This window comes from Thauera sp. 63, from assembly GCF_000310165.2.
GTDB classification, from domain to species: Bacteria; Pseudomonadota; Gammaproteobacteria; order Burkholderiales; family Rhodocyclaceae; genus Thauera; species Thauera humireducens.
On sequence record NZ_AMXC01000006.1, the window covers coordinates 113,087 to 169,663 of the forward strand.

At 66.8% G+C, this 56,577-nt stretch carries 56 protein-coding genes (2 of these 56 only partly in view); 37 read left to right on the top strand and 19 right to left on the bottom strand.

Features of this window, described 5'->3' with window-relative positions; genetic code table 11:
* From C664_RS07705 to C664_RS07775, 15 genes are all read left to right on the top strand, one after another.
* Positions 1–128, top strand: the end of a protein-coding gene (locus C664_RS07705) for an NAD(P)/FAD-dependent oxidoreductase (RefSeq protein WP_004256775.1). It extends 1,204 nt beyond the left edge of the window; 128 of the gene's 1,332 nt are visible here — the last part of the coding sequence; its start codon lies off the left edge, out of view; its stop codon occupies positions 126–128.
* 202 nt (positions 129–330) lie between these two features.
* Positions 331–1,233, top strand: coding sequence for a VOC family protein (locus C664_RS07710; protein ID WP_004256778.1), 903 nt, complete (start codon positions 331–333; stop codon positions 1,231–1,233).
* A 26-nt stretch (positions 1,234–1,259) separates the two neighbouring features.
* The gene (locus C664_RS07715) at positions 1,260–2,135 is read left to right on the top strand and encodes a CoA transferase subunit A (RefSeq protein ID WP_004256779.1); all 876 of its coding nucleotides are present in this window, start codon (positions 1,260–1,262) and stop codon (positions 2,133–2,135) included.
* Between the two features lie 14 nt (positions 2,136–2,149).
* The gene (locus tag C664_RS07720) at positions 2,150–2,950 is read left to right on the top strand and encodes a CoA-transferase subunit beta (protein WP_004256781.1); all 801 of its coding nucleotides are present in this window, start codon (positions 2,150–2,152) and stop codon (positions 2,948–2,950) included.
* Positions 2,951–2,972: 22 nt separating this feature from the next.
* Positions 2,973–3,884, top strand: coding sequence for an enoyl-CoA hydratase (locus tag C664_RS07725; protein WP_004256783.1), 912 nt, complete (start codon positions 2,973–2,975; stop codon positions 3,882–3,884).
* The gene (locus tag C664_RS07730) at positions 3,881–5,023 is read left to right on the top strand and encodes an NAD(P)H-dependent flavin oxidoreductase (RefSeq protein ID WP_038011234.1); all 1,143 of its coding nucleotides are present in this window, start codon (positions 3,881–3,883) and stop codon (positions 5,021–5,023) included. The genes C664_RS07725 and C664_RS07730 overlap by 4 nt, the downstream gene beginning before the upstream one ends.
* A 50-nt stretch (positions 5,024–5,073) precedes the next feature.
* Positions 5,074–5,826 carry an enoyl-CoA hydratase family protein gene (locus C664_RS07735; protein WP_004256788.1) on the top strand — a complete coding sequence of 251 codons (753 nt, stop codon included), beginning with the start codon at positions 5,074–5,076 and terminating at the stop codon, positions 5,824–5,826.
* Positions 5,827–5,835: 9 nt separating this feature from the next.
* Entirely contained in the window at positions 5,836–7,005 is a 1,170-nt protein-coding gene (locus C664_RS07740) for an acyl-CoA dehydrogenase family protein (protein WP_004256790.1), read from the top strand.
* A gap of 12 nt (positions 7,006–7,017) precedes the next feature.
* The gene (locus C664_RS07745) at positions 7,018–8,076 is read left to right on the top strand and encodes an acyl-CoA dehydrogenase family protein (protein ID WP_004256793.1); all 1,059 of its coding nucleotides are present in this window, start codon (positions 7,018–7,020) and stop codon (positions 8,074–8,076) included.
* 2 nt (positions 8,077–8,078) lie between these two features.
* The gene (locus C664_RS07750; protein ID WP_004256797.1) at positions 8,079–9,230 is read left to right on the top strand and encodes an acetyl-CoA C-acetyltransferase; all 1,152 of its coding nucleotides are present in this window, start codon (positions 8,079–8,081) and stop codon (positions 9,228–9,230) included.
* Positions 9,231–9,244: 14 nt separating this feature from the next.
* Positions 9,245–10,120, top strand: coding sequence for an SDR family oxidoreductase (locus C664_RS07755; protein ID WP_004256801.1), 876 nt, complete (start codon positions 9,245–9,247; stop codon positions 10,118–10,120).
* Between the two features lies 1 nt (position 10,121).
* A complete protein-coding gene (locus tag C664_RS07760; protein ID WP_004256805.1) occupies positions 10,122–11,696 on the top strand; it encodes an amidase in 1,575 nt (524 codons plus the stop codon).
* A gap of 18 nt (positions 11,697–11,714) precedes the next feature.
* The gene (locus tag C664_RS07765) at positions 11,715–12,539 is read left to right on the top strand and encodes an SDR family NAD(P)-dependent oxidoreductase (RefSeq protein ID WP_004256809.1); all 825 of its coding nucleotides are present in this window, start codon (positions 11,715–11,717) and stop codon (positions 12,537–12,539) included.
* A gap of 52 nt (positions 12,540–12,591) precedes the next feature.
* The gene (locus C664_RS07770) at positions 12,592–13,473 is read left to right on the top strand and encodes an SDR family NAD(P)-dependent oxidoreductase (RefSeq protein ID WP_004256813.1); all 882 of its coding nucleotides are present in this window, start codon (positions 12,592–12,594) and stop codon (positions 13,471–13,473) included.
* Between the two features lie 10 nt (positions 13,474–13,483).
* Positions 13,484–13,942: a nuclear transport factor 2 family protein gene (locus tag C664_RS07775; RefSeq protein WP_004256816.1), complete on the top strand. Its 459-nt coding sequence runs from the start codon at positions 13,484–13,486 to the stop codon at positions 13,940–13,942.
* A 24-nt stretch (positions 13,943–13,966) separates the two neighbouring features.
* Here the strand turns inward: C664_RS07775 and pyk are convergent, their stop codons facing one another.
* From pyk to gcl, 7 genes are all read right to left on the bottom strand, one after another.
* Positions 13,967–15,385: a pyruvate kinase gene (gene pyk / locus C664_RS07780; protein ID WP_004256819.1), complete on the bottom strand. Its 1,419-nt coding sequence runs from the start codon at positions 15,383–15,385 to the stop codon at positions 13,967–13,969.
* Positions 15,382–15,798, bottom strand: coding sequence for a GlcG/HbpS family heme-binding protein (locus C664_RS07785; protein WP_004256821.1), 417 nt, complete (start codon positions 15,796–15,798; stop codon positions 15,382–15,384). The genes pyk and C664_RS07785 overlap by 4 nt, the downstream gene beginning before the upstream one ends.
* A 35-nt stretch (positions 15,799–15,833) precedes the next feature.
* Positions 15,834–17,096 carry a glycerate kinase type-2 family protein gene (locus C664_RS07790; RefSeq protein WP_004256825.1) on the bottom strand — a complete coding sequence of 421 codons (1,263 nt, stop codon included), beginning with the start codon at positions 17,094–17,096 and terminating at the stop codon, positions 15,834–15,836.
* Between the two features lie 78 nt (positions 17,097–17,174).
* A complete protein-coding gene (locus C664_RS07795) occupies positions 17,175–17,597 on the bottom strand; it encodes a DUF3830 family protein (RefSeq protein WP_004256849.1) in 423 nt (140 codons plus the stop codon).
* Between the two features lie 152 nt (positions 17,598–17,749).
* Positions 17,750–18,634 (bottom strand): 2-hydroxy-3-oxopropionate reductase, encoded by an 885-nt coding sequence (locus C664_RS07800; RefSeq protein WP_004256851.1) that lies wholly within the window; start codon positions 18,632–18,634, stop codon positions 17,750–17,752.
* A 38-nt stretch (positions 18,635–18,672) separates the two neighbouring features.
* Positions 18,673–19,452, bottom strand: a complete 780-nt coding sequence (gene hyi / locus C664_RS07805; protein ID WP_004256853.1) for a hydroxypyruvate isomerase — start codon at positions 19,450–19,452, stop codon at positions 18,673–18,675.
* A 62-nt stretch (positions 19,453–19,514) separates the two neighbouring features.
* On the bottom strand, positions 19,515–21,290 hold the full coding sequence (gene gcl / locus C664_RS07810; RefSeq protein WP_004256855.1) for a glyoxylate carboligase: 1,776 nt from the start codon (positions 21,288–21,290) through the stop codon (positions 19,515–19,517).
* A 293-nt stretch (positions 21,291–21,583) separates the two neighbouring features.
* Between gcl and C664_RS07815 the strand changes: the two genes are divergently transcribed.
* From C664_RS07815 to C664_RS07840, 6 genes are all read left to right on the top strand, one after another.
* Positions 21,584–22,051, top strand: a complete 468-nt coding sequence (locus tag C664_RS07815) for a nucleoside deaminase (protein WP_004256856.1) — start codon at positions 21,584–21,586, stop codon at positions 22,049–22,051.
* 102 nt (positions 22,052–22,153) lie between these two features.
* Complete coding sequence (locus C664_RS07820; RefSeq protein ID WP_004256858.1) at positions 22,154–23,065, top strand: LysR family transcriptional regulator; 912 nt, start codon at positions 22,154–22,156, stop codon at positions 23,063–23,065.
* A 516-nt stretch (positions 23,066–23,581) separates the two neighbouring features.
* Positions 23,582–24,478, top strand: coding sequence for a DMT family transporter (locus C664_RS07825; protein ID WP_004256862.1), 897 nt, complete (start codon positions 23,582–23,584; stop codon positions 24,476–24,478).
* Between the two features lie 18 nt (positions 24,479–24,496).
* Entirely contained in the window at positions 24,497–25,969 is a 1,473-nt protein-coding gene (locus C664_RS07830) for a sensor histidine kinase (RefSeq protein WP_004256864.1), read from the top strand.
* A gap of 23 nt (positions 25,970–25,992) precedes the next feature.
* The gene (locus C664_RS07835; RefSeq protein ID WP_004256868.1) at positions 25,993–26,625 is read left to right on the top strand and encodes a response regulator transcription factor; all 633 of its coding nucleotides are present in this window, start codon (positions 25,993–25,995) and stop codon (positions 26,623–26,625) included.
* Positions 26,626–26,738: 113 nt separating this feature from the next.
* Entirely contained in the window at positions 26,739–27,227 is a 489-nt protein-coding gene (locus tag C664_RS07840) for a GlcG/HbpS family heme-binding protein (protein WP_004256872.1), read from the top strand.
* A gap of 46 nt (positions 27,228–27,273) precedes the next feature.
* On the opposite strand, the gene C664_RS07845 is transcribed toward C664_RS07840, so the two are convergent.
* From C664_RS07845 to uraH, 9 genes are all read right to left on the bottom strand, one after another.
* Positions 27,274–28,674 carry a nucleobase:cation symporter-2 family protein gene (locus C664_RS07845; RefSeq protein ID WP_004256876.1) on the bottom strand — a complete coding sequence of 467 codons (1,401 nt, stop codon included), beginning with the start codon at positions 28,672–28,674 and terminating at the stop codon, positions 27,274–27,276.
* A gap of 133 nt (positions 28,675–28,807) precedes the next feature.
* Positions 28,808–28,996, bottom strand: a complete 189-nt coding sequence (locus tag C664_RS07850) for a 4-oxalocrotonate tautomerase (RefSeq protein WP_004256879.1) — start codon at positions 28,994–28,996, stop codon at positions 28,808–28,810.
* 58 nt (positions 28,997–29,054) lie between these two features.
* Complete coding sequence (locus C664_RS07855; protein WP_004256882.1) at positions 29,055–29,819, bottom strand: class II aldolase/adducin family protein; 765 nt, start codon at positions 29,817–29,819, stop codon at positions 29,055–29,057.
* A 47-nt stretch (positions 29,820–29,866) separates the two neighbouring features.
* Entirely contained in the window at positions 29,867–30,382 is a 516-nt protein-coding gene (locus tag C664_RS07860; protein WP_004256887.1) for an ureidoglycolate lyase, read from the bottom strand.
* Between the two features lie 82 nt (positions 30,383–30,464).
* Positions 30,465–31,514 (bottom strand): allantoicase, encoded by a 1,050-nt coding sequence (alc, locus tag C664_RS07865; protein ID WP_004256888.1) that lies wholly within the window; start codon positions 31,512–31,514, stop codon positions 30,465–30,467.
* A 67-nt stretch (positions 31,515–31,581) separates the two neighbouring features.
* Positions 31,582–32,511 (bottom strand): allantoinase PuuE, encoded by a 930-nt coding sequence (puuE, locus tag C664_RS07870; protein WP_004256891.1) that lies wholly within the window; start codon positions 32,509–32,511, stop codon positions 31,582–31,584.
* A 34-nt stretch (positions 32,512–32,545) separates the two neighbouring features.
* Positions 32,546–33,124, bottom strand: a complete 579-nt coding sequence (uraD, locus tag C664_RS07875) for a 2-oxo-4-hydroxy-4-carboxy-5-ureidoimidazoline decarboxylase (RefSeq protein WP_004256895.1) — start codon at positions 33,122–33,124, stop codon at positions 32,546–32,548.
* Between the two features lie 49 nt (positions 33,125–33,173).
* Complete coding sequence (locus C664_RS07880) at positions 33,174–34,367, bottom strand: urate hydroxylase PuuD (RefSeq protein ID WP_004256899.1); 1,194 nt, start codon at positions 34,365–34,367, stop codon at positions 33,174–33,176.
* Between the two features lie 40 nt (positions 34,368–34,407).
* On the bottom strand, positions 34,408–34,758 hold the full coding sequence (uraH, locus tag C664_RS07885; protein WP_004256905.1) for a hydroxyisourate hydrolase: 351 nt from the start codon (positions 34,756–34,758) through the stop codon (positions 34,408–34,410).
* A gap of 181 nt (positions 34,759–34,939) precedes the next feature.
* On the opposite strand from uraH, the gene C664_RS07890 reads away from it, so the two are divergent.
* A complete protein-coding gene (locus C664_RS07890) occupies positions 34,940–35,878 on the top strand; it encodes a LysR family transcriptional regulator (protein WP_004256911.1) in 939 nt (312 codons plus the stop codon).
* A gap of 24 nt (positions 35,879–35,902) precedes the next feature.
* Here C664_RS07890 and C664_RS07895 read toward each other — a convergent pair whose 3' ends face one another.
* Entirely contained in the window at positions 35,903–36,376 is a 474-nt protein-coding gene (locus C664_RS07895; RefSeq protein WP_004256914.1) for a universal stress protein, read from the bottom strand.
* Between the two features lie 201 nt (positions 36,377–36,577).
* Complete coding sequence (locus tag C664_RS07900; RefSeq protein WP_004256958.1) at positions 36,578–37,723, bottom strand: helix-turn-helix transcriptional regulator; 1,146 nt, start codon at positions 37,721–37,723, stop codon at positions 36,578–36,580.
* Between the two features lie 338 nt (positions 37,724–38,061).
* Here C664_RS07900 and C664_RS07905 point away from each other — a divergent pair, with 338 nt between their 5' ends.
* The 12 genes from C664_RS07905 to C664_RS07960 all read left to right on the top strand — a co-directional run bounded on the left by C664_RS07905 (position 38,062) and on the right by C664_RS07960 (position 51,999).
* On the top strand, positions 38,062–39,321 hold the full coding sequence (locus C664_RS07905; protein WP_004256964.1) for an MFS transporter: 1,260 nt from the start codon (positions 38,062–38,064) through the stop codon (positions 39,319–39,321).
* A 173-nt stretch (positions 39,322–39,494) separates the two neighbouring features.
* Complete coding sequence (locus C664_RS07910) at positions 39,495–40,898, top strand: DUF1329 domain-containing protein (protein WP_232435079.1); 1,404 nt, start codon at positions 39,495–39,497, stop codon at positions 40,896–40,898.
* Between the two features lie 13 nt (positions 40,899–40,911).
* Entirely contained in the window at positions 40,912–42,537 is a 1,626-nt protein-coding gene (locus C664_RS07915; RefSeq protein WP_004256970.1) for a DUF1302 domain-containing protein, read from the top strand.
* 166 nt (positions 42,538–42,703) lie between these two features.
* Positions 42,704–44,035, top strand: coding sequence for an NAD(P)/FAD-dependent oxidoreductase (locus C664_RS07920; RefSeq protein WP_038011275.1), 1,332 nt, complete (start codon positions 42,704–42,706; stop codon positions 44,033–44,035).
* 83 nt (positions 44,036–44,118) lie between these two features.
* Complete coding sequence (locus C664_RS07925; RefSeq protein ID WP_004256978.1) at positions 44,119–45,738, top strand: GMC family oxidoreductase; 1,620 nt, start codon at positions 44,119–44,121, stop codon at positions 45,736–45,738.
* A gap of 140 nt (positions 45,739–45,878) precedes the next feature.
* Positions 45,879–46,286: a RidA family protein gene (locus C664_RS07930; RefSeq protein ID WP_004256980.1), complete on the top strand. Its 408-nt coding sequence runs from the start codon at positions 45,879–45,881 to the stop codon at positions 46,284–46,286.
* A 126-nt stretch (positions 46,287–46,412) separates the two neighbouring features.
* Positions 46,413–47,198 carry an SDR family oxidoreductase gene (locus tag C664_RS07935; protein ID WP_232435080.1) on the top strand — a complete coding sequence of 262 codons (786 nt, stop codon included), beginning with the start codon at positions 46,413–46,415 and terminating at the stop codon, positions 47,196–47,198.
* Between the two features lie 11 nt (positions 47,199–47,209).
* Positions 47,210–47,671 carry a MaoC family dehydratase gene (locus C664_RS07940; protein ID WP_004256984.1) on the top strand — a complete coding sequence of 154 codons (462 nt, stop codon included), beginning with the start codon at positions 47,210–47,212 and terminating at the stop codon, positions 47,669–47,671.
* Between the two features lie 57 nt (positions 47,672–47,728).
* Positions 47,729–48,931, top strand: a complete 1,203-nt coding sequence (locus C664_RS07945) for an acetyl-CoA C-acyltransferase (RefSeq protein WP_004256985.1) — start codon at positions 47,729–47,731, stop codon at positions 48,929–48,931.
* The gene (locus C664_RS07950) at positions 48,931–50,055 is read left to right on the top strand and encodes an acyl-CoA dehydrogenase family protein (protein ID WP_004256987.1); all 1,125 of its coding nucleotides are present in this window, start codon (positions 48,931–48,933) and stop codon (positions 50,053–50,055) included. The genes C664_RS07945 and C664_RS07950 overlap by 1 nt, the downstream gene beginning before the upstream one ends.
* Before the next feature lie 24 nt (positions 50,056–50,079).
* On the top strand, positions 50,080–51,237 hold the full coding sequence (locus C664_RS07955) for an acyl-CoA dehydrogenase family protein (RefSeq protein WP_038011240.1): 1,158 nt from the start codon (positions 50,080–50,082) through the stop codon (positions 51,235–51,237).
* Positions 51,238–51,315: 78 nt separating this feature from the next.
* Entirely contained in the window at positions 51,316–51,999 is a 684-nt protein-coding gene (locus C664_RS07960) for an EthD domain-containing protein (RefSeq protein ID WP_004256990.1), read from the top strand.
* 78 nt (positions 52,000–52,077) lie between these two features.
* Here C664_RS07960 and C664_RS07965 read toward each other — a convergent pair whose 3' ends face one another.
* Positions 52,078–53,184 (bottom strand): Rieske 2Fe-2S domain-containing protein, encoded by a 1,107-nt coding sequence (locus C664_RS07965; RefSeq protein ID WP_004256993.1) that lies wholly within the window; start codon positions 53,182–53,184, stop codon positions 52,078–52,080.
* Positions 53,185–53,433: 249 nt separating this feature from the next.
* On the opposite strand from C664_RS07965, the gene C664_RS07970 reads away from it, so the two are divergent.
* The 3 genes from C664_RS07970 to C664_RS07980 form a co-directional block, all read left to right on the top strand.
* The gene (locus C664_RS07970) at positions 53,434–54,507 is read left to right on the top strand and encodes an MBL fold metallo-hydrolase (RefSeq protein ID WP_004256997.1); all 1,074 of its coding nucleotides are present in this window, start codon (positions 53,434–53,436) and stop codon (positions 54,505–54,507) included.
* 16 nt (positions 54,508–54,523) lie between these two features.
* Entirely contained in the window at positions 54,524–56,224 is a 1,701-nt protein-coding gene (locus tag C664_RS07975) for a class I adenylate-forming enzyme family protein (protein ID WP_004257000.1), read from the top strand.
* A gap of 172 nt (positions 56,225–56,396) precedes the next feature.
* On the top strand, positions 56,397–56,577 hold the start of the coding sequence (locus C664_RS07980; RefSeq protein WP_038011243.1) for a DUF1329 domain-containing protein. The gene runs 1,202 nt beyond the window's last position; 181 of the gene's 1,383 nt are visible here — the first part of the coding sequence; the start codon lies at positions 56,397–56,399; the stop codon falls past the right edge of the window.

The window sequence follows — 56,577 nt, forward strand, 5'->3', positions numbered from 1 at the left end:
AGGATCTCCTCCTGCCCGTGCAGACGCCCGTGAGCGTTGCATCGCCCGGGCGCTTCGAGTGGAAGATCCGCCATCTGATGATCCCGTTTGCGCGCTTCATCGATCGCCTCGGTGGATTGCGCATCTGAGGTTCGCGCTTCATTCCGTCTGGCCGTTTCCCCACCGTGCCGCATGAGCTGGTGCCACGGTGCCCTCGTTCGGGCGCATGTCGGACCCTGGCCGCAACCGCCCGGTTCACCGTGGATGATGCGTAGTCTCAACGGACGATGATCGCGCGGCCGCCTGTTCGCACAATGCTCCCACGTATCCGACCAATCTTTGGGGGCAGCAATGATCGACATCCGCGGTTTGGCCTACTTCGTCGCGCAGATCGACGACCTCGCCGAATGGAAGCATTACGCCGAGGAGGTGCTCGGCATGATGACCTCGACCGCGCCTGGCGGCGGTCTGTACATCAAGATGGACGAGCGCCCCTTCCGCATCCTGGTGGTGCAGGGCGCCGAGCGCCGCTACGTCGCATCCGGCTGGGAGCTGGCGGGCGAGGGCGCCTTCAAGGCTGCGCTCGCCGAACTCGACGCCAAGGGCGTGGGCTACGAGCTCGCCGATGCCGCCACCGTCGCCCAGCGCGGCATGCAGGCGGTCGCGGTGGTGACCGACCCCTCGGGCAACCGCCACGAGCTGTGCTGGGGCCATCTGTCGGACTGCCAGCCCTTCGTGTCGCCGCAGGGCGTGCCGCGCTTCCTCACCGGTGACATGGGCCTGGGCCACACCGTGATGCCGGCGCCCAACTTCGACGCCACCGCGGCCTTCTTCCGCGACGTGCTCGGCTTCGGCCTGTCGGACATCTTCAACTTCCGTCCCGATCCGTCGGCGCCGCCGGTGCGCATCCACTTCCTGCACTGCAACAACGCCCGCCACCACAGCCTGGCGATCGCCGAGTACCCGGTGCCGAGCGGCTGCGTGCATGTGATGGTCGAGGTCGACTCGATGACCGAGGTCGGCCGCGCCCACGACCGCCGCATCGCGCACAAGGTGCCGCTGTCGGCCACCCTGGGCCAGCACCTCAACGACCGCATGATCTCCTTCTACATGAAGACCCCCTCGGGCTTCGACCTCGAGTACGGCTACGGTGGGCTGCAGTGCGACTGGGAGCGCCACAACGCCTTCGAATTCACCCGCGTCAGCATCTGGGGCCACGACTTCGGCGTGGGTCAGCAGGAACAGGCCGCCTGAGCGCGGCCGGCAACAGGAAAGAATCCATGAACAAACTGATGACGACGGCCGATGTCGTCGCCCAATTGCGCGATGGCATGACCATCGGTTTCGGTGGCTGGGGCCCGCGGCGCAAGCCGATGGCGATCGTGCGCGAGATCCTGCGCTCGGACGTGAAGGACCTCACCGTGGTGTCCTACGGCGGCCCGGACGTGGGCATGCTGTGCGCCGCCGGCAAGGTGAAGAAGCTGATCTTCGGCTTCGCCACGCTGGATGCCATTCCGCTCGAGCCCTGGTACCGCAAGGTGCGCGAGGCGGGCAAGCTCGAACTGCTCGAGCTCGACGAAGGCATGTGGCAGTGGGGCCTGCGTGCCGCCGGCATGCGCGTGCCCTTCCTGCCCACGCGCTGCGGTCTAGCCACCGATGTCACCAAGCTCAACCCCGAGCTCAAGACCATCCAGTCGCCGTATGACGACGGCGAGGTGCTGCTGGCGATCCCGGCGCTCAAGCTCGATGTGGCGCTGGTGCACGTCAACGTCGCCGACCAGCTCGGCAACACCCTGATCCAGGGCGGCGACCCGTATTTCGACCACCTCGTCGCGCGTGCGGCGGACGCCTGCTACGTGTCGGCCGAGCGTGTCGAGGAGCGCCTGGCGCTCACCCCCGACCAGGCCCGCCTCAACACCTTCGAGCGCTACCTGGTGAAGGGCGTGGTGCACGCGCCCTGCGGCGCCCACCCGACCACCTGCGCGCCCGAGTACGGCTGGGACATGAGCCACTTCAAGCGCTATGTCGCCAGCGCGGCGGAAGAGGGCGGCTGGCAGGCCTACATGGACGAGTTCGTCACCCCGGGCGAGGCCGCCTACCAGGACAAGAACGGCGGCATCGAGCGCATGGGCAAGCTGCCCCTGCCGGTGTTTTGAGGAGCGCGAGCGGCATGAGCAACAACACTGAATTCACCCTGGCCGAGCTGATGATCGTCGCGGCCTCGGAAGCCTGGCGCGGCGACGGCGAGGTGCTGGCCTCGGGCATCGGAGTGATCCCGCGCCTGGGCGCCAGCCTGGCCAAGCTCACCTACGCCCCCGAGCTGCTGATGACCGACAGCGAATGCTTCCTGGTCGAGGAGCCGATTCCGCTCGGCCCGCGCGGCGACTACGTGCCGAAGTACTCCGGCTACATGTCCTTCGAACGCGTGTTCGAGTGCGTGTGGGGCGGCCGCCGTCACGCCATGATCGGCCCGACCCAGATCGACCGCTTCGGCCAGACCAACCTGTCGGTGGTGGGCGACTACAGGAAGCCCAAGGCCGCCATCCTCGGCGTGCGCGGCCTGCCGGGCAACAGCATCAACCACATAAACTCCTTCTTCGTGCCCAACCACAGCAAGCGCGTGTTCGTCGAAGGCGAGGTGGACATGGTGTCGGGCGTCGGCTTCAACCCGGCGCGCTGGGAACCCGGCATGAAGCAGGACTTCATGGACATCCGCCGCATCGTCACCGACCTCTGCGTGCTCGACTTCGAAGGTCCGGAGCGCGCCATCCGCGTGCGCTCGCTGCACCCGGGCGTCAGCTTCGACGAGGTGCAGGAGAAGACCGGCTTCCCGCTGCTGAAGGCGCCGGAGCTGGGCGAAACCCCGCACCCGACGGCGGCGCAGCTGGAGATCATCCGCCGCCTCGATCCGCACGACCTGCGTGGCGCGCAGATCAAGGGCAACCCGCCCGGCATCCGCACTGCAGCCTGAGGCCGCAAAGGAAGAAGCAGAGATGAGCGCCCCCGACCAGAACTTCGTCACCCGCCCCGACAACGCGGTGTACGAGACCGACAGCCCGGTGCACTACGCCGTGGCCGACGGCATCGCCACGGTGACGATGAGCCGTACCGAGTTCAACAACGCGCAGAACTCGCAGATGACCTATGCGCTGGACGCCGCCTTCCGCCGTGCGGTGGATGACGACGCCGTGAAGGTCATCGTGCTGCGCGGCGACGGCAAGCATTTTTCCGCCGGCCACGACATCGGTACGCCGGGGCGCGACATCAACAAGCCCTTCGACCGCGTGCACCTGTGGTGGGACCACACCAACAAGCCGGGCGGCGAGTACCTCTACGTGCGCGAGCAGGAGGTGTACCTGAACATGTGCCGGCGCTGGCGCGACCTGCCCAAGCCGACCGTCGCCATGGTGCAGGGCGCCTGCGTCGCCGGCGGGCTGATGCTGGCCTGGGTGTGCGACCTGATCGTCGCCAGCGACGACGCCTTCTTCCAGGACCCGGTCGTGCGCATGGGCATCCCGGGCGTGGAGTACTTCGCCCACCCCTACGAGCTCAACCCGCGCATCGCCAAGGAATTCCTCATGACCGGCGACCGCATGGGGGCCGAGCGCGCGTACCAGATGGGCATGGTCAACCGGGTGGTGGCACGCGAACAGCTCGAGGCCGAGACCTACGCGCTCGCCGCGCGCATCGCAAAACAGCCGCGCATGGGCCTGGCGCTGACCAAGCAGGCGATCAACCACGTCGAGGACCTGCAGGGCAAGCGCACCGCGATGGATGCGGTGTTCGCCTGGCATCACTTCGCCCACACCCACAACGAACTGCTGTCGGGCGACAAGCTCGGTGGCTATGACGCGAAAGCCATGGCCAGCGCCAACAAGCAGGCCGCCGGCGAGCGCAAGGCATGAGTCACTCCGCCATGAATCCCGATTTCTCCGCGCTGCTGCGCACGCCGCTCACCGAGCGCCTCGGTTGCCGCTACCCCATCATCCAGACCGCGATGGGCTGGGTGGCGGATGCCAACCTGGTGATCGCCACCACCAAGGCGGGCGGCTTCGGCTTCCTGGCCGGCGCCACCATCGACGCCGACAAGATCGAGGGCGAGATCCAGAAGGTCATCGCCGCCACCGGTGGCAGCAACTTCGGCCTCAACTTCCACATGTTCCAGGAGAACGCCGCGCAGTGCGTCGACCTGGCGATCCAGTACAAGCTGCGTGCCGTGAGCTACGGCCGCGGGCCGGACAAGAAGACCATCGCCCGCTTCAAGGAAGCCGGCGTGCTGTGCATTCCCACCGTGGGTGCGTTGAAGCACGCGATCAAGGCGGTCGAACTGGGCGCCGACATGATCACCATCCAGGGCGGCGAGGGCGGCGGCCACACCGGCGGCGTGCCTACGACCATCCTGCTGCCGCAGGTGCTGGCGGCGGTGAAGGTACCGGTGATCGCGGCCGGCGGCTATTCCACCGGGCGCGGCCTGGCCGCGGCGCTGGCCGCCGGTGCGGCCGGCATTGCGATGGGCACGCGCTTCCTGATGACCACCGATTCGCCGACGCCGCCGGCCACGCTCGACCGCTACGTCAAGGTCGACGACCCGCAGAAGGTTCGGGTGACGCTGGCGGTCGACGGCATGCGCCACCGCATGATCGAGAACCCCTTTATCAACAGGCTCGAGGCTGCGAGCCCGCTGGGCCGCCTGATGATCGCGCTCAGGAGCGCCTGGCAGTGGAAGCAGCAGACCGGCATGAGCTTCGGCCACATGCTCGGCGTGTTCCGCCAGGCGGTGAAGGAAGACCCGGGCGCGGTGTCGCAGACGGTGATGTCGGCCAACCAGCCGGTGCTGCTGCAGCGCTCGATGGTCGAGGGCTACCCCGACGAGGGCATCCTGCCCAGCGGCCAGGTGGCGGCGGCAATCGGCAAGCTCGAAAGCTGCGAAGAGGTCATCCACGGCATTGCGGCGGAGGCCGAGGCCTGCCTCGCCGCGCTGTATTCACGCCTGGGCGATGCGGCCTGCACCGAACCCTGCAAAGAGACCGTGGCGGTCGCCTGAGCGCGCTGCCCGAACCACACAAACGACAAGATCCCACGGAGCCCCATAACGTGAGCCAGGCATTCCAGACAACGATCGACAACGGCATCGCCGAACTGGTCATCAACAAGCCCCCGGTCAACGCGCTCGACAGCAGCGAGTGGTACGCGCTGGCGCATCGCATCGACGAACTCGGCCACGACCCCGAGGTACGCGTGATCGTGATGCGCGCCGAAGGGCGCGGCTTCTGCGCCGGCGTGGACATCAAGGAACTCGACGCCCATCCCGAGCGCATCGTCGCCGTCAACGGCGGCAACTACGCCACCTTCAAGGCGGTGCATCGCAACCCGGTGCCGGTCATCGTCGCGGTGCACGGCTTCGTGCTCGGCGGCGGCATCGGCATCACTGGTGCGGCCGACATCGTCCTCGCCGCCGATTGCGCCACCTTCGCGCTGCCCGAGGTTGATCGCGGCGCGATGGGCGGCGGCGCCCACCTGCAGCGCCTGTTCCCGGTGCAGAAGGTGCGCTACCTGTTCTTCACCGGTGAGAAGATCGGCGCCCGAGAAGCCGAGCGCTACGGCTTCATCGAGCGCATCGTGCCCAAGGCCGAACTGCGCGAGGCTGCGTTCGAGATCGCCCGCAAGATTGCCGCCAAGAGCCCGGCCATGATCCGCATCGCCAAGGAGGCGCTGAACGGCATCGAGGACGGCAACCTGGAAGACAAGTACCGCTGGGAGCAGGGCTTCACGCTGCAGGCCTACACCAGCCCGGATTCGGCGGAAACTCGCCGCGCCTTTGTCGAGAAACGCGAAGCCAAGTTCTGAGAGGACCCCATGGATCTCGCCTATACCCCCCGGCAGAAAGCCTTCCGCCAGGAAGTGCGCGACTGGCTCGCGGCCAACCTGCCGCGCGAGCCCCTGGCCAGCTACGACACCCGCGAGGGCTTCGAGCAGCACCGCGAATGGGAGCGCAAGCTGTTCGACGCGCGCCTGTCGATGGTGATCTGGCCCGAAGCCCTGGGCGGCCGTGGCTGCGACCTCATCGAATGGCTGATCTTCGAGGAGGAGTACTACGGCGCCGGCGCCCCGATGCGGGTGAACCAGAACGGCCAGCTCCTGCTCGGCCCCACGCTGATCGAGTTCGGCACCGAGGAACAGAAGGCGCGTTTCCTGCCGCGCATGGCCTCCAGCGAGGACATGTGGGCGCAGGGCTGGTCCGAGCCCAACGCCGGCTCCGACATGGCGGCGATCACCAGCAAGGCCATCCTGTCCGCCGACGGCACGCATTACGTGGTCAATGGCCAGAAGACCTGGTCGACGCGGGCGAGCTTTGCCGACCTGCTGTTCGGCCTGTTCCGCAGCGATCCGGCTTCCAGCCGCCATCACGGCCTGTCCTACCTGGCGGTGCCGCTCGATGCGGAGGGCGTGACTATCCGCCCGATCCAGGCGCTCAACGGCAAGCAGGCCTTCGCCGAGATCTTCTTCGACGACGTCAAGGTGCCGGTGGAAAACCGGATCGGCGACGAGGGCCAGGGCTGGCACGTGGCGATGGCCACCGCCGGTTTCGAGCGCGGCCTGCTGCTGCGCTCGCCGGCGCGCTTCCAGTACACCGCACGCCGCCTGGTCGAGCTGTACAAGGCGAACCGCGCGGTCGCCGACCGCGATCCCAGCATCCGCGACGCGGTCATCGAGGCCTGGACCGGCACCGAGGCTTACGCGCTCGCTGCCTATCACACCGTTGGCCGTCTGGCGAAAGGCGCCCGCATCGGCGCCGAGGCCAGCACCAACAAGATCTACTGGTCGGAGCTGGACCTGAAGATGCACGAAACCGCGATGCGCATCCTCGGCCCGCTTGCCGAACTGACCGGCGACGCGCCGGCGGCGGTCGAGGCCGCGCGCTGGCTGGACGGCTTCCTGTTCGCGCAGGCCGGACCGATCTACGCCGGTACCAACGAGATCCAGCGCAACATCATCGCCGAGCGCATGCTCGGCCTGCCGAAGTAAGAGGGGCCGGCCATGGACTTCACCTTTACCGACGACCAGCTCACCTTCCGCGAGGCGGTGAGCCGCTTCCTGATGACCGAAGCCGCGCCCGAGATGCTGCGCGAGATCTGGGAAACCGACACCGGGCGCTCGCCCGAGCTGCGCAAGAACATCGCCGAGCAGGGCCTGACCGCGCTGTCGGTACCCGAGGACTGCGGCGGCCTGGGCATGGACGATGTCGCCTGGGCGCTGATGACCCAGGAACTGGGCTACTACGCCATCCCGGATTCGCTTGCGGACGCGGCCTACGTGGCTGCCGGACTCATCACGGCGCTGCCGGCCGGCACCGCGGCGCGCGAGGACTGGCTCGCCCGCATCGCCGAGGGCAGCATCCGCATCGCCGTCGGCCATCCGGTCAATCCGCTGGTGGCCGATGCCAATCCGGCTGACCTGCTGCTGCTCGCCCACGGCGACGAGGTGCACGCGGTGCCGCGCGGCCAGGTCGAGATCGAGCCCAATCCCAGCATCGATCTGTCGCGCCGCCTTGCCGGCGTGCGCTGGACGCCATCGGCCGCCACGCGGCTTGCCGGCGGCGACGACGGCCGCACGCTGTGGGCCCAGACGCTCAACCGTGGCGCGTTGTCCACGGCCGGTCAGCTGCTTGGCCTGGCGCAGCGCATGCTCGACCTGTCGGTCGACTACGTCGCCCAGCGCAAGCAGTTCGGCAAGCCGATCGGCAGTTTCCAGGCCGTGAAGCACCATCTCGCCGACGTGGCGACCCAGATCGAGTTTGCCAAGCCTGTGCTGTATCGCGCCGCCTATGCGCTGGCGAAGGGCGAGGCCGGAGCCGACGCCCGCGTCTCGCACGCCAAGCTCGCCTGCGGCGAGGCCGCCTGGCTGGCCGCGCGCCACGGCATCCAGGTGCATGGCGCGATGGGCTACACCTGGGAAGTCGATCTGCAGATGTTCATGAAGCGCGCCTGGGCGCTGGATGCCGCCTGGGGTGACCGCGGCTACCACAAGGCCCGCGTCGCCGACGCGATCCTGGCCGACGGCGCCGCGCTCGGCCCCGGCCACACTTTCGAGGAATGAAGATGGCTGAAGCCTATATCGTCGATGCCCTGCGCAGCCCCACCGGCAAGCGCAAGGGCGGTCTGTCCCACGTGCATGCGATCGACCTCGGCGCGCATGTCCTCAAGGCGCTCGTCGAGCGCAACGCCATTCCCGCCGACGAATACGATGACGTGATCTTCGGCTGCGTCGACACCATCGGCTCGCAGGCGGGCGACATCGCACGTACCGCGTGGCTGGCCGCCGGCCTGCCGCTGAACGTGCCCGGCACCACGGTGGATCGCCAGTGCGGCTCCTCGCAGCAGGCGGTGCACTTCGCCGCGCAGGCGGTGATGAGCGGCACGCAGGACGTGGTCGCGGTCGGCGGCGTGCAGACGATGACGCAGATCCCGATCTCGTCCGCCATGCTCGCCGGCCAGCCGCTCGGCTTTCCCGACCCGTTCTCGGGCAGCAAGGGCTGGAAGGCGCGCTTCGGCGACCAGCCGGTGAACCAGTTCTATTCGGCCCAGCGCATTGCCGACCACTGGAATCTCAGCCGCCGCGACATGGAGGTCTATGCGCTCGAGAGCCACCGCCGGGCGCTCGCCGCCATCGCCGAGGGCCGCTTCGAGCGTGAGATCGTCGGCCTCGAAGGCGTGACGAAGGACGAGACGCCGCGTGTCAGCACGCTCGAGAAGATGGCCGAGCTGGAGCCGGTCGGGCCTGAGTACCCGTCGATCACCGCGGCGGTGTCGAGCCAGACCTGCGACGCTTCGGCCGCGCTGCTGGTGGTGTCCGAAGCCGCGCTCAAGCGCTACAACCTGACGCCGCGCGCGCGCATCCATCACCTGTCGGTGATGGGCGACGACCCGATCTGGCACCTCACCGCGCCGATTCCCGCCACCCGCGCCGCGCTCAACAAGACCGGCATGCGCATGAGCGACATCGATGTGGTCGAGATCAACGAGGCCTTCGCCTCGGTGGTCATGGCCTGGCAGAAGGAGCTGGACTACGACCCTGCGCGCATGAACCCCAACGGCGGCGCGATCGCGCTCGGCCATCCGCTCGGTGCCACCGGCGCGCGCCTGATGACCACGCTGCTGCACGAACTCGAGCGCAGCGGCGGCCGTTTCGGCCTGCAGACCATGTGCGAAGGCGGTGGCCAGGCCAACGTCACCATCATTGAAAAGCTGTAAGAGAAGGGATCGACATGGGAATTTGTGAAGGACGCACCGTCATCATCACCGGCGCCGGCGGCGGCCTGGGCCGCGCCTATGCGCTCGCCTTCGCGGCCGAGGGTGCCAACGTGGTGGTCAACGACATCCGCAAGGAAGCGGCCGACGCCGTCGTGGCCGAGATCGCGGCGGCGGGCGGCAAGGCGATCGCCAACGCCGACGACATCACCCGCATCGAGACCGCGCAGCAGATCGTCGATGCCGCCGTGGCGGCCTTCGGCGAGGTGCACGTGGTCGTGAACAACGCCGGCATCCTGCGCGACCGGATGTTCATCAGCCTGTCGGAAGACGACTGGGACCAGGTCATGCGGGTGCACCTGAAGGGTCACTTCTGCCTCGCCAACATCCTCGGCAAGCGCTGGCGCGACCAGGCCAAGGCCGGCAACAGGATCGCCGCGCGCATCATCAACACCAGCTCCGGCGCCGGCCTGCAGGGCTCGGTCGGGCAGTCGAACTATTCCGCGGCCAAGGGCGGCATTGCCGCGCTGACCCTGGTGCAGGCCGCCGAGCTGGCGCGCTACGGTGTGACCGCCAATGCGCTGGCTCCGGCCGCGCGCACCTCGATGACCGAGAGCGCGATGCCCGACGTGGTCAAGGCGCCCGAGACCGGCTTCGACGCCTGGGCGGCCGAGAACGTGGCCCCGCTGGTGGTGTGGCTGGGCAGCGAGCTGTCCTCGCACGTCACCGGTCAGGTGTTCGAGAGCCAGGGCGGGCGCATCTCGGTGTGCGACGGCTGGCGCACCGGCCCGCAGAAGGACAAGGGCGCGCGCCTGACGCCGCTGGAAGCCGGCGCCAACGTCGATGAGCTGATGAAGCAGGCCGTGCCTGCGCAGAAGGTCTGGGGGACTTGAGATGAGCGAGCGGGCGGTGGCGCAGGGGCGTCGTGATTTCCTGAAGACGGGTGCGGCGCTCGGTGGCGCGGCGGCAGTCGGGCTGGGTGGGGCGATGCCGGGTACTGCTGCGGCTGCGGCCGCCACGGCCCTGCCGCTGCCCGACTACGAGCAGTGGGACGCGACCGAGATCGCGCTGCGCATCCGCCGCGGCGACGTCAAGCCGAGCGAGGTGCTCGAGGCGGCGATCGCCCGCGCCGAGGCCTATGCGGCGATCAATGCCGTCACCGTGCCGCACTTCGACATGGCGCGCGAGGCGGCGCGCGCGCTCGACGGCGCCGCTCAGGCCGAGCGCGAGGCGCGTCCGGTACTGTCCGGCGTGCCGTTCGCGCTGAAGGACCTCGGCATCGCGCTCAAGGGCACGGTGACCACCAACGGCTGCGCCTTCTTCAAGGACGCCGTCGCCGATCACGACTCCACCCTGGTGCAGCGCTACCAGGCGGCGGGCCTCAACATCTTCGCCAAGCTCGCCTCGCCCGAGTTCGGCCAGACCGGCACCACCGAGTCGCGCCTGTTCGGCGCCACCCGCAACCCGTGGGATCTCGAACGCAGTTCCGGCGGTTCGTCGGGCGGCGCCTCGGCGGCGGTGGCTGCCGGCGTGCTGCCGGTGGCGCATGCCAGCGATGGCGGCGGCTCGATCCGTATTCCGGCTTCGCACTGCGGCCTGTTCGGCCTCAAGCCGAGCCGCGGATTGATCCCGATGGGGCCGAAATCGCTCGAAGGCTGGCTCGGCCTGTCGGCGCACAACGTGATCAGCCGCAGCGTGCGCGACACCGCGCTGCTGATGCAGCTCAGCCAGGGCGCGGAGGCGGGTGCGCGCACCTTGCCGCCGACCAGCGACCTGCTTGCGGCGCTGGAGCAGGCGCCGCGCGGGCTGAAGATCGGCCTGTTCCAGACCAACCTGTTCGGCGCCGGCGTGCATGCGGAATGCCTGGCAGCGTCCAGCAAGGCCGCCACCCTGTGCGCCGGCCTGGGCCACCACGTCGAGCCGATCGACCTATCGGCGCTGCCCTTCCTGGAGATGGCGGGCAGCATGGGCGTCGTCACCGCCAGCGGCATGCTCTACACCGTGCGCGAGCGCGAGAAGGCGATCGGCCGCGAGGCGCGCGAGGATGAATTCGAGCCGATCGACTGGCAGAGCCTGCAGAAGGCCAAGTCCTACACTGCCGAGCAGATCCTCAAGGCGCGCAGCGTGTTCGATCGCGGCGGCCGCGTGCTGGACGAACTGTTCGCGCGCTACGACATCATCCTGTCGCCGACCACCGCGGCCTTGCCGCCGAAGCTGGGGGCGCTCTCGCTCGACCAGCCCTTCGAGGCGTTCGCACGCAATGCGGTTCAGGCCTCGGCCTTCACCTCGATGTTCAACATGACCGGGCTGCCGGCGATGTCGGTGCCGCTGCACTGGAGCGCGGAAGGATTGCCGATCGGCGTGCAGTTCGCCGCGCCCTACGGCGGCGAGGCGCGCCTGATCGCGCTGGCCGCGCAACTGGAGAAGGCCGCGCCGTGGGCGGATCGCCGGCCGCCGCGGCTGGGCTGATCGACGAGGGCATCGCAGATGAGCTATGCACTCACAGGGCTGGAAGGCAAGGTCGCCGTCGTCACCGGTGCGGGGCGGATGCGCAGCATCGGTCGCTCGATTGCGGTCGAGCTCGCCCGGGCCGGCTGCGACGTCGTCATCACCGGCAGCGGCCGCTCGCCGGACGCATTCCCGGCGGACGAGAAGCAGGCCGGCTGGCGCGACATCGAGTCCGTCGCGGAGGAAATCCGCGCCCTGGGCCGGCGCGCGTTGCCGGTGGTCAGCAACGTCGCTGACCCGGACGCCGTCGCGGCGCTGGCCGACACGGTGGTGCGCGAGTTCGGCCGGGTGGATTTCGTCATCAATAACGCCGGCGCCGCGCGCGCGGGTGACCGCGTCCCGGTGGTCGATGTCGATCCGGCCGCCTGGCGCAAGGTCATCGACGTCAACCTGAACGGCAGCTTCTACATGAGCCAGGTGTTCGGTCGCCAGCTGATCGCGCAGGGCGAGGGCGGCACCATCATCAACATCTCGTCCGTGGGCGGCAAGCTGATGGCGCCCAACACGGCCGCCTACGCTGCCAGCAAGGCGGGGCTGCATGCCTTGACCGCGGCGATGGCGGGCGAGGTGGGGCGATACGGCATCCGCGTCAATGCGATCTGCCCCGGCATCGTCTCCACGTCGCGGCTGGACGATCTCTCGTCCGAGCAGTGGGACGCCATCATCAACACCTATGTGCCCTTGAAACGCGCGGGCGCCCCTGCGGAGATCGGCAGCATGGTGGTCTATCTCTGCAGCACGCAGGGTGCGTGGATCAGCGGCCAGCTCTACAGCGTGGACGGCGGGCAGGTCGCCGGGCGATAGCGGGCTGGCACCGGGGCGCCGCATGCCCCGAACTCGTTGCGATGGAGAATCGATGAATACATCCGCCTCTCAGGGCGTCGCCCTCGTTACCGGCGCCAGCCGCGGCGTGGGCCGGGGCGTGGCCGAAGCGCTCGGCGCGGCCGGCATGACGGTCTACCTGACCGGACGCAGCACCACCGAAGGCGCCTCCCGCATCGGCGACACGCCGCTGCACGGCACCATCCACGCCGCCGCCGCGGCGGTTACCGCCGCGGGCGGACAAGGCATCGCGGTGCCGTGCGACCATGCCGACGACGCGCAGGTGAAGGCGCTGTTCGCGCGCATCGCGAACGAGCACGGCCGGCTCGACATCCTGGTCAACAACGCGCTCTGCATCGACGACAGCCTGATCGAGCCCGGCCCGTTCTGGACCAAACCGCTCGCCCAGGCCGACATGTTCGGCGTCGGCCTGCGCTCGAACTACGTCGCCGCCTGGCATGCGGCACCGCTGCTGATCGCCGCCGGGCGGGGGCTCGTCGCCTTCACGTCCTCGTACGGCGCCGGCTGCTACATGCACGGTCCCGCCTATGGTGCGCAGAAGGCCGGCTGCGACAAGATGGCGGCCGACATGGCGGTGGATTTCGAAGGCAGCGGCGTGGCGGCGGTCTCGCTCTGGCTGGGCGTGCAGCGCACCGAACGCACCGAGATCGCCGCCCGCCTGCGTGGCGATGCCTATGGCGACTTCATGGCGCGCAGCGAGAGCCCGCAGTTCGTCGGGCGGGTCATCCATGCGCTGTGGCGCGACCCCGGACTTTCCGAGCTGTCCGGCCGCACGCAGATCGTCGCCGAACTCGCGCAGCGTTACGGCGTGCGCGACGAGGACGGCCGCGAGCCGCCGACCTGGCGCAACATCCTCGGCGCGCCGTGCGCCTTCCATCCGGCGCGAGTGAGCTGAGGAGCGTGCGATGACGCTTGAACAACGCATCGCGCGGCTCGAGGCGCTGGAAGCCATCCGCCAGCTCAAGCACCGCTACCTCAACGCCTGCGACCTCAAGGAAGTCGAGACGATCCGCGACTGTTTCGCCACCGGCCTGATCGTCGTCGACTACGAGGCCGTCGGCCGCTTCGAGGACCGCGACAGCTTCGTCGCCCTCTACCAGTCGCTCGCCTGCCACCCGCGCGTGCGCGACAGCCACCACGGTGCCAATCCCGAGATCGAGCTGCTCGGCGAGGACCATGCGCGCGGTCGCTGGTCGCTGGCCTACTTCAACCTCGATGCCGAAACCGGTGCGACCCGCCGGCTGGGCGTGATGTACGATGACGAGTACCGCCGCATCGACGGCACCTGGAGGATCGTGGCGACGCGGTCGCGGATACTCTCATCCGTTCTGGGCCGCGATGAAACGAGTTCGCGGCCCGCGTAGCGCGTCAGGTGCGGTGGCGCCGGTTCAGGCGGGAATCCGCAACACGTGCAGCAGGTTCGTGCTGCCGCTGTGTCCGAAAGGAATCCCGGCGATCACGACAACGACGTCGCCGGGATTGGCGAACGCCTGACGGACCGCCGCGGCCCCGGCATGCTCGACCATCTCGGCGACATCGTGGACTTCCTCGAAGGGAACCGGATGGACGCCCCAGACAAGCGAGAGCCGGCGCGCGGTGCCCACATGCGGCGTCAGCGCCAGGATGGGCGCCTTCGGGCGCTCCCGGCTGGCGCGCAGGCAGGAGAACCCCGAGGTCGTGTAGGTCACGGTCGCGGCCGGCTCGAGCAGGTCCGCCACGCGCCGCAGCGCGCAGCAGATGGCGTCCGGCGTGTTGGCGGCGGCGGGGCTGTGGCTTGCCTCGAGCCCCTCCCGGTAAGCCGGATCCTTTTCGACCTCGCAGATGATGCGGTGCATGATGCTGACCGCTTCGACCGGATACTGGCCCGAGGCCGACTCGGCCGAGAGCATCACTGCGTCGGCACCATCGTAGACGGCCGTGGCGACATCGGAGGCTTCGGCTCGGGTAGGGACGGGCGCGCTGATCATCGATTCGAGCATCTGCGTGGCGACGACCACCGGCCGGCCGGCCGCCCGCGCCGCTCGCACGATGCGCCGCTGCAGCACAGGTACCTGCTGCGGCGGCAACTCGACGCCAAGGTCTCCGCGCGCCACCATGATGCCGTCGGCCAAGGCCACGATGGGTTCGAGCTGGTCGATCGCGGCGGGCTTTTCGAGCTTGGCCATGATCCAGGTACGGTCGCCCACGAGTTCGCGTGTCTCGCGGATGTCCTCCGGGCGTTGGACGAAGGACAGGGCGACCCAGTCGACGCCCAGCGACAGCCCGAATGCGAGGTCGGCACGGTCCTTGGCGGTGAGCGGCGAAATGGGCAGCACCACCCCCGGCACGTTGACGCCCTTGCGATCGGACAGGACGCCGCCCACGATCACCGCGGTCTCGGCAAAGTCCGGGCCGAAGGACTCCACCCGCAGGCGCAGCTTGCCGTCGTCGAGCAGCAGCTCGGTGCCGCGTTCCAGGGCGGCGAAAATCTCGGGATGCGGCAGGCTGACACGCGTCTCGTTGCCGTCTTCGGGCGACAGGTCGAGGCGGAAGGACGCGCCCGCCTTCAACGTGACCTTGCCGTCGGCAAAGCGGCCGACACGCAGCTTCGGGCCCTGGAGATCCATCAGCACGCCGATCGGGCGTTCGAGTTCCTGCTCGACCCGGCGGATCAGCTGAAGGCGTTCGGCGTGGTCCGCGTGCGAGCCATGGCTGAAGTTCAGGCGAAAGACGTCGGCGCCGGCCTCGGCCAAGGCGCGGATGCTCTCGAGGGAGGAACTGGCAGGACCCAGGGTGGCGAGGATCCGGGCGCGTCGTTCGCGTTTCATGTGGCCTCCTTGACTGTGGTGAGGGCAGCGATCCCGGCACGTGCGACCTGGGCGTCCTCGCCCGAGCGGACACCGGATACCCCCACGGCCCCGATCACCGTGCCCTCGACGATGATGGGCTCGCCGCCTTCGAGCGGCACGACCGGCATCTTCAGTGCGGCGAAGCGACCGTTGTTGACCATGTCCTCGTAGGTGCGGCTGGGCTTGCCGCTCAGCACGCAGGTGCGTGCCTTCTCCGGCGCCACCAAGGCACTCATCGGCGGCGCGTCGTCCAGGCGCTGCAGCCAGAGCGGATGCCCGCCGGCATCGCACACGGCGATGCTGACGGCCCAGTTGTTGCTGCGCGCTTCGGACTCCGCTGCGGCCGCGATGCGCTTCACGTCGTCCAGCGTCAGCAGTTTCGTGCTTCTCATGGGGTGTCTTCTCCTTGGTTCTGATGAATCGGCAGTCACGTAATCAGGATGGCGCGGAAGTCATTCACGTTGGTCAGGGTCGGCCCGGTGACGAGCGAGTCGCCGAGCGCCTCGAAAAAGCCATGGCCATCGTTGTCGTCCAGTCTGTCACGCGGGCGAATGCCCTTTGCCCAGGCCCGCGACAGCGTGTCGGGGGCGACGAAGGCGCCGGCGATCTCCTCGAGACCGTCCACGCCGTCGGTGTCGCCGGCGACGGCATGGACGCCGGGGGTGCCGTCGAGCGCGAGCGCCAGCGACAGCAGGAACTCGACGTTGCGTCCGCCGCGTCCCGCGCCGCGCACGGTCACGGTGGTCTCGCCGCCCGAGAGCAGTACGCACGGCGGGGGTACGGGCTGCCGCTGGTGTCGGGTCTGGAGCGCGATGCCGGCCATCACCTTGCCCACCTCGCGCGCTTCGCCTTCGATGCTGTCGCCGAGCAGGACAGGCGTCACGCCTTCGAGCGCGGCCACCTTGGCGGCGGCCTTGAGCGCCATCTGGGGTGTCGCGATCAGGTGGGTAACGACGCGGGCGAGCCGGTCATCGCCGGGCTTGACGGTCTCGCCCGCGCCGCTTTCCAGCAGCCGCCACGCGCCGGGCGGAAGTTCGATGCCGTAGCGGCGGACGATATCGAGCGCGTCCGCACAGGTGGTCGGATCGGCCACGGTGGGGCCGGATGCGATATCGACCGGGTCGTCGCCGGGAACGTCGGAGATCAGGAGATTGACGACCCGCGCCGGGTGGCACGCGGCGGCCAGACGCCCGCCCTTGATGCCGGAGAGGTGGCGGCGGACGCAGTTCATCTCCGAGATCGTGGCGCCGGACCGAAGCAGTGCGCGGTTGATCGCCTGCTTGTCGGCGAGCTCGATGCCTTCTCCCGGAAGGGGCAGCAGGGCGGAGCCGCCACCGGAGATCAGGCAGATCACGAGATCGTCCTCGGTCAGGCCACGCACCTGTTCAAGCATGCGCCGGGCGGCACCGAGGCCGGCGGCGTCGGGAACCGGGTGGGACGCCTCGACGATCTCGATGCGTTCGCAGGGCACGGCGTAGCCGTAGCGGGTGACGACGAGACCGGAGAGCGGGCCTGTCCACGCCCGCTCGAGTGCCTGCGCCATGGCGGCGGAGGCCTTGCCGGCACCGATCACCAGCGTGCGGCCTTTGGGGGGCGCCGGAAGAAGCCGGGGGATGCAGTGTGCGGGCTGGGCAGCCTGGACGGCCGCGTTGAACATGGCGGCGAGCAGTTCGCGCGGTGAGGTGTTCATGCTGGATCCTGTGCTTTGAGCCTAATGACTGCGGTGCGTCGACGTCGCTGACGCACGTGGGCGGTGCCGCGCGCTGCGTCAGCGCGCGCCGAGGTCGGAGAAGCGAATCGCTTGCGCGCCCTTCCAGAGTACGGTCCGGCCCATTTCGTAGAGCTGGTCGACGCCCTCGACCACGGTGAGGAAATGATTCCCCGCGAGCTGCCCCATCTTGCTGGCGAAGCAGCTGCTGCCGTATGCGAACAGGATCTCGGTCTCGGAAAATCCGCCCGGGTAGAGGAGGATGTCGCCGCGCGAGGGGTGGCTGGTGTGGTTCTCGAAGCCCAGCCCGGTGTCGAACTCGCCGAGCGGCACCCACACCGCCTCACCGCTCCAGCGCGAGTGGATCACCTGGTTGGAGAAGGGCAGCAGTTCCAGAAAGGCGGCGCAGGTCTTCGGCGCGGCGCTTTCCTCCATACGGGCGACGAAGCGGAACGAACCGACATCGATGGCGAGGTGACGCATCGGAATCTCCTAGAGTAGGTGGGCGGCACGCCGGGGGGCGCGTCCCCCCGGGGGGACGCCGGTCGGTGCCGGCGTCTTGTCTTATTACCCCATGGGTGACAGGGGCGGGCGTGCCGCTCGTGCAGCCGGGACGCCCGCCGGTGCAAGGCCGCTTACTGGCCGATCTCGTAGTTGGCCATCTTCTCCAGCGCCCGCACCATTGCCGAGTGGTCCCACTTCGCACCGCCATGCGCGGCGCAGGCATTGAAGAGCTCTTGCGCCGTGGCCGTGTTCGGCAGCGACACGCCGAGCTGGCGTGCGGTGGTGAGCGCCAGGTTCAGGTCCTTCTGGTGCAGTTCGATGCGGAACCCCGGATCGAAGCTGCGCTTGACCATGCGTTCGCCGTGCACCTCGAGGATGCGCGAGTTGGCGAAGCCGCCCATCAGCGCCTGGCGCACCTTTGCCGGGTCCGCGCCGGCCTTGGCCGCGAGCAGCAGGGCCTCGCCCACGGCCTCGATGTTGAGGGCGACGATGATCTGGTTGGCGACCTTGGTGATCTGGCCGTCGCCGTTGCCGCCGACCAGGGTGATGTTCTTGCCCATCAGCTCGAAGATCGGCTTGACCCTGTCGAAGGCCGCCTCGCTGCCGCCCACCATGATGGTGAGGCTGGCCGCCTTGGCGCCGACCTCGCCACCGGAAACCGGGGCATCCAGGTATTCGCAGCCGAGCGCGTTGATGCGGCGGGCGAACTCCTTGGTGGCCACCGGCGAGATCGAGCTCATGTCGACCACGATCTTGCCCTTCGACAGGCCGGCCGCGACACCCTCGGGGTTGAACAGGGCGTCTTCGACGTGCGGCGTGTCGGGCACCATGGTAATGATGATGTCGGCGTTGCGCGCGACCTCCGCGCCGTTGGCGCAGGGTTTTGCGCCGGCCTCGAGCAGGGCCTTCGGCGTGTCGCCGCGGGTGTAGGTGTGGACCGCGTGGCCGGCTGCGAGCAGATGTCCCGCCATGGGGGTGCCCATGATGCCGAGACCGATGAATCCGATGCTTGTCATTGTCGTTTCTCCTGTTGTCGAAGCTGTCGCTGTGCGGCTCAACCCGCGAGCGCCGTGACCCAGCCCAGCCCCTCGCGGGTGCCGGCGGCCGGCTTGTACTCGCAGCCGATCCAGCCGTCGTAGCCCAGCTGGTCGATGTGGCGGAACAGCCAGGCGTAGTTGATCTCTCCGGTGCCGGGCTCGTTACGCCCGGGGTTGTCGGCGATCTGCATGTGGGCGATCCTGGGCAGGTGCCTGGCGATGGTGTTGGCGAGTTCGCCTTCCATCCGCTGCACGTGATAGATGTCGTGCTGCAGGTAGAGATTGCCGGAGCCGACCGTGTCGATCAGCGCGATCGCCTGCGCCGTGCGATTGAGGTAGAAGCCCGGAATGTCGAAGGTGTTGATCGGCTCGATCAGCAGGCGGATGCCGGCGGCTTCGAGCTTGTCGGCCGCGAAGCGCAGGTTGCCGACGAAAGTCTCGTGAAGCGTGTCGGGCGCGACGCCAGCGGGGGCGATGCCGGCCAGGCAGTTCACCTGCTTGCAGCCGAGCGCGGTCGCGTACTCGAGCGCGCGGCCGACGCCGTCCTGGAACTCGCCAACGCGATCCGGGTGGCAGGCAATGCCCCGTTCGCCGGCTTCCCAGTTGCCGGCCGGCAGGTTGTGCAGCACCTGAACCAGGCCATGCTTGTCGAGGCGCTCGGCGAGTTCGTGCTTGTCGAACGCGTAGGGGAAGAGAAACTCCACGCCCTTGAAGCCGGTTTCCGCCGCTGCCTGGAAGCGGTCGATGAAGGGCACTTCGTTGAACAACATCGTCAGGTTGGCGTTGAACTTCGGCATTTCTTCGTCTCCGGTAATCGGTTGCAGCCGGGCGCGGAACGGACCGCCCCCGGCCAAGGGGCTCAATCGAGGAGGGCGATGGCAGTCGGGGCGTCGGCGCCCTTTTCGGCGAGGTCCTCGAACTCGTTGATCGCGTTGATCTCCGTGCCCATCGAGATGTTGGTCACACGTTCGAGGATGATCTCGACCACCACCGGCACGCGGAATTCCTCCATCCACTGCTTCGCCTGGGCAAAGGCCGGCTGGATCTCCTCCGGTGTGCGCACGCGGATCGCCTTGCAGCCCAAGCCCTCGACCACGCTGACGTGATCGACGCCATAGCCCTCGGTTTCCGGTGCGTTGATGTTGTCGAACGCGAGCTGCACACAATAGTCCATGTCGAAGCCGCGCTGTGCCTGGCGGATCAGGCCGAGATAGGCGTTGTTCACCAGCACATGGACGTAAGGCAGCTTGAACTGTGCGCCGACCGCCAGTTCCTCGATCATGAACTGGAAGTCGTAGTCGCCCGAGATCGCCACCACCTTGCGCTGCGGATCGGCTGCGCAGACGCCCAGCGCGGCCGGCACGGTCCAGCCCAGCGGGCCGGCCTGGCCGCAGTTGATCCAGTAGCGCGCCTTGTACACATGCAGGAACTGTGCGGCAGCAATCTGCGACAGGCCGATGGTGCTGACGTAGCAGGTGTCCTTGCCGAAGGCGCGGTTCATTTCCTCATACACACGCTGCGGCTTCATCGGCGCGTTGTCGAAGTGCGTCTTGCGCTGCATCGTGCGCTTGCGCTGCTGGCATTCGGCGACCCATGCGCTGCGATCACGCAACTGCCCGGCGGCCTTCATCTCGCGCGCCACCTCGATGAGGCGGTCGAGCGCGGCGCCGGCGTCCGACACGATGCCGAAGTCGGGGCCGAACACGCGGCCGATCTGGGTCGGTTCGATGTCGATGTGGACGAACTTGCGCCCCTGCGTATAGACCTCGACCGAGCCGGTGTGGCGGTTGGCCCAGCGATTGCCGATGCCGAACACGAAGTCGGCGGCGAGCAGGGTGGCATTGCCGTAGCGGTGCGAGGTCTGCAGACCCACCATGCCGGCCATCAGCGGATGGTCGTCGGGGATCGTGCCCCAGCCCATCAGGGTCGGAATCACCGGCACGCCGGTGAGCTCGACGAATTCCTGCAGCCTGGCTTCGGCGTTGGCGTTGATCACGCCGCCGCCGGACACGATCAGCGGGCGCTCGGCGGCGTTCAGCATCGCCATCGCCTTCTCGGCCTGGGCGCGGGTGGCGGCGGGCTTGTAGGCCGGCAGCGGCTCGTAGGTGTCGAGGTCGAACTCGATCTCGGCCATCTGCACGTCGAAGGGCAGGTCGATCAGCACCGGGCCGGGGCGGCCGGAGCGCATGACGTGGAAGGCCTGCTGGAACACGCGCGGCACCAGCGCCGGCTCGCGCACGGTCACCGCCCACTTGGTGACGGGCTTGGCGATCGACTCGATGTCGACGGCCTGGAAGTCCTCCTTGTACAGACGGGCGCGCTGTGCCTGGCCGGTGATGCACAGGATGGGGATGGAGTCGGCCGAGGCCGAGTACAGCCCGGTGATCATGTCCGTGCCGGCGGGGCCGGACGTGCCGATGCACACGCCGATGTTGCCCGGATTGGCGCGGGTGTAGCCTTCGGCCATGTGCGAGGCGCCTTCGACGTGGCGGGCGAGGATGTGATTGAAGCCGCCGTTCTTCTTCATCGCCGAGTACAGCGGGTTGATCGCGGCGCCGGGAATGCCGAACACGGTGTTCACACCTTCCTTGCGCATCACCGCGGCTGCGGCATCGACTGCTCTCATGAGGGCCATCTGTCTCTCCATTGCCATTTTTGGTTGGGGGATGGCGAAAGCTTAGGGAGTCGCTAGCCATTCTTGAATCCCACTATTCGTCGCTTCTATCGATACAAATAGTATTGAATGCCGGAGCGACCGGGAGACGGACAGGCCCGCCGCCTGGTTATGGATGATGTCCGGTATAAGCGATCTCAAATGGTGTCGGCCGTGTAAGCGCTTAAAATTTCGTCTATTTATTGGCCAAGACGTGCGGTGGAGCGGCGTGCTCGTAGGCGGACGTGCTTGCCGTCGATCAGGAGGGTGATGATATGGTGACGCTCGATCAGGACGATATTCGATATCTGCGTAGAGCTATTGAGCTGTCGCGCGCAGCCAAGGCCAAGGGCAACGGGGCCTACGGCGCCGTGCTTGTGGGTGCCGACGGGGCGGTGCTGGCCGAGGCCGAGAACGATCAGGCCAGCGGTCATGACGTGACCGGTCACGCCGAGATGAACCTGCTGCGGATTGCCGGCGGTCGCTTCGATGACAGAACCCTGGCAGGCGCCACCGTCTACGCGAGCGCCGAACCGTGCGCCATGTGCGCAGGCGCCGTATTCTGGAGCGGTGTTCGGCGACTGGTGTATGCGCTCAGCAGCGAACGCAACTATGGCGCGCTGCCACGCACCGAGAATGAGCTGCATCTGGGCTGCCGTGAGGTGCTGGCGCGCGGCCGGCGGGTCGTGGTGGTGGATGGACCGGCGCTCGAGGACGAGGCCGAGCAAGTGTTCCGCGACTGAGCGGACCTTGGCGGGCCGCCGCCGAGGCTGGACCCGCCCTTGCGTCGGCGCCGCAGCCGATCGTCGGCAGCACGCCGGCTCGCACCCATGGGAGGGCAGGGCATGGATCGGTATACGGAAATACGCAGCTTCGTCCTCGTGGCCGAGAAGGGCAGCTTTGCGGCGGCCGCACTGATCGAGGGGGTGACACCGGTCGTTCTGGGGCGCCGCCTGGATGGGCTCGAAGCCCGGCTCGGCGTGAAGCTCATGCACCGTTCGACGCGCGGGCTGCGCCTGACCGACCTGGGCGAGCAGTTTCTCGACCAGTCGCGTCAGCTGCTAAGGGATTTCGACGAAATCGAGCGCGGCATCAGCTCGGGTCGTAACGCAGTGCGCGGCCACCTGGTGGTATCGGCCCCTGCGGCCTTTGGCCGGCGTCATGTTGCGCCGCACGCGACCGCGTTCAAGGCGCTGCACCCCGATCTGCGGATGTCGTTCAACTTTACCGACAGCGTGGTTGACCTCGTGCGCGAGGGTTACGACATGGCGATACGCATCGGCGAAGTGACCGATCCCAACTACGTCGCGGTGCGGCTCTTCGCCAACCGCCGCGTGGTGTGCGGGACGCCGGCCTATTTCGAGCGCCATGGCGTTCCGCGGCAGCCGGAGGATCTCGCTCGTCACAATTGCCTGGCCTTCAACCTGGCTGGCGGCCAGCAGCGTGGCTGGACCTTCCTGCGCGATGGCCGTCTGTTTGCGGTACGCGTCGAGGGCGATCTCGCCTGCAATGATGGCGAGCTGCTCTACGGATGGGTCAGACAAGGGCTGGGCGTCGGCTGGCGTTCGACCTGGGAGATCCAGGCCGAGCTGAAGCGGGGCGAGCTGGTCACCGTCCTCGACGAGTTTGCCGTGCCGAGCTACGACATCCAGGCCGTGTATCCGCAACAGCGCCATCTGCCGGCGAAGGTGCGCCACTTCATCGACTATCTCAAGACGGCCTACAACCAGCCCGGTTACTGGGCGGGCGGGATCTAGGCAGCGCTCGGGCAGGCCGGCGAGCGGAGGTCACAGCGCTTCCGTTCCTTGCCAAGCAGGAGACCGAGGTCGAGGAATCCGGGTACATCGAACTTCAGCGTCGGATTCACGACCAGCAAGCGCTCGCCCGCCGTTCAGGCCCTGAGCAGAGCCTCGAACACAGACTCGAGATCGAACTGCTCCTCGTCGTCATCGAGTCGCAAGGTTGGCTCGAGGTGCTTCAGGGGCTCCCGTTGCTCGGCGCACTCCTGCATCTCGGCCTGATGAGCCGCAAGGCGCCGGTCGTTGCGGCGCAGCCGATGTGAGTCGGGCGCCGGTGGGTAGGCCGCGTGGCGGGCGAGATCCGCTGCCCGTTGCCGCCGAGCCGATAAGCGCTATCAGCGAGACCTTATGTCAGCACGCCTCTTGCTGTGCATAATGCACCTCGCACCGTGAATCGCCGCCGTCTCTCCGGCGGCAGCCCTTCGACCGCGGCCCCCACCAGGGGCGCCGCGGCGTTTTCTTTTTGGAGGTCCGATGTCCGCATCCGGTACGCCCCGTCTCGCTCTCTTTGCCCTCGGCCTGTTGTCGCTGATCTGGGGCTACAACTGGGTCGTCATGAAGCAGGTGATCCAGTACGTGGATCCCTTTGACTTTTCCGCCATTCGTGCCGCACTCGGCGCAGCGACCTTGTTCCTCGTGCTCGTCCTGTTGCGCCGGCCGATGCGAGTGGGGGCGGTTCGCCAGGTGGTGCTGCTCGGCTTGCTGCAGACGGCCGCCTTTACCGCCTTGATCCAATGGGCGCTGGTGGCCGGTGGTGCGGGCAAGACGGCCGTCCTGGTCTATACGATGCCGTTCTGGGTCATCCCGATGGCGTGGTGGGCACTGGGCGAGCGGGTGCGCGGTCTCCAGTGGGCGTCGATCGCGATCGCCGGGGGCGGTCTGGTGCTCGTGCTCCAGCCCTGGGCGATGGGGGGCAGCGGCTTCAGCAATCTCCTCGCGGTGGTGGCGGGCATCACCTGGGCCGCTTCGGCCGTGCTTGCCAAGCGCATGCGCCAGAATCACGCCTTCGACCTTCTGGCCCTGACCGCCTGGCAGATGCTGTTCGGCGCGCTTGCGCTGTGCGTGGTCGCGTTGCTCCATCCGTCGCGGCCGATCGATCCGACGCCGTACTTCTTCGGCGCCCTGGTATTCAACGCGGTGTTCGCCACCGGGCTGGCGTGGCTGTTGTGGCTGTACGTGCTGCAGCGGCTGTCGGCGGGCATGGCCGGGCTGTCGGCGCTTGGCATTCCGCTCATCGGCGCGCTCGCGGGCTGGATCGAGCTCGGCGAGCTGCCGAATACGGTCGAACTGACCGGCATGGCATTGATCGTCGGCGCGCTGGCGATGATGAGCATGTGGCAACTGCTGCAGACGCGCCGCCTCGGCGGATGAGGGCGTCGAGGGGGTGAGATGACCTTCGTGCGTGCGCATCTGCGCTGGATCGCCGGGGCACTGATCCTCTGCCTGATTTCTTCCGCCTGGCTGGCGCATGCGGAGTTGCAGCGCGCAAGGCGTGAGTTCGAGACCCAGGCCGGCATCGTCCACCGGGTGTTGAGCCTGCGCGCAGTCGAGCACGAAGCCATTCTGGCCACGCTGGCCCTGCTCGACACGCCGGCGACGGCAGAGGCCGCGCATCGCCTGCCGGCCATCTACCCGCGGATCGTCACCGTCCTTCGCACCGAGCGGACGCAGGCGTGGGCGCACGGAACGCTCGGGATGGCGCTGTCGCGGGCCGAGGCGTCGTCGCGCAGTGCGGGGCGCGCCTGGGGCCTCGTGTCGGGGATGGAACAGGGGCGTCTGTGGCTGGTGCTCGCAGGCGAGGCCGCGAGCCACGCACTCGAGATCGATCTGGCCGGCTTGGTCACCGATGCCGAATGGCCCTTCGCCATCGATGCCCCCGTGCGGATCGATCTCATGCACGGCGGGCATCGCTGGCGCATCCATTCGGGTGCCGACGAGGCCGGGGGATGGCGTTTCGGTTTCAACCGTCCACTCGACGTCCGCAGTCAGCCCTTCGATGTCGTGGCGGAGCGCAGTGTCGGGTGGGACGAATTGCCGTGGGCGCAGATGCTGGCGAGCAGCGCCGTGCTCATCGGACTGATGGCGGGGGCGGCGGCGCTGGCTCAGCAACGCATTGCCCGTCGCCGCGCCGAGGAGCTGCTGCGTCTGGGGCAGGTGGGGCGGCTCAACGCCATGGGGGAGCTCGCCGCCGGCATGGCGCATGAACTCAACCAGCCGCTTACCGCGATCCTCGCCAATACGGGTGCGGCTGTTCGTCTGTTGCGTGACGAGCCGCCCGACACCGAGACCGCACGCACCGCGATGGAAGCGGCCGCAGGCCAGGCCCGGCGTGCCGCCGACGTGCTTGGCCGCTTGCGGCGCAGCGTCGAACGTCCGGGCGGCGCCGAGCGGGTGCAGGTCGTCGACCTGCGCGCGGCGGCCGAGGCCGTCCTGCATCTGCTCGAGCCGCGCTTGCGCGAGGCCGGCGTGCGCGTCGGGCTCGAGGGAGCGGGCGACTTCCGGGTCCAGGCCGACCCCATCGCGCTCGAGCAGATCGTCCACAATCTGCTGACCAATGCCTTGCAGGCCCTGCAGCGGGTGCCCGTGACGGAGCGACGGCTGACATTGCGCCTCGCGAACGACGGTGCCCGCGCCAGCCTGACCGTAACCGACAGCGGCCCTGGCATTCCTGCCGCACAGCGTCCGCGGGTGTTCGCGCCCTTCTACACGACGCGTGCGGAAGGGCTCGGATTGGGGTTGAGCCTGTGCGAGACCCTGGCGGCGTCCATGGATGGGCAGCTCGAGTTGCTCGAAGCTTCCGGGCGTGGTGCGGCGTTCCGCCTCAGCCTGCCGCGTGTTTCGGGACAGGGGATGCGCGCTTGATTTCCCGGAGTCAGAATTCCGCCATGCATGACACGATCCCGCTCTCTCCGCTGATCCATGTCGTCGATGACGACGAGGCCGTGCGCAGCAGCCTCGCCTTGTTGATCGGGACCGTCGGCCTTCGCGCACAGACCTGGCCGACGCCCGAGGGCTTTCTCGCCGGCTTCGATCCCGAGGGCGTGGGGGCGGTGGTGCTCGACGTGCGCATGCCGGGCATCAGTGGCCTCGCCGTGCTCGAGACCCTGATTGCGCGCGGGGTGGACATGCCGGTCATCATGCTTACCGGCCACGGCACGGTGGATCTGTGCCGGCGCGCCTTCAAGTCGGGCGCTGCGGAGTTCCTCGAGAAGCCGGTCGACGACGACATCCTGATCGACACGCTGCAGCAGGCGCTGCGCCGGCACGTCGCCTCCCGCGCGCGCGTCACCGCAGACCGCGCCGCGCGCCAGCGCTATGCGCAGCTGTCTGCGCGCGAGCGGGAGGTTCTCGGCCTGATCGTCGAGGGGCTGACCAACAAGGAGATCGGCCGCGCGCTGGCGCTGTCGCCGCGTACGGTGGAGACGCATCGTGCCAACCTGTTCGCGAAGCTCGAAGCGGCGTCGCTCGCGCAACTGATCCGCCACTACGCATGCCTGGTGGAGGCGGGCGGTCCGTAGTTGTACGGAGGCCGGGCGCGCTGCGGCGGGTAGCCGGCCGGATGGGCAGGGGGCGGCGGGCTCCCTAGACTGCTTCCATGGATCGGAAAGGCCGATCCTCACTGGAGAATGCCATGAACAAGCTGTCCATCCTTGCCGCCACCTTCGTCCTGACCACCGCCGGCGCTGCCCAGGCCCAGGTCCTCAGCCAGCGTACCTTGGGGCTCGAGCTTGCCAACCGTCTCGCCGCCGATGCGGTCCAGGCTTGCGCGGAAAAGGGGTATGCCGTCAGTGCCACCGTGGTCGACCGCGCGGGGATCGTGCGGGCGGTGCAGCGAGCCGACAACGCCGGTCCGCACACGCTGGCGGCCAGCCAGCAGAAGGCCTTCACGTCCGCATCGGCACGCAACGCCACCCAGGCGATGATGGAGGCGGCGCAGAAGAACCCGGGCGCCGCCAACCTCACCGACATCCCCGGCTTTCTCCTGCTCGGCGGCGGCGTGCCGGTCCGGGTCGGCGACGAGGTGATCGGTGCGATCGGTATTGGCGGTGCGCCCGGCGGCCATCTCGACGAGCAGTGCGCATTGGCGGCCGTCGCAGCGTCGGCTGAGCTGCTCAAGTAAGGCCGGCTGATCGACCCGGGGCGTCAGGCTCCTGGCGATGATGCGCCTAGTGCGCCATCGCCGGCTCGATCGCGTCGCTGCCAGGGGTGCGGCGACCCCCGTTGAGGAAAAGGTTGAGCGTGATCGCCGTGATCGCGGACAGCAGGATCCCGCTGTGCAGCAGGGGCTCCAGGGCATGCGGCATCTGCTGGAAGAACCGCGGTGCCACCATCGGGATCATCCCGGCGCCTACCGAAAGCGCGACGATATAGAGGTTGAAGCGGTTGTTGCGCAGATCGGCCGCGAGCAGGATCTTGATGCCGGTGGCGGCGACCATGCCGAACATCACCAGGCCCGCGCCGCCGAGTACGTACTGCGGCACGGAAGCGATGATCAGCGCCATTTTCGGAAACAGGCCGAAGGCCATCAGGATTGCGCCGCCGGCCACGCACACCCAGCGGCTCTTGACGCCGGTGACGCCTACGAGGCCCACGTTCTGCGAGAAGCTGGTGTGCGGGAAGGTGTTGAGGAAGGCGCCGATGAGGGTGCCGAGGCCGTCCGTGCGCAGCCCGCGGGTGAGGTCGTCACGGCTGAGTTGGCGGCCGGTGAGCTCGCCGAGCGCAAGGAACATGCCGAGCGACTCGACCATCACCACCACCATCACCAGGCACATGGTGGCGATCGAGATCGGATCGAAGATCGGCATGCCGAAGTGCAGCGGCGTCACCACGGCCACCCAGGGCACATCGCTCAGGCCGTCGAAGCTGACCTTGCCCAGCGCGATCGCGATCGCGAAGCCCACGCCCATGCCGAGCAGCACCGCGACGTTGGACAGGAAGCCGCGGCCGTAGCGGGTGATCGCGAGCACCACGACCAGCACGATGGCGGCGATGGCGAGATATTCGGGCGAGCCGTAGGCAGGGTTGTCCACCATCAGTCCGGTCGTCGCGTTCCGGATACTGGGCTGGCCGCCGGCCGACCAGTTGATCGCCACCGGTATCAGCGAGATGCCGATCACCGCGATGATCGAACCCGTCACCACCGGCGGAAACAGCGGTAGCGCGCGCGATACCAGCGGCGCGAAAAGGATGCCGAACAGCCCTGCGGCGATGCCCGAGCCGAGGATGGCGTTGATGCCGAGCTCGGGGTTGGTGGCCATGGCCACCATCGGCCCGACGGCAGCGAAGGTCACACCCATCATGACCGGCAGGCGGATGCCGAAGCGGCCGACGCCGAGCGCCTGGATGATGGTGACCAGGCCACAGCACAGCAGGTCAGCGTTGATCAGGAAGGCGATCTGGTCCTTGGGCAGCCCGAGGGCGCCGCCGACGATCAGCGGGACCGCGATTGCGCCGGCGTACATCACCAGCACGTGCTGCAGGGCGAGGGTGAACAGGCGCCCGCCGGGCGGGCACTGGTCTACAGGGTCGAGCTCGATCGGGCTGCTTGTGCGGGTCTGATCGGACATCGTGGTGTCTCCTTGTCGTTATGAGCCGATGAGTCCAGTCTAAGATCGCGCAGCGATATAAAAAGCCTTATCGGCTTATAGAAGAAATCAGCCAATCCGTATGGGCAGCGTTTCGGCCGCCTGTGCGTGGCCCTCAAGTGCGCTCGGACCAGAGCACGCCGCCCGTCGCCCAGTGCTCGCGCTTGACCTCGACCAGGATGATGTCGACAGCGCCGGCCTCGCAGTCGAGGACGCGACAGGTTTCGCGCGTCAGCGCCTCGACGAGTTCGCGTTTTTTCTCCGGACTGCGGCCTTCGAAGAGTTCGATATGGAAGGTGGGCATGCTTTGCTCCAGAAAATGGGTGTTCAGGTGGGGGCTTGCGGGATGGGACAGGATGGATTCAGCGCGCGAAATCGGGTTCGCTGCGCATCAGGCCGCGCAGCAGCGCGGGCCATTCGAGGGTGCCTTCGGGCTCGGGGTCGGCGGTGAGCTGGGCGTGGGTCCGGGCGAGTACGTCGGCGGCGGGCATCGCCACCGGTCCGGCCGCCATCGCGGCGAGCTGGATGCGGCAGGCCTTGTCCAGCGTGTTCATCAGCACGAAGGCCTCGGCCACGGTGCGACCGCAGGTCAGCGTGCCGTGGTTCTTCAGGATCATCGCGCGGTGCGTACCGAGTTCGGCGACCAGCCGCGTCTGCTCCTCGGGGCCGAAGGCGAGCCCCTGGTAGTCGTGATAGCCGATGTCGCGCCAGAAGCGCATCGCGTGCTGCGACAGCGGCAGCAAGCCGTCCTGCAGGGCCGAGACCGCGATGCCGGCGTCGGTGTGGAGATGGATCACGCAATGCGCGTCGGGTCGCGCGCGATGCACCGCGCCATGGATGGCGAAGCCGCTCGGATTGGCGACGCGGTCGCTGCCGTCGATGACGCGGCCCTCGACGTCGATGGCGAGCAGGCTCGAGGCGGTGATTTCGTCGAAGGTCTGGCCGAAGGCGTTGATCAGGAAGGCGTCGTCGCGGCCGGGCAGGCGCAGCGAGAGGTGGGTGTAGATGAGATCGCTCCAGCCGCGGCGTGCGGCCAGGCGGTAGGCGGCGGCGAGATCGACGCGCGCGCGCCATTCCTCGACGCCGAGGGTGTCAGGGCGCGCGGCGTAGGGGTCGAGGGGCAGCATGGTCGAGGCCGTCGTGGGTCACGTCGTCATCGTACCGCCGCTGCGCCTCAGCTGCGCAGGGCGGGGATCAGCCCCGGTGTGTCGAGCTGCACCTCGTCGCAGTTGTGCCCGGGTCCGCTGCGATCGATGACGATGAAGTCGGAGACGGTCTCGAGGGCGAGCAGGGGGTGGTGCCAGACGCCGGTGGCGTAGTTGACGCCCTGGTCGCCGCGGGCGAGGAAGACCTTGAGGTCCCCGGCCTTGGGCGGCTCGCCGGCGGGGGCGACCACCACGAGGTAGGGCTTGCCCGACATGGGGATGAAGGCCTGGGAGGCCTTGGGGTGGCGCTCCATCATCTGCACGGTGAAGGGCAGGGTGCGGGGCTGGCCGCGGAAGATGGAGACGATGACGCGGCCATCGGGTCCGGGCTCGATGCGGGCGAGATCGTGGTAGCGCTCGGTGTTGCCGGCGTTGATGGTGAAGTGCTGGGCGGCGTCGCTGGCCTCGATGAGCTCGCCGAAGGGGGCGAAGGCCTCGCGGGTCAGGGGCTGGATCTCGAGGGTGAGGGCGGGTTGCGCGGTCATGGTGTGCTCTCGTGTGGGGAAGGGGGGCGACACGCAAGTCTCAGTCACCCGGGCGCTGCGATGCGCCCGGGTGCTGCCGGTCTTACTTGGCCTCGAGTGTGCCCCACAGGCGCAGGCGCGAGACGCCGCCGTCGGGGAAGATGTTGAAGCGCACGTGGGTGATGGGCCCGAGCTTGGCGAGCTGCTCGGTGAAGGTGTGGATGGCGTGCATCTCGAGCTTCTGCTCGGGCAGCAGGGTCTGCCAGAACATCGACTGGGTGGTGATCGAGCGGTCGGTGCCGCCGCTCACGTAGGCGGCCTGGATCGAGCAGCGGTCGGGGTAGTTGCCCTTGAAGTAGGCGGTATCGACTTCGATCTTCTCGACCGTGCCGGGGGCGCCCAGTTCGAGCACGCACCAGTCGTTGCCGGGCTCGCGGCGGCGGCGGGTCTCCCAGCCATCGCCCATGTTCAGGCCGCGTCCGGGCAGCAGCAGGGCGGCGGCGGACGAGCCGAAGCTGGCGTCGTTCCACGACACGGCGCGGCCGCCGTTCTCCATGGCCACCAGATCGACGAGTTCGCCCGAGGCGGCCTTGGCGGCCAGGGTGCCGACCGGGCGTCCATAGACGCGCAGGCGGGCGATGCCGCCGTCCGGATACATGTTCACACGCAGGTGGGTCCAGGCCGCGGTGCTGGCGCACTCGAGGAGGTGGTGGCTGTTGGGGCCCATGGGGGTGGCGGGGAGGATCTCGGTCCAGGTCGCGGCCTGGAGCGCCGCCACGTCATCGGTCTCGGCCACGCAGGCCTCGATGGAGACGGCCGGGGGGTAGTTGCCGGTGAAGTGGGAGGTGTCGACGTCGAAGCCGCGGATCACGCCCTTGACGCCGAGCTTGACGAGCGCCCAGTCGTGGCCGGCGACGCGCTTGCGTCGGGACTCCCAGCCGTCCATCCACTTGCCGTTGGTGTCGAACTTGCCGGGGACGAACTGAGCGGGCTCGGGGTTGAGCATGCGGGCGACTTCGGCGAAGAAGTCGTCGGAGGCGGCAAGTGCCTTGGCGCCCAGGCGCGGGTTGGCGAGGTCGACCGAGCGCAGTGCCCAGTCGGGCAGCTCGGCGGGCGGGGCGAAGACGGGGGCGCCGGGAGTGTGGCTGGCCATGGGGGTTCTCCTTTGGGGTCGGGGGGCCGGCGTCGGGTATGACCGGCCGGCCTGCGTTGAAGGCTTATTAAGGGTTGTAGGGGTGGTGTTCGATCCAGTGCCGCGCGACATCGACGCGGCGGCACACCCACACGCGGTCGTGCTTCTCGATGTGATCGAGGAAGCGCTGCAGCGCGCGGAAGCGGCCCGGGCGGCCGAGCAGGCGGCAGTGCATGCCGATCGACATCATCGCCGGACGCTCCTCGCCCTCGGCGTACATCACGTCGAAGGCATCGCGCAGGTACTCGAAGAACTCGTCGCCGTGCGAGAAGCCCTGCGGCAGCGCGAAGCGCATGTCGTTGGTGTCGAGCGTGTAGGGCACGACCAGATGCGGCACCGTCTCGCCGTCGGTCTTCTGCACTGCGGTCCAGAACGGCAGATCGTCGCCGTAGTAGTCCGAGTCGTACAGGAAGCCGCCGTAGTCGGCGACCAGCCGCCGGGTGTTGGGCGAGTCGCGCCCGGTGTACCAGCCCAGCGCGCGCTCGCCGGTGAGGCGCTCGATGATCTCCATGCCGATCCGCATGTGCTCGCGCTCGATCTCCTCGGGCACGTTCTGGTAGTGGATCCAGCGCCAGCCGTGGCAGGCGATCTCGTGGCCGAGCTCGCGGAAGGCGGCGGTCAGTTCGGGGTGGCGCTCGAGCGCCATCGACACGCCGAAGATGGTCATCGGCAGGCCGCGGCGTTCGAACTCGCGCAGGAAGCGCCACACGCCCACGCGCGAGCCGTACTCGTAGATGCCTTCCATCGACAGGTGGCGCTCGGGGTAGCTGGCGGCATTGAACAGTTCGGACAGGAACTGCTCGCTGCCGGCATCGCCGTGCAGCACGCAGTTCTCGCCGCCTTCCTCGTAGTTGAGGACGAACTGCACCGCGATGCGGGCGCGGCCGGGCCAGTTGGCCTGCGGCGGGGTCCTGCCGTAGCCGATCAGGTCGCGGGGGTAGACTTTGTTCAGAGTCATGATGTCGCTCCGTGAGGTCGGGTCGGACGGTGGATCACGCGGTTTCGACGAACATCGCGTCGAGCCGGAAGCGGGCGATCTTGCCGATCTCGTTCAGGCAGGTGCGGAACTCGGTGTCGCGATCATTGGCCAGTCGGGCCTCGACGCGGTCCATGATCTGGTGGCGGGTGAGCCCCTTGACCGCAACCACGAAGGGAAAGCCGAAGCGGGCACGATAGTCCTTGTTGAGCTGGCGCAGCCGCTCCAGCTCTTGCTTGCTGCACTGGTCGAGCCCGGCGCCGCGTTGCTCGCCGGTGGAGGCGGTGGTCAGTGTGCCTTCCTCGGCTTCCTTTCCGGCCAGTTCCGGGTGGGCGCAGATGAGGCCGAGCTGCTCGCTGGGGGCGGCGGTGTCCACCGTCAGGCACATCGCAGCGTGCAGCGCGTCGATGCTGTTGAAGGGGCCGGCGCTCCAGGCGCGCTCGGCGATCCATGGCGAATGTTCGAAGATGCCTTCGAGGCGGGCGACGAAGGCGTCCTGCGGCAGCTTCGAGAGCGCGGCAAGGGCGGCGGTCGTGCCGTCCGGAACGGTGACGGGCGTGGCGCCGGTGCGTGCGGTGGCGGTGTGGGTGCTCATGGTGTCTCTTCCTGTCCTGTTCTTTGTGCTGAGTCCTGTGTCGGCGTCTTCAGTCCGCGGTGCGGGCGCCCTGGGCGAACCAGATCGCGATCTTCGCGCGCTCCTCCTCGGTGATGCCGGTGAGGTTGCCGAGCGGCATGTAGCCGCTCGCCACGGTCTGTGCGCTCATCACCGCGTTGGCGGCGATCTGCTCGGGGGTCTGCAGCATCACGCCCTTGGGCGGCTGGGCGAAGCCTTCGTGGGTGGGCTTCTCGGCATGGCAGGTGACGCAGCGCTGGGCCATGATCGACTGGACGGTGGAAAAGCTGACCTTGTCGCCGCTGGCATCGACCTGCTTGGGTGCCATCAGCACCATCAGCAGCGCGATCAGCGCCACCCCGGCCGCCGGCAGCCACCACTTGACCTGGCCGCGGTGGCGCAGCACGAAGAACTGGCGGATCAGCACACCGGCCACCATCAGTACGCCGAGCACCAGCCAGCCGTTGGCATTGGCGTAGGTCATCGGGTAGTGGTTGCTGATCATGATGAACAGCACCGGCAGCGTGAAGTAGGTGTTGTGCACCGAGCGCTGCTTGCCGACGATGCCGGGCATCGTGTCGACCGGCTCGCCGCGGCGGATCTGCTCGACCATCTTCTTCTGGCCGGGAATGATGTGGAAGAACACGTTCGCCGCCATCATCGTGCCGAGCATGGCGCCGACGTGGATGTAGGCGCCGCGGGCCGAGAACACCTGGTGCAGCACGTAGTTCGCCACCATCACGAACACGAACACGATCGCCGCCAGCAGACCGTCCTTGCCGACCATGTTGCGGCACAGGACGTCGTAGAACACCCAGCCCACGACCAGGAAGGCGATCGAGATGCCGACGGCGGCGGCCGGCGACAGCGCCATCACATTGCTGTCGATCAGGTAGCTCGAGGCGCCGATCCAGTACACGATCGCGAGCATGCCCATGCCTGACAGCCAGGTGGTGTAGGCCTCCCACTTCGACCAGTGCAGATCCTGGGTGAGCGGCTCGCCCTTGGGGCCGGTGAGGTATTTCTGGCTGTGGTAGAAGCCGCCGCCGTGCACTGCCCACAATTCGCCGAACACGCCGCGCTTGGCGTCCTCCGGCTTCTTGGGCGGCTTCAGCGAGTTGTCGAGCATCACGAAGTAGAAGGACGCGCCGATCCAGGCGATGCCTGCGATCAGGTGCAGCCAGCGGACGAGCAGGTTGGCCCAGTCGAGCAGATAGGCTTCCATGATCTGTTCTCTTTGTCGGTGTCGGGGGGAAGCGGCGGGCTCAGCTGCCGCGGTAGGTGGAGTAGCTCCACGGCGACACCAGCAGGGGCACGTGGTAGTGCTGGTCTACATTGGCGATGCCGAAGCGCAGTGCGACTTCGTCGACGAAGAGCGGCTCGGGCAGGTTCAGACCCATGGCGCGGAAGTAGTCGCCGGCGGCGAAGACGATCTCGTACTTGCCGGCTTCGAGCGCGGCGCCCTCGAGCAGCGGCTTGTCGCAGCGGCCGTCGTGGTTGGTGACGGTGCGCGCGATCTCGCGGCGCTCACCGTCGAGGCGATAGACCGTGACCGCGATGCCCACGCCGGGCTTGCCGTTGGCGGTGTCGAGTACGTGAGTGGTGAGGCGTCCCATGCTGCGGTCTCCTGATCTTGTTAGGCTATGCGGGGAGCGTGTGAAGCGCAGTGTAAGCCGCTACCGTGTTAACGGATCGCATATGTTCTTATAAGTGATATATGCTCTCGCGTATCTTTTGTTGCCGTATCGCTTCGTGCCGGCGCAAGCGTCCAGAACGATAGAAGCGTGGAGACCCATCATGACCCTGCGGCGCAGCGACGACCCGCTCGATACCTATCTGTTGCGCATTTTCGTGCTGCTGATCACCGAACGCAGCGTATCGCGCACGGCCTTGCGCATGAACCAGTCGCAGCCGGCCGTCAGCGCGGCCTTGAAGCGCCTGCGCGAAATCCTCGGTGATCCGCTGCTGGTGCGGGAGAAGGGCGGCATGGTGCCGACCGAGCGTGCGCTGGCGCTCATGTCGCATGCGAAGGGGGCGCTGGCCGAGATCGACCGCATGGTGGACGGGCCGGAGTCGTTCGAGCCGCACACCACGCGCCACGAGTTCCGTGTCGGTGCGCCCGACTATCTCGCGCCGGTGTTCGTCGCCGGCGTAGCCGAGCGCTTCCGCCGCGAGGCGCCTCAGGCACGCCTGACGCTGCATGCGCTGGGGCCGAACTTCGACTTCGAGCGTTCGCTCGCGGAAGGGGATCTGGACGTGGTGATCGGCAACTGGCCCGAGCCGCCGCACCGCATGCACCTGTCGATGCTGCTCGAGGACGAGATCGTGTGCCTGGTGGCGGCCAACCACCCGTGTGCGCGGAAGGGGATGACGACCGAGGACTACATGCGTGCCGCCCACGTGGTGCCGATGCCTTACTCGATCAGCCAGCGCGGCGTCATCGACAGCGTGCTGGCTTCGATGCGCATCAACCGGGAGGAGCGCGTGGTGGTGCAGTCCTTCACGGCCGCGCCCTACCTGCTGCAGGGGACCGACCTGGTGTTCACCACGACACGGCATTTCGCACAGTTCTATGCCAACCTGCTGCCCTTGGCGATCATCCCGTCACCGATCGTCTTTCCGGCGATGCGCTTCTACCAGCTGTGGCACGAACGCAATCACCATTCGCCCGGCCATCGCTGGCTTCGTCGCCTGCTATCCGACTCGGGGCGGCAGATCGTCCCGGTCGCCGCCTGAGCCGGGCCGACTGCCGGTTGACGTTCAACGATCGATCGGAACCAGAATCACGGGCACGTCGGCCTTCATCGTGACCTTGTGCGCCACCGAGCCGAGCAGCAGCTCGCCGATGGTGCTGTGGCCGCGCGAGCCCATGACGATCACGTCGGCGAGAACGTGCTTGGCGACGTCCAGGATGCGGCGTGAGGCGTCTCCCTCGAGCGCGCGCACGCTGGCGAGCACACTTTTCACATCCAGGTCCGGGTTGGCTTCGGCAAACACTTCGATGCGATGACGCAGCAGAGCCTCGGCCTTCTTGTGGCCAGCCAGCTTGATTTCATCCATCTTTTCTTCGCTGATGAACTCCTCGTACGGCAGGCTGGACGACGGCAGGGTGACCGTGACGGCATGCAGTCGCGCATTGAACTTCATTGCCAGTCCGACCGCGTGACGGAATACGGCCGGCGAACGCGGCGTCAGGTCCGAGGCGTAAAGAATCGAGCGGATCTCGTAGCTCATGAGTGTCTCCCGAAAGGTGTGGCACGGCTCTTGGTGTAAGGGCGCCGGAACGGGTCACGGGACCACGGGGATAAGGTTTTGGCGCCACCATGCGGAGTCTATTGGAATTGCGCCACACGCCTCCGGTGCGTCCTTGATAGCGCTTATACGAGAAAGCTGATAGGTCGGCCGTGGCTTGCCGTTCGCCTGTCGGGCCGCGTGCTAGCGCAGGAACGAGATGCTGCGCAGGACCAGGCGAATCAGGTCGGCCTGGCTGGCAATGTCCATCTTCGCGTAGATCTTCTTCGAATAATTGCGCGCGGCCGTTTCGGCAATTCCCATCTGCTGTGCTGCCTCGGTGATGGTGTTGCCGTAGGCAAGGAACAAGGCCAGCGTGGCCTCCTGCCGTGTCAGGCCGAACAGTTGACCAATGCGCGTGAGGGACTGGGTGTGGGTCGGGCGCAGAGCCTCGAGATTGGCCGTCAGATCTGAAAGGTAGATGACCGCGCAGGGCGCCTGTCCACTCCGATAATAGGGCTGCAGGGGTGTTGGATAGACGAGCATGCCGATCAGCCTGCTATGGAATCCGCCCAGACGCACCAATTCTCCACCAAGGCTGGTGTCGGCTCGCGATCGCGCTGCAATTACGCTCGCAATCGCATCGTTCAGCTGCAACTGGGCCGACCGGTCGGCGAGTGCCAGGCGCTTCTGGGTGATCGTCATGTCGGGGCTGTGCTCGATGACCGAGGATGCCACGCGGTTGACGTGAATCACTTCTCCCTTGTCATTGAGCAGGATGCAGCCCAGCGCGAAATGATCGACGATACTTTCGTAGATGGCCTTCTCCGCTTCCTGCCGCTTCAACTGGGCATAAAGGCCAAGTGCGCGCGTCAGATGGGGCTGCAATGCCCGGATCAATGCGAGATCGGCTGGGGTGAATGAGGGATCGGGGCGAGTGAAGTCCCGGATCACGTCGATCCAGCACCGGAGGCCACCCTGTTCGGCAATGCAGACTCTCAATGTCCGGGCAATCTTGAGATGTGCGAAGAACGCAAGCTTCTTTGCATCGCCCTTGGCGGGCTCCATGACAATCAGCTGGCCGGGTTCCATGCTGGCGGGCCGGAAGGGGTCGTCCTTCATGAACTCGGCGCGGTAGGTTACTTCGACCGCAACCCAGTCGATATCGTCCTCCGGCTCGCTCGCGCTGACGAAGACATCCTGCCCGCCATCATGAGCGTGATGCAGGGTGATGAAGACGTTGCGGGCCTCCAGTGCGGCGCGCAAGCCTTCGGCAAAGCGCTGCCAGGGCACGGCGGCTGAGATTTCCTCGTAAATCTGGTCGAGCAGACTGGAAAAATCATATTGCATGCTGGCTCCATCGAGGACATGCGCGATCTGCCCGATTCGCGTGGCCCTCTGTCTTCACATTGCCCGTTCGCTTTCAGATAACCCCAGGCAGTTTCTCAGTGGCGATTACCAGCGGTACCAGGTGGTACTTGTTCGGCCGGAATCGTATTGGATAGCATGGACTCATCGAAATGAACGGCAATCATACATTCCGAAATGCGTGAGCGCGACGTCGCGTTTGGCTGCGAATCAAGTTTCCGGATAGGAATCCTCGGGCCCGCCCATACGCATCGATTTCGCTGCAGATATCGATGCATCAGTCATCGGTTTATTACCTGGGTTTCAATCAAAACCGTTAAATGATCACGCGCATCGTCAATTCGGATTCGAGAGCAGCCTGGATGCTTGTTGGGGGTCTTGGCATTGTCATGAGCGTGATCTTCGGATTCACGATCAATGCATTCAGTATTCTCACGTTGCCCATCATCGACGCATTCGGATGCAGCCATGAACAGGCGGCGCGCATTGCCACCGTGTTCATGATTTCCATGACCCTGGCCATGCCGGCCGCGGGATGGCTGCTCGATCATGTCGCGCCCAGGCTGGTGATGGTAACAGGTGGCCTGCTCACCGGCCTTGCGTATCTGGCCGCCGCGCATGTCAGTGATCTCGACGCATTCACCCTCGCCATCGCGCTTTGCGGACTCGGCGCAGGCGCGTCGACCTACGTGCCCGCCTTTGTTCTCCTGTCGAACTGGTTTCCGCCGAGACGGCAGGGTCTCGCATTCGGCATCCTCCTTGCGATCGTTGCCGCGGGCGGCACCTTCCTGCCCATGTGGCTCAACCGCATGGTCGAAGTCCTGGGGCTGTTCGCCACCATGGAGGTGGGTGCCTTCCTCATCCTCATGATCTGTGTCCCCTTGTTGCTCTGGCTCGTTCGCATGCCCGCGCAGGCCTCGACGACGAGCCCGTGGCCGATGGATGCAGCCGTGGAGCGCGGTCTGGGCGAGGTCCTGCGCATGCCGCACTACTGGCTGTGGATCGCGATGTTCCTGCTGGTGACATTGAGCGGACTCAGCATTCTGATGGGCCTGGTGCCGTATCTGGTATCCGTCGGCTATTCGGCCAGCGAAGGTGCTGCCGCCTATGGTGCGATCGCGGCGGCGACCATTGTCGGCAGCCTGTCGTTCGGTGCGCTCAGTACGCGCCAGGGCGCGGGGCGCACGCTCGCGCTCGGCATTCTCGTTGGCGGTATCGGACTGGTCTGCCTTTTGCAGGCCTCGCATCAGACGTTTGGGTTCGCCGCGGTCGTGCTGTTCGTCCTGGCCTGGGGGACGACATTCAACTTGGTCAACCAGTTGTCGCCGACGTTGCTGGCTGAGTTCGCCGGCCGGCGAGGTTTCGGCAGCTTGCTTGGGATCGGCAATCTGGTGTCCGGGCTGGGCGCTGCGCTCGGTCCAATGCTCTTCGGCTATCTGGTCGATCGTACCGGCAACTATGTTTTGCCCGTGACGCTTTGCGCCGTGCTGATGGTGTTCGCCTTGCTTCCCCTGGCCATGTTGCTTGGGGCGCAGCGGCAGACACGCGACGCGATTGCTCGGCAAGACCTGGAGCGTTGAGGCCCAGTTGCCTTTTCTCCCGCTCTCAATGCTCGTCCTCAGTGCTCGGATCGAGGCGCCTTTCCATTCAAGGGTATCGGCTGCTGTTCGGCGCGCATCGAAAAATCAGGAGGAGAAATGTCGGAGGGATAGTCGTTCCATTAAAAGCTGGGCAACCAGGAGAAGGAAACAAAATGAAAAACCAAAAGGAGAAAGACGTGGTAAGGAATAAGAACATACTGTTGCTGTCGGTCACGCTCGGACTGGTTTGTACGAGTACCGGCGCGCTCTCGAAGGTGAGCGCGGAAGAGGCTTCAAAGCTCGGCAAGGAACTGACCTGCATGGGCGCTGAAGTGGCCGCGAATGCCGATAACACGATTCCTGCTTTCTCCGGAAAATGGCTGGGTGCTCCTCCCCATCTCAAATACGAAAACAACGTCGGGCAGCATCCGGTCGATCCTTATCCTGAAGACCAGCCAATCTTCGAGATCACCTCGAAGAACTTCGAGAAGTACGCCGACAAGCTGACCGAAGGTCAGCAGGAGATGTTCCGCCGCTATGCCACATTCCGGATCCAGGTCTTCCCGGGACGGCGTGACTTCAGATTCGACGACAAGGTCTGTGAAGTGGCGCGCAAGAACGCGCTTGAAGCGGAGTTGATCGACGGCGGTCCGGAGTTCAGCGGCTATCAGGGCACGCCGCCCTTTCCTGTTCCTTCGCAGGCGATGGAACTGCTCCTGAATACGACCTTCCCGGCCATCGCCTTCACCGAGGAGATCCTGCGCGACATTGCCAATGTGCGTCCGACGGGGGAAATCTTCTGGGGTCAGCACCGCAACCTCAACCTGAACGTCGTCACCGAGCCGAGCGAGGTCGGCAAGCCGATGGGGAAGATCATGGCGTACTCGATGACGCACACGACGCTTCCAATTCGTGACCGCGGATCGGTGTCCTCCGCCGTGGAGCCGGTCAACCTTGCGAAGGACAAACGCCTGGCCTGGAACTATGACCCGGGCACGCGTCGCGTGAGGCAGTTGCCTATGTATGGCTATGACACGCCGATGTCTGGCACCTCTGGCCTGATGACGATCGACCAGGACCGGCTCATGAATGGAGATCCTGGGCGCTACGACTGGAAGATGCTCGGCAAGCGCGAGATATACCTGCCCGCCAACACGTATCGACTCCATGCGAAGGACGTCAAGTACGCCGATCTGTTGCAGCGCAATCACGCGAATCCGAACTACATACGTTATGAGCTGCGTCGCGTCTGGGTGCTCGAGGGAACGCTGAAGGAAAGCTTTCGTCACGTCTTCGGCAGACGCGTCCTGTTCATCGACGAGGATAACTGGCAGGCATCGGTATCCGATTACTACGACAGCCGAGGCGCGCTGTGGCAGCACGCGTTCATTGCCCACTACTACGCGTTCGACCTCAAGGGCTGGCAAGCCGGAAACAGCTTCTACCACGACTTCAATACAGGGGGGTACGTCGCCTACAACCTTTTCCAGGAGCGCCCGGTCGGTCCGATCCTGAATGCCGGAAAGATGAGCCCGACGATGTTCGGTCCGGAAGCCTTGCGACAGATCGGTAACTGAAAAGGAGATGGAAATGACCTCGCTGACGTTCAAACTGTCTCCGGTCGCGACCGCAGTCCTCGGCGCTCTTCTTGCAACGCCCGCTTTGGGCGGAGAAAGCATCGTCTTTGACAACGGCACAAAGCTCGACTGGAAGGGAACCGCAACCTATACGCTTGCGACCCGGCTCCGATCCCCCGATCCGGTGCTGCTGGACGTGGATGGAAACAACAACTTCGACAAAGGCTCGCTCACCGCGAATCGTCTGGGTCTGCTGTTCGAGGGCAAGCTGTCCAAGGACAGGAGCGGCTTCGTGCTCTCCGCCAGCACCTTCTACGACGACGTCTATCATCGCGGTACCGACAGCGACCGCCCGTATCTGAATACGTCGGATACGCCGGGCTCCTTCAGTTCGGACGCGCGCCGCTACCACGGCGGCTACAGCCGCATTCTGGACGCGTATGCCTACACCAGCTTCGGCGTGGGCGATGGCGACGCGACGCTTCGCGTGGGCCGGCACGTCGTGTCCTGGGGCGAGTCCCTGTTCTTCCCGGCGATCTCCCTCGCGCAGGGACCGGTGGACGGTTCGAAGAGCGATATTCCCGGCACCGAGACCAAGGACCTGCTGCTGCCTGAGGACCAGGTTTCGCTGATCTACAGGCCGACACCGGAATGGACCCTGATGGCCCACGCGCAATACGGCTGGCATCCGACGGTGAGCGCGGCGCCCGGGTCCTTCCTCAATACCAGTGACTCGTCCGGTCCCGGCAACGAATGCCTTGGCCCCTTCATCCCCAACGGGCGGGGAGGGCATGCGTGTTCATTCGGTGCCCGGCAAGGCGATGACAGGCCGGGCGACACCGGGCAGTGGGGCATCGGCACCCGTTACCGTGTCACCGAAGAGACCGAACTGGGCCTGTACTACCTGAACTACCACGACCGTATCGCACTGCCCGAGATCGACGTCTTTGCGGCGAGTGATGCGCTGGAGGGTGGCGCGTATCGGAACCGCTACTTCGACAACGTGAAGCTGATCGGCGCATCGTTCAGCACGACCCTGGGCGTGGCGACGCTCGCCGGCGAGGTGGCCTACAAGCGGGGCGCACCGGAACTGGTCGATACCGTCGTCGATCCGGGATCGGGCACCGCCTTGCCGACCCCGAGCCGGGCGAACGTGCTGCAGACCAGCCTCAACTCCTTCATCAACCTGGGGCGTTCGGATTTCGCCGACGGGGCGCTGCTGCTCGCCGAGGTTTCCTACATCGATGTCCGCAGCGTGAAGAAGCTCAAGGCGAGAGGCGTCGAGTCCTTGGGGCCGATGGCGGAGTATTTTCCTGCGTCGAACCGTCTGAGCATGTCCGGTCACGGACTGGGCATCTCCACGTCGCTCATCCTGACTTATGACGGGGTCTTCAGCGGCTGGGATCTCGAAGTTCCGATCAGCTACTCCCACCAGTTGAGCGGGCGCACGCTGATGGGGCCGGTGGGCGGCGAGGGTGATCGCCGCCTGAGTGTCGGGGCAGCGCTGACCTACAACCAGAACCTCAGCTTCGAGCTCACCTATCTCGACTTTCTGGGCAAGGCCAGCACCGACATGAAGACCGAGAGAGCGCTCACCGACCGCGATCAGTTGTCCCTGGTCGTGAAGTACAACTTCTGACAGGCGTCGGAAGGCGCCTTTCGGCGCCTTCCCCGCACATCGTTCGCGACGGATCGCGCCCTCCGGGCCTGACTGCTGGAGGCCGTGCGCGAGCCGTGACGCCAGACCCTGTCCCGAATAGGCCCCTTGAACCGGAGCGGCGATGACGCACGGGCACGCTGAAGCCATGGAAAAACAACATTTGCATCCCGACTTGTATGAAACAGGCTCGGTTCCCGTCGAGCGCAGTGTCTGGACGCTCGATCACACGCCGCCCGCCCATCCGCCACTATCCGGCGACCTGGTGGCCGACATCGTCGTGGTCGGCGCGGGCGTCGTGGGGGCCTCGCTGTGCCTGCACCTGGCCGAGCGCGGGATCGACACCGTGCTCATCGACGCCGCCCAGCCGGCTGACGCGGCCTCGGGGCGCAACGCCGGCCATGTGCAACCCTATCTGCTTTCGCTGGAGCCGCTCGGCACCTTGCCCGGCCAGGGGCGTCCATTCCTGGACTGTCTCATCGAGCACCGCAACATCGTGTTCGAGCTTTGTGCGCGTCATGGGATCGATGCCGACCACGTGCAATCCGGGCTGCTGGAGGTCGCACGCCAGAAGAGCGCAGCGCTCGAGAACAAGGCGAAGAAGTGGGCCGGGCTGGGGCTCGACGTCGAGATGCTCGGCGCTGACCGGCTGCGTCCGCTGGTCGGAACGGATCGCTATTCGTTCGGCACGATCTGGCGTAACGGCGGGAGCGTCAACCCCTTCCTGTTTACCAACGGCATGGTCCGTGCCGCGGCCGGGTTTGGCGCCAGGGTGTATGGCAACTCGCCGGCACACGCCTGTGAGCGTCAGGGGGGGCGCTGGAGGCTGCGCACCCCATCGGGCAGCGTGCTGGCAGACCGTGTCGTGCTGTGCACCAATGGCCATGTCGGCGCGGACTTCCATGCGGATCTCGAGCGCACCCAATTTCCCTTGCTCGCCTGCGGCCTGGCGACACGTCCGCTGCCGAAAAGCTTGCTCGATGTGGTCAATCCCACGCGGACGGCAATGAGCCAGCATCCCGCGGGGCTGTATCCCATGGTCGTCGATCGCAAGGGGCGTCTCATCACCGCCACCATCCCCGGCCTTGGACGGGCGCACCGCAGCGACCTGCATTTCCAGTATTTCCTTCGCCACCTGCGTCGCGTCTATCCCGAGGCCAGGGACGTTCGCATCGAGCTCGAGACCTACTGGACCGGCATGACGCACAACTCATCGGCGATCTACGAGAAGGCCTATCCCAGGTTTTACCGTGTGGAAGACGGCGTGTTCGCGCTGATGAACTTCGGCTCCTGGGGCAACCACCTCGGGCCGATGATGGGCATGGACGTCGCCCGCGCCCTTGCCGCCGATCGGCCCGACGCCGCGGTGCTGGGTTGCGAGCGACCGCAGCAGGTGCGCTTCCCGGGGCTGTTCAGCACCAAGCTCAGGCGTTTCCTGATTCCGTCGGCCAGACTCGCCGATCGGTTCGGACTCGTTTGACGCCCAGGGCTCCATCGCGTGGCGTCCAGCATGGGGCTGACGGCGCGCTTTCAATCATTTGAACAAGGCAGGCATATCCAACCATGTCCATTCGTGACGAGTACGACTTCATCGTTATCGGAGCGGGTTCCGCGGGCTGCGTGCTCGCCAATCGGCTTTCTGCGAACCCGGAGAACAAGGTCCTTCTGCTGGAGGCCGGTGGTCCCGACAAAAGCCCGCTGATTCACATGCCCGCAGGCTTCTTTCCGATGCTGAAGGGCGGAATGTTCAGCTGGCACTATGAAACGGCGCCGCAGAAGCATCTGAATGATCGCGTGCTGGCCGACGCGCGCGGCAAGGTGCTGGGCGGCAGCAGCTCAATCAATGGGATGTGTTACAGCCGCGGGGCACCCGAGATCTTCGATCTGTGGGCGAGCCAGGGCAATGCGGGCTGGTCTTACGCCGAGGTGCTGCCTTATTTCAAGCGCGCGGAGGGCAACGAGCACGGTGAAACTCCTTTTCATGGTGGTGACGGTCCGCTGCCGGTGACGCAGGCGCGTATCAAGAACCCGGCCCAGCGAGCCTGGATAGCTGCGGCGCTGCAGGCAGGGCATCCCTACAGCGACGACCACAATGGCGCCAAGCCAGAGGGCTTCGGGCCGTCCGACCGAACCATCAAGGGGGGGCGCCGCATCAGCACAGCCGTGGCTTATCTGAAACCCATCCGGCGACGGCCCAATCTGCGCATCGAGACGCATGCGCACGTCACCAGGCTGTTGTTTGACGGCTCGCGGGTTGTCGGCGCCGAGTATCGCCAGTCGTCCGGCGTCCGGAAGGCATATGCAGCCAGGGAGGTGATTTCCAGTGCGGGCACTTTCCAGTCCGCGCAGTTGCTGATGCTGTCGGGCATCGGCGATGCGGACCATCTGCGTTCGTTGGGAATAGCGCCTGTCGCTGATCTGAAGGGGGTGGGACAGAATCTTCATGATCACGTCGGCAGTTCGGTGCAGGTGACCTGCCCCTTGCCGGTGACCGATTACAAGCTCGTCACCAGCAACGTCGCAAAAGCCAGGGCAGGCTTGCAGTATCTCTTCACCCGCCGAGGTCCGCTGGCGGGTAACAGCACCGATGCCGTGGCCTATCTGCGTTCGGGGGCTGCGGGCCATGACGAGCTCGATCTCAAGTTCTATCTGTTGCCGCTCCTCACCGGCATCGATGGAAGGTTGCCCAAGGAGCACGGCGTGACCAACCTGGTCATCCTGACCCGGCCGGAGAGTCGCGGGCAGCTGCGTTTGAGGTCAGCGGATCCGATGGACAAGCCCATCATCGACGCCAATTACCTTGCTGATCCGCGCGATCGCGAGGTGCTCAGGCGTGGCGTCAGGATTGCCCGCGAGATCTTCGCGCAGTCTGCCTATGCGCAATATCGCGGGCGCGAGTATCTCCCCGGAGCGCACTGCAAGAGCGATGCGGATCTCGACGAATTCTTCCGCAACACCTGCAATGTCAATTACGAAGCGGTTGGCACCTGCAGGATGGGCAACGACGCACTTGCGGTCGTCGATGACACGCTGCGCGTTCGCGGTGTCGATGGGCTCCGGGTCGTCGACGGGTCGGTCATGCCCAGGATCACGACGGGTGACCCGAGTGCGACGATCATCATGATCGCCGAGAAGGCGGCAGACCTGATCCTCGGCAGCGCCCAAGGTGGACCTGCGGTCTGATGCCATCGCCCACCCGTTCGTGACGTTCCGGTAACAGGCAGGCGACAGGGCAAGCGTGCTTGCCCGCGCCGAGCATTCCCTCGCGGGCGAATCCTGCCGCGCATTCCACCTTGCATTTCAATCCAGAAAGAGGAAAGAAGATGTCCATTCGACACATCAATCCAGAAGGGCTGCTCAAGTTCGATCAACTGACGCAAGTGGTCGTGACCGAGGCTTCGCGCATGGCGTTCATCGCTGGCCAGTCGGCGATGAACGAGCGGTTCGAGCTCGTCGGTGGCGACGACTGCTTTGCCCAATCTGTCCAGGCGCTCCGCAACCTCCGCACCGCGGTCGAGGCGGCGGGTTCATCGGTCGATCGGGTGGTCAGCAGCACCGTCTATCTGAAGAACCTGACCCCGGCCGTGGGGGAGCAATTCATGCGGGCGCTGGGCGTCGCGCTCGATGGCGTGCCGTTTCCGCCCCATGCGTTCTCGATGGTCGGTGTGCAATCCCTCGCCAGTCCGGACATTCTGGTGGAGATCTCGGCTGTCGCAGTGGTCGATGCCTGATTGTCCTCGGCGCGCTTGCCATCAGGCGCGCCGCGAAATCCCGTCGGGCACCGTCCGTTTTGACGATGCTGCCCGCCGGCGCCCCCCCTATAAATGACGGCATCACCACCCTTCGAGGTTCACGCCGTGAAAGAAGCGCCTTCCTACGTTCCCGGTCACCAGTTGCTCGCTGGCAAATCCGTCCTGATCACTGCAGCGGCCGGCGCCGGCATCGGCTTTGCCGCCGCGCGCAAGTGCGCCGAGGAGGGCTGCCGCGCGCTGATGATCTCCGACATTCATCCGCGCCGCCTGGAAGAGGCGGTCGCCAAGCTCAAGGCCGACACCGGGCTGCAGAACGTCTGGGGTCAGCTGTGCAACGTCACCAATGAAGAGGAAGTGCAGGCCCTGGTCGCCGCGGCCGAGGACAAGCTCGGCGGCGTCGACGTGCTGATCAACAACGCCGGTCTGGGCGGCGAGAAGCGCGTCACCGAGATGACTGACGACGAGTGGAGCCGGGTGCTCGACATCACGCTGACCGGCACCTTCCGCATGACGCGCGCGATGCTGCCGCACATGGAGAAGCGTGGTCGCGGCGCGATTGTGAACAACGCCTCGGTGCTGGGCTGGCGTGCACAGAAGGGCCAGGCCCACTACGCCGCGGCCAAGGCCGGCGTGATGGCGCTGACGCGCTGCTCTGCGGTGGAGGCGGCCGAGCACGGCGTGCGCATCAACGCGGTGTCGCCGTCGATCGCGCTGCACGAGTTCCTGAAGAAGGCGTCGAGCGAGGAGCTGCTCGCCCAGCTCGCCAGCCGCGAGGCCTTCGGCCGTGCCGCTGAGGTGTGGGAGGTGGCCAACGTGATGGTCTTCCTCGCCAGCGACTATGCGTCGTACATGACCGGCGAAGTGCTGTCGGTCAGTTCGCAGCACGCTTGAGGGACGCGGCCATGACCATGGTTTTCTCCAGCGCCGAGCAGCTGGTTGCAGCCGAAGGACAGGACCTGGGCACGACCGACTGGATCGAGATTCGCCAGGACCGCATCGACCAGTTTGCCGATGCCACCGACGACCACCAGTGGATCCACGTCGACCCCGAGCGCGCCAAGGACGGGCCGTTTGGCGCCTGCATCGCGCACGGCTACCTGACGCTGGCGCTCGCCAACCTGTTCCTGCCGCAGCTGATCCGCGCCGACAACCTGAAGATGGGCGTGAACGTCGGCTGCGACCGCGTGCGCTTTCCGGCGCCGGTCAAGGTCGGTTCGCGCATCCGCGGCCGCGGCGAGATCCTCAAGGTCGAGCGCATCAAGGACGCGGTGCAATCCACCGTGCGCGTGACCATCGAGATCGAGGGCAGCGAGCGCCCGGGCTGCGTGGTCGACACCATCAGCCGCTACACCTTCAACGACTGAGCGCAGCGCGCCCGTCATTTCCGTCCCGACATCCGAACTGCCAGAGAGAACATCGCCATGACCGAAGCCGTCATCGTTTCCACCGCGCGCACTGCGCTCACCAAGTCCTTCCGCGGCTCCTTCAACGACACCGAGGCGCCGGTGCTGGGCGGCCATGTGGTGCGCGCCGTCGTCGAGCGTGCCGGCATCGAGCCGGCAGCGGTCGAGGACGTGATCATGGGCGCCGCCGTGCAGCAGGGCACCCAGGCCTACAACATCGGCCGCCTGTGCGCCTACACCGGCGGCCTGCCGGACACGGTGCCGGGCATGGCGCTCGACCGCATGTGCGCCTCGGGCCTGATGACGATCGGCGTCGCCGCCAAGAACATCCTGGCCGGCGAGATGAAGATCGCAGTGGCGGGCGGCGTCGAGTCCCTGTCGCTGACCCAGACCAAGCACAAGAACACCTACCGCGCGCAGTCCGAAGCGGTGAAGGCGATCGTGCCCGCGGCCTACATCCCGATGCTGGAGACGGCCGAGATCGTGTCGGCGCGCTACGGCATCTCGCGCGCCGCGCAGGACGAGTTCTCGCTGCAGAGCCAGCAGCGTACCGCCGCCGCGCAGGCCGCCGGCCTGTTCGACGCCGAGATCGTGCCGCTGGCGGCGCGGAAGCTGGTGTTCGACAAGGAAGGCAAGCCGGTCGGCCACGAGGACGTGATCGCCACGCGCGACGAGTGCAACCGCGCCTCGACCACGCTGGCGGATCTCGCCAAGCTGAATCCGGTGGTGAAGGACGGCCAGTGGGTGAAGCAGGGCGAGTTCGTCACCGCCGGCAACGCCTCGCAGCTGTCGGACGGCGCCTCGGCGGCGCTGGTGATGAGCCGTGACGAGGCCGAGCGCCGCGGCATCGCGCCGCTGGGCGCATATCGCGGCATCGCGGTGGCCGGCTGCGCACCGGACGAGATGGGCATCGGCCCGGTGTTCGCCATCCCCAAGCTGCTCGAGCGCTTCAACCTCAAGGTCGGTGACATCGGCCTGTGGGAGATCAACGAGGCCTTTGCCTGCCAGGTGCTGTACAGCCGCGACAAGCTCGGCATCCCCAACGACCGCCTGAACGTGAACGGCGGCGCCATCGCCATCGGCCACCCCTTCGGCATGTCGGGCGCGCGCATGGTGGGCCACGCGCTGATCGAGGGCCGTCGCCGTGGCGTGCGCTACGTGGTGGTGTCGATGTGCATCGGCGGCGGCATGGGCGCGGCGGGCCTGTTCGAGGTGCTGTGATGAAGCTGTCCGACGAACAGCGTGCGCTGCAGGAAACGGCGGCCGACTTTCTCGCCGCCCATACCAATGCGCGCAAGGAAACGGATGCCGACGCTGAGCTGTGGTCGCGCATCGTCGAGCTCGGCTGGGCGGCGGTGCAAGTGCCGGAAGACCTCGACGGCCTCGGCCTGGGGCCGGTCGAGCTGGTGCTGCTGATGGAGGAGATGGGCCGGCGCCTCGCGCGCACGCCCTTCCTGGCCAACGTGGTGCTGGCGCAGACCGCGCTGCTGCAGGCTGCCAGCGCGGAGGCGCAGCAGCGCGCGCTGGCGGCGCTGGCCTATGGCGAGCGCACCGCCACGCTGATCCTTGGCCGGGGCCTGGACGCGGAGCCGGCGTCGCTGACCGTCAAGGCGCGTCGCGACGGCGAAGGCTGGGTTTTGGCCGGCGAGGCCGCGCAGGTGCTCGACGACGGGCTGCTGACCCACGCCTACGTGGCGGCACGCATCGAGGAGGCGCCGGGCGTTGGGCTGTTCGAGCTGGCGGTGGACGCCGCCGGGCTGTCGCGCACGCCGCTCGAGGTGTGGGACCTCACTCGGCCGCAGGCGCGCTGGTGCTTCGATGAAGTCCGGCTGACGGCCGATGCGCGTGTCGATGATCCGGCGCGGGTGCTGGCCGGCCTGGCGCGCACCCGCGTGCTGGCGACGCTGCAACTGGCGGCGGAGCAGGTCGGCGGCGCGGCGCAGTGCCTGCAGCTGGCCGTCGATTACACCAAGGAGCGCGTGCAGTTCGGCAAGCCGGTGGCGAGCTTCCAGGCGGTCAAGCACCGTGTGGCCGAGATGATGGTGCGCATGGAAACCGCGCGTTCCACCGTGCTCGGCGTGGCGGCCCGGGTGGCGCAGGGTGCGCAGGGGAACGGACTCGACGACGCCGCGCTGGCGGCGGAGATCGCTGCCGCGCGCGTGCAGGCCAGCGAGGCCTATCGCTACTGCGCGCAGGAAGCCATCCAGCTCCACGGCGGGGTGGGCTTCACCTGGGAATACGACCCGCAGATGCACTTCAAGCGCGCGCAGTGGGCGAGCCAGTGGTTCGGCCCCACCCGCGACTGGCGCGAGGCGCTCGCCGCCCATCTGCTCGACGCCGCCTGACAGGACCGACAAGGACCGATGAGCATGAACGAACAGGAATTTCGCCAGGAGGTCGCCGACTGGATGGCGACCCATCTGGTCGGCCGCTTCGCCTGCCTGAAGCACCGCGGCGGCCCCGGCGACGAGGAAGCCTTCCCGGCGCTGCGCAAGGAATGGGAGCAGGAACTGGCCGCCGGCGGCTGGGTCGGCCTGGGCTGGCCCAAGGCGCACGGCGGGCGCGACCTGCCGCTGGCGCTGCAGCTCGCCTTCCACGAGGAATACGTGCGCGCGGGCGGACCGGGCCGCATCGGCCATATCGGCGAGACGCTGATGGCGCCGACGCTGATCGCGCTCGGCACGCCCGAGCAGCAGCGCCGCTTCCTGCCGGGCATCCGCGCGGGGCGTGAATACTGGGCGCAGGGCTACTCCGAGCCGGGTGCCGGTTCCGACCTCGCCGCCATCACCACGCGCTGCTGGCAGGACGAGGACGGCCGCTGGCGGCTGCAGGGGCAGAAGGTGTGGACCTCGCTCGCGCACGAATCCGAATGGATCTTCGTCGTCGCGCGTAGCACGCCGGGTTCGGTGGGGCGCGAGGGGCTGTCCTTCCTGCTGGTGCCGCTCGACCAGCCCGGCATCGAGATCCACCCCATCCGCCAGATGACCGGCGAGGCCGAGTTCAATTCGGTGTTCTTCGATGGCGCGGTGACCGAGGCCGACTGCATCGTCGGCAAGCCGGGCGAGGGCTGGAAGGTGGCGATGGCGCTGCTCGGCTTCGAGCGCGGCGTGTCGACCCTCGGCCAGCAGATGCACTTCATCCACGAGCTGCAGCTGGTGATCGATGTTGCCCGCGCCAACGGCGCGGCGCGCGACCCGGCGATCCGCCAGCGCATCGCCGACGCCTGGGTGGGCCTGCAGGGCCTGCGCTACAACGGCCTGCGCATGCTGGAAGAAGACACCGGCTCGACCAAGGTCCGGCCCGAGGCGCTGATCTACAAGTACGCGTGGTCTAACTGGCACCGCGAGCTCGGCCAGCTGGCGATGGACGTGATCGGCGTGGCGGGCGACGTGCGCTCGGACGACGACGCGGTGCGCCGCCTGCAGCAGGTGTTCTTCTTCTCGCGCGCCGACACCATCTACGCCGGCACCAACGAGATCCAGCTCAACATCATCGCCGAGCGTGGCTTGGGCATGCCGCGCGGCTGAGCGGGACGCCGTCCTGTCAACAATCTGCGGCCGCATGACTTCGGAAGGGTCGTGCGGCCGTTTTCATTCGGAGTGTCGATGCATATTGAAGAACGCTGGAAGATGATCTACCTGGCCAGGCGTAACCCCGCGCTGGCTCCCGAGGACTTTCCGCAGGCCTGGCGCGAGCACTCTGCGCTTGGCCGGGAGTGCCGCAACGTTCAGGACAAGGTGCTGGGCGTGCGCCAGTGCTCGCGTGTGCTGGATCGGCCGGGCGTTCCGCAGGGCGCGAGCGCAGAATACGACGGCGTAAACCTGCTTTCGCTGCGCGACCGTCAGGCCGCGGACGACATCTGGAGCGACGATGAGACGCTGAGGATCATGCGGCCCGACGAACCGCGGGTGTTCTCGACCTATGTCCGCGACTTCACGCTGGTCGCGAGCGAGACGGTGCTGGTCGATGGGGAAGAGACTGGTGTGTGCGTGGTGCTTTTCCTGCGCGGGCGTGCCGGGGGAGTGAAGTCCCTGAGTCGCGCTGACATCGAGCCCGGTTCGCCGTGGGCTGCGGCCGCGCGTCTGGTATGGAACACGGTCTCAGGCGAATGTCCCCCGGGATACGAGTACGACGCCATCGTCGAGGCCTGGTTCGCTTCAGCAGACGTGATTGCCGAGGCATTCGGCAGCGGATCGGTGTGGGCGCAGCTTCCGGGCCAACTCACGGGGGAGGTCGATGCCGCACGTTCGGTGTGCGTACTGACCCATGTGACGCATCGCCGCCCTTAGCAGCCTTCGGTCGGCGAAAGGAAAAAGGGCCCGTCATGTGACGGGCCCCAGGATGCCAAGGCGAACTGCAGGAAGGGGTCAGGCGACCGCTTCAGGTTCGGTGTAGGGCGCGATGCCCTTCGGCACGTAGTAGCCCTCGCACTGCTCGAGGTACTCGTTCTTCTTCGCGCGCGGGTTGTAGAACTGCTTGTACCAGATGCGGGCCTTCATGAACGGGCCGTCGCTCGGGATGAAGAGGCCGTTCAGGCAGGCCGCCTTGTGCGACCAGACCTCGAAGTCCTGGGCGAAGGCGGTGAGTGCCATCTCCTGGTAGTGGCGTGCAGCCACCATGTCGGTGTGGGTCGCGACCTTGCTGCCGCTCGGCGACTTCACCAGCAGCGCATGCCAGACCTTGATCGTGCCGTCTTCGACCGGCGTGTTGCAGATCATCATCACTGCGTCGTACAGGCCGGTGAGGTGCGAGATCAGCACGCCCGGGCCGTGGTAGATGGTGATGGTGTGCAGGATCGGGCTGACGCCGTCCTCACCGACCAGGGTGCGGTGCGGTCCGCACTGGCGCTGGATCGCGTTGTGGCCCTTGAACTCGTTCTCGTACTTGAGCACGGTCGAGCCGTGGATCGGGCTCAGGTGGCCGTAGTCGCAGATGTTGTCGATGACTTCCTGCGGGTGCTGGTTGAGGATGCCGAGGTGGTCGAATTTCCAGTGCACCCAGGCCGGGTCATTCCACTCCTTGAGGCTGGGGTGGTCCCATTCCGGCTCGCCGCCTTCGGGGTCGTGCCACACCCAGATCGCGCCCAGGCTCTCGACAACCGGCCAGGACTTGACCTTGGCTGCGGCCGGGATCTGGCCCTCGTGGTAGGGGATGTGATCGCACTTGCCGTCGTCGCCAAAACGCCAGCCGTGGTACGGGCAGCGAATGCCGTCGCCCTCAACGTTCGTGCCGCCGCCGTCGAGCACGACGTAGGAGGTCTTGTTGGGTGCGGCGAGATGGGTCTTCATGTGCGGACAGTAGGCGTCGAGCAGCACGACCTTGCCGCTCTCGCGACCGCGGTAGAGCGCGAAGTCCTGACCGAAGAAGCGCACCGCGAGCGGCTTGTGGGTGTCCAGTTCGGACGCCTCGGCAATCATGAACCAACCGCGCGGGAAGGTGTATTCACCAAGGCGATAGTCTTTCGTTGTGGCCATGCGGGCCTCCTCTTCGTTGTAATCCAGTCTGCATTCCGCCGGGCCTGCGCCAACCGTAGGCCCGAAGCCGCGAACTTGATCGATTCTGTCCAGCTGACATGGACTGCACATCCTCTGTTTGGACGATGGTGGGCCAATGCTCAGGGGCGCAGCGGGAAGGGAGGCGGGTATCGTCCTTTTGGACGTGTCGGTCTGCAGCGCCCCCGCCTAATGTGAGGCAAAGACAACAACGACAATGACGGAGACACCATGGTCGAAATCGTGCAATCCCCTGCAGAGGCGGCTGCCAGCGACACGGAACATATCGCGTTTCCGTTCACGCCGCCGCGGCCCGACGGTGAACTGGTCGAGCTGGCACAGGGTGTTTTCTGGGCGCGCATGCCGATGCCGATGCAGCTCGATCACATCAACGTCTATCTGCTGCGCGACGTTGATGGATGGTTCATCGTCGACACCGGCCTCAATCTGCCGACCTCCCGCACGCTGTGGGAGACGATCGTCGAGCGTCATTTCGACGGCCTGCCGTTGAAGGGCCTGATCTGCACGCATTTCCACTACGACCACGCCGGCCTGTCGGCGTGGCTGACCGAGCGCTTTGATGCGCCGCTGTACATGACGCATGGCGAGTACTTCACCATGCGCACGCTCGCCGGGCCGCTGCCCGAGCCGCTGCCCGATTCCATGCTCACGTTCTACCTGCGCGCGGGCATGCCTCGCGAGCGCGTGGAGGAGATGTTCGCCAAGCTGCGCCGCGACCCCTTCATGCCGCCGCAACCGCGCGCGTTCACCCGGCTGCGCGAAGGGCAGGCGCTGCACATCGCCGGTCGTGACTGGCGGGTGGTGATCGGCGAGGGCCATTCGCCCGAGCATGCCTGCCTGTATTGCGATTCGGACCGACTGCTGATCGCAGGCGACCAGTTGTTGCCGCGCATTACCTCCAACGTCCTGGTCTCCGACATCGAGCCCGAGGCGAACCCGCTCAAGCTCTGGCTCGACTCACTCGACCGTCTCGCCACGCTCGCGCCCGATACCCTGGTCCTGCCCTCGCACGAGCGGGTGTTCCGCGGTCTGCTGCCGCGAGTGGCGGAGCTGCATGCGCACCACGCCCTGCAATTCGATATCGTACGCGGCCACCTGCGCGAGGCCGGCAGCGCCACGGCATTCGAGACCAAGGGCAAACTCTTCCCGCGCGTGCTCAACGCCGTCGAGGACATGATGGCGCTCGGCGAGACCATCGCCCATCTGTCCTTCCTGCGCTACGCGGGCGAGGTTCGCCGCGTGCTGGATGACGACGGACTTTACCGTTTCAGCCTTGCAAACTGATCTTCAGGAGTATTCGATGTCCCCGCTTTCCGAACTGGCCCACAAGGTTCGTGCCCAACTGACGGCGCCTGGCGCGCCCTTCGAGACGGTCGAGGCCGAGGTTGACGGACGCACCGTGCGCGTTTACCGCAACGCCTTCCCCAATGTGCCCGCGCTGATCGCGAGTGCGCGCGCACACGGCGCCAAGCCCTTCATCCGTTACCAGGGCGAGACCTGGACCTTCGACCGCTTCTTCGCAGAGGCGGACGCGATTGCCGCTCAGCTTCGCACCTGGGGCGTACAGCCCGGCGAGCGGGTCGCGATCGCGATGCGAAACCGTCCCGAGTGGGCAGTGGTATTCGCGGCTGCCGCACTGATCGGCGCGGTGCCGGCGCCGCTCAACAGCTTCGGTCTCGGCGAGGAGCTGCATGCGGCAATCGACGACGTCGAGCCGCGCGTGTTTGCCTGCGACGCCGAGCGCCTGGCGCGCATCGAGGGCGACACCCGGGTCGAGGGCTGCCGCATCCTCTGCGTCGGTGATGGGACCCTGCCGGCCGGTGTCGCTGACTATCGTGCGCTGGTGAGCCAGCCTGCAGAACCTGCAGCGGCGCCTGCGCTTGGTCCGGATGATCCAGCCCTGATCCTGTTCACCTCCGGGGCGACCAGCCGTGCGAAGGGCGTGCTGTCCTCGCAGCGCGCCGTTTGCCAGGCCCTGTTCAACATCGACTTCATCGGTGCGCTGTCCGGCATGACCTCGCCCGAGGCGGTTGCGGCGCTGATGGCGAAGGGCCTGCCGCCGACCACGCTCACCGCGGTTCCGCTGTTCCACGTCAGCGGTTTGCACGCGCAGCTGCTGAATTCGCTGCGCAACGGGCGGCAGTTGGTGTTCTTGACGCGCTGGGATCCGGCGCAGGCGATTGAGGTAATCCGCGATGAGCGCATCACCCAGTTCAACGGCGCGCCCTCGATGGTAATGCAGCTTCTGGCACAACCGGGCTTCGACGATCCGGCACAGACGGGAACCCTCGCCGGCCTGGGCTTCGGTGGTGCAGGCCTGCCGCAGCGGCTGATCGACGAGGTCATGCGCCGGCGGCCGAACTCGCTCTCCGGCATCGGCTTCGGTCTGACCGAAACCAATGGCGTGGGCGCCGCGTCATCCGGCGCGCTGTTCGCCTACAAACCGCGCAGCTCGGGCCTGACTTCGCCGATCGTCGAGGTGCGGATTGCCGACGCCGATGGGCAGCCACTGCCGACGTGCGAGGCGGGTGAGATCTGGTTGCGCGGCGTCACGGTAATGCAGGGCTACTGGCGCAACCCGGACGCCACCGCCGCGGCGATGCACGACGGCTGGTTCCGCACCGGCGACGTCGGCTATGTGGACGACGAGGGCTTTCTGTTCATCGTCGACCGAATCAAGGATGTCATCAATCGCTGTGGCGAGAAGATCGCCGCGGCCGAGGTCGAATCGTGCCTGCTGCACGTGTCCGACGTGCTCGAGGCCGCCGTATTCGCAGTGCCCGACGAAGAGACGGGCGAGGCCGTCGCCGCGGTGGTGTCGGTGCGCGAGGGCAGTGGCCTGGATGCACAGGCCTTGCGTGCTCATGTGGGCGCACACCTTGCCGCCTATAAGGTGCCGGCCGTCATCCAGGTGCTCACCGACGCCTTGCCGCGCAACCCGGCTGGCAAGCTGCTGAAGGGGCAATTGCGCAGCGCCTTTATCGCGACCACGCAGGCCTGAAAAATTCGCCTCGTGGACGCGATTTAGTCCCATCGGACGATGTAGCGGGTGACCCGAAAACAAAACAATGCAAACGGGTGCAGAAGCGGCGGTATGGAGAGATGGACGCCCTGCATCCGGTTTGCTGTATCAATCGGGATACACAAAAACGCCCACCAGGAAGGAGACATAAATGATTAAAGCCCGTGTTTGGGTGCCGGTTATGACCACGATCGCAATGTCGTTGGCTGCCGGTAATGCAATGGCGAAGGTGACCGAGGCTGAAGCCGCCAAGCTTGGCAAGGAACTTACTTGTATCGGTGCCGAAGCCGGCCCGAACGCGGATGGGAGCATTCCCGCCTTCTCCGGTAAGT

Bases quoted from the DNA above. Each gene is read 5' to 3' on its own strand.
- C664_RS07710 (WP_004256778.1), top strand. From the start codon at position 331: ATGATCGACATCCGCGGTTTGGCCTACTTCGTCGCGCAGATCGACGAC.
- C664_RS07715 (WP_004256779.1), top strand. From the start codon at position 1,260: ATGAACAAACTGATGACGACGGCCGATGTCGTCGCCCAATTGCGCGAT.
- C664_RS07720 (WP_004256781.1), top strand. From the start codon at position 2,150: ATGAGCAACAACACTGAATTCACCCTGGCCGAGCTGATGATCGTCGCG.
- C664_RS07725 (WP_004256783.1), top strand. From the start codon at position 2,973: ATGAGCGCCCCCGACCAGAACTTCGTCACCCGCCCCGACAACGCGGTG.
- C664_RS07730 (WP_038011234.1), top strand. From the start codon at position 3,881: ATGAGTCACTCCGCCATGAATCCCGATTTCTCCGCGCTGCTGCGCACG.
- C664_RS07740 (WP_004256790.1), top strand. From the start codon at position 5,836: ATGGATCTCGCCTATACCCCCCGGCAGAAAGCCTTCCGCCAGGAAGTG.
- C664_RS07745 (WP_004256793.1), top strand. From the start codon at position 7,018: ATGGACTTCACCTTTACCGACGACCAGCTCACCTTCCGCGAGGCGGTG.
- C664_RS07750 (WP_004256797.1), top strand. From the start codon at position 8,079: ATGGCTGAAGCCTATATCGTCGATGCCCTGCGCAGCCCCACCGGCAAG.
- C664_RS07755 (WP_004256801.1), top strand. From the start codon at position 9,245: ATGGGAATTTGTGAAGGACGCACCGTCATCATCACCGGCGCCGGCGGC.
- C664_RS07760 (WP_004256805.1), top strand. From the start codon at position 10,122: ATGAGCGAGCGGGCGGTGGCGCAGGGGCGTCGTGATTTCCTGAAGACG.
- C664_RS07765 (WP_004256809.1), top strand. From the start codon at position 11,715: ATGAGCTATGCACTCACAGGGCTGGAAGGCAAGGTCGCCGTCGTCACC.
- C664_RS07770 (WP_004256813.1), top strand. From the start codon at position 12,592: ATGAATACATCCGCCTCTCAGGGCGTCGCCCTCGTTACCGGCGCCAGC.
- C664_RS07775 (WP_004256816.1), top strand. From the start codon at position 13,484: ATGACGCTTGAACAACGCATCGCGCGGCTCGAGGCGCTGGAAGCCATC.
- pyk (WP_004256819.1), bottom strand. From the start codon at position 15,385: ATGAAACGCGAACGACGCGCCCGGATCCTCGCCACCCTGGGTCCTGCC.
- C664_RS07785 (WP_004256821.1), bottom strand. From the start codon at position 15,798: ATGAGAAGCACGAAACTGCTGACGCTGGACGACGTGAAGCGCATCGCG.
- C664_RS07790 (WP_004256825.1), bottom strand. From the start codon at position 17,096: ATGAACACCTCACCGCGCGAACTGCTCGCCGCCATGTTCAACGCGGCC.
- C664_RS07795 (WP_004256849.1), bottom strand. From the start codon at position 17,597: ATGCGTCACCTCGCCATCGATGTCGGTTCGTTCCGCTTCGTCGCCCGT.
- C664_RS07800 (WP_004256851.1), bottom strand. From the start codon at position 18,634: ATGACAAGCATCGGATTCATCGGTCTCGGCATCATGGGCACCCCCATG.
- hyi (WP_004256853.1), bottom strand. From the start codon at position 19,452: ATGCCGAAGTTCAACGCCAACCTGACGATGTTGTTCAACGAAGTGCCC.
- gcl (WP_004256855.1), bottom strand. From the start codon at position 21,290: ATGGCCCTCATGAGAGCAGTCGATGCCGCAGCCGCGGTGATGCGCAAG.
- C664_RS07815 (WP_004256856.1), top strand. From the start codon at position 21,584: ATGGTGACGCTCGATCAGGACGATATTCGATATCTGCGTAGAGCTATT.
- C664_RS07820 (WP_004256858.1), top strand. From the start codon at position 22,154: ATGGATCGGTATACGGAAATACGCAGCTTCGTCCTCGTGGCCGAGAAG.
- C664_RS07825 (WP_004256862.1), top strand. From the start codon at position 23,582: ATGTCCGCATCCGGTACGCCCCGTCTCGCTCTCTTTGCCCTCGGCCTG.
- C664_RS07830 (WP_004256864.1), top strand. From the start codon at position 24,497: ATGACCTTCGTGCGTGCGCATCTGCGCTGGATCGCCGGGGCACTGATC.
- C664_RS07835 (WP_004256868.1), top strand. From the start codon at position 25,993: ATGCATGACACGATCCCGCTCTCTCCGCTGATCCATGTCGTCGATGAC.
- C664_RS07840 (WP_004256872.1), top strand. From the start codon at position 26,739: ATGAACAAGCTGTCCATCCTTGCCGCCACCTTCGTCCTGACCACCGCC.
- C664_RS07845 (WP_004256876.1), bottom strand. From the start codon at position 28,674: ATGTCCGATCAGACCCGCACAAGCAGCCCGATCGAGCTCGACCCTGTA.
- C664_RS07850 (WP_004256879.1), bottom strand. From the start codon at position 28,996: ATGCCCACCTTCCATATCGAACTCTTCGAAGGCCGCAGTCCGGAGAAA.
- C664_RS07855 (WP_004256882.1), bottom strand. From the start codon at position 29,819: ATGCTGCCCCTCGACCCCTACGCCGCGCGCCCTGACACCCTCGGCGTC.
- C664_RS07860 (WP_004256887.1), bottom strand. From the start codon at position 30,382: ATGACCGCGCAACCCGCCCTCACCCTCGAGATCCAGCCCCTGACCCGC.
- alc (WP_004256888.1), bottom strand. From the start codon at position 31,514: ATGGCCAGCCACACTCCCGGCGCCCCCGTCTTCGCCCCGCCCGCCGAG.
- puuE (WP_004256891.1), bottom strand. From the start codon at position 32,511: ATGACTCTGAACAAAGTCTACCCCCGCGACCTGATCGGCTACGGCAGG.
- uraD (WP_004256895.1), bottom strand. From the start codon at position 33,124: ATGAGCACCCACACCGCCACCGCACGCACCGGCGCCACGCCCGTCACC.
- C664_RS07880 (WP_004256899.1), bottom strand. From the start codon at position 34,367: ATGGAAGCCTATCTGCTCGACTGGGCCAACCTGCTCGTCCGCTGGCTG.
- uraH (WP_004256905.1), bottom strand. From the start codon at position 34,758: ATGGGACGCCTCACCACTCACGTACTCGACACCGCCAACGGCAAGCCC.
- C664_RS07890 (WP_004256911.1), top strand. From the start codon at position 34,940: ATGACCCTGCGGCGCAGCGACGACCCGCTCGATACCTATCTGTTGCGC.
- C664_RS07895 (WP_004256914.1), bottom strand. From the start codon at position 36,376: ATGAGCTACGAGATCCGCTCGATTCTTTACGCCTCGGACCTGACGCCG.
- C664_RS07900 (WP_004256958.1), bottom strand. From the start codon at position 37,723: ATGCAATATGATTTTTCCAGTCTGCTCGACCAGATTTACGAGGAAATC.
- C664_RS07905 (WP_004256964.1), top strand. From the start codon at position 38,062: ATGATCACGCGCATCGTCAATTCGGATTCGAGAGCAGCCTGGATGCTT.
- C664_RS07910 (WP_232435079.1), top strand. From the start codon at position 39,495: ATGAAAAACCAAAAGGAGAAAGACGTGGTAAGGAATAAGAACATACTG.
- C664_RS07915 (WP_004256970.1), top strand. From the start codon at position 40,912: ATGACCTCGCTGACGTTCAAACTGTCTCCGGTCGCGACCGCAGTCCTC.
- C664_RS07920 (WP_038011275.1), top strand. From the start codon at position 42,704: ATGGAAAAACAACATTTGCATCCCGACTTGTATGAAACAGGCTCGGTT.
- C664_RS07925 (WP_004256978.1), top strand. From the start codon at position 44,119: ATGTCCATTCGTGACGAGTACGACTTCATCGTTATCGGAGCGGGTTCC.
- C664_RS07930 (WP_004256980.1), top strand. From the start codon at position 45,879: ATGTCCATTCGACACATCAATCCAGAAGGGCTGCTCAAGTTCGATCAA.
- C664_RS07940 (WP_004256984.1), top strand. From the start codon at position 47,210: ATGACCATGGTTTTCTCCAGCGCCGAGCAGCTGGTTGCAGCCGAAGGA.
- C664_RS07945 (WP_004256985.1), top strand. From the start codon at position 47,729: ATGACCGAAGCCGTCATCGTTTCCACCGCGCGCACTGCGCTCACCAAG.
- C664_RS07950 (WP_004256987.1), top strand. From the start codon at position 48,931: ATGAAGCTGTCCGACGAACAGCGTGCGCTGCAGGAAACGGCGGCCGAC.
- C664_RS07955 (WP_038011240.1), top strand. From the start codon at position 50,080: ATGAACGAACAGGAATTTCGCCAGGAGGTCGCCGACTGGATGGCGACC.
- C664_RS07960 (WP_004256990.1), top strand. From the start codon at position 51,316: ATGCATATTGAAGAACGCTGGAAGATGATCTACCTGGCCAGGCGTAAC.
- C664_RS07965 (WP_004256993.1), bottom strand. From the start codon at position 53,184: ATGGCCACAACGAAAGACTATCGCCTTGGTGAATACACCTTCCCGCGC.
- C664_RS07970 (WP_004256997.1), top strand. From the start codon at position 53,434: ATGGTCGAAATCGTGCAATCCCCTGCAGAGGCGGCTGCCAGCGACACG.
- C664_RS07975 (WP_004257000.1), top strand. From the start codon at position 54,524: ATGTCCCCGCTTTCCGAACTGGCCCACAAGGTTCGTGCCCAACTGACG.